The sequence below is a fragment of the Pseudomonas sp. NY15372 genome (assembly GCF_048068215.1).
Lineage (GTDB): Bacteria > Pseudomonadota > Gammaproteobacteria > Pseudomonadales > Pseudomonadaceae > Aquipseudomonas > Aquipseudomonas guariconensis_A.
Genome location: NZ_JBLUPY010000002.1, coordinates 228,669 through 285,479, shown reverse-complemented (window position 1 = coordinate 285,479; position 56,811 = coordinate 228,669). Strand labels below are relative to the sequence as shown.

Genomic DNA, 56,811 nt, shown 5'->3' with positions numbered 1-56,811 from the left:
TCGCTTCACGAAGCACCTCCAAGCACAGCCTATTGTGGCGAGAGCTTAAATAGTCATTGAATATCATTCTTACTTCATTTTTTTCGGTAAATCTTTCGACCCTCTTGCCAAACCCGGCAAACTTGACTCGGTGACCAATGAGCTCTGGCATGGGCCATTTTAGCTCTCGCAGCACCCTGACGGCTTCGCTCAGAATCACGGATGCAGCCATCCCAAGGTTGTCACCGATTGATACTTGATAGAGCCGATCAGGATAACTGTTTAGACGATTATATTTGACCTTTACCACTTGGCGCTCCAAGCCTATAAAGTTTATATTTATATCGACCCGCCCTCTATCGAAGAACGTTGACGTCTTGACCGAAGAGCTTCCGACGTTAATTGCCATTTTGCAGCGAGCATCCAACCTATCAGCGCCCATTTATTTTAATCCCAATCTTTCAAGAGGCTACTTAGCGAGGGCGTATCCTCCGCTGCAAAAAATTTCTTCCTAAAATAATATTCACACGTGGAAATTTTGTGCTCGGTATGTTGTCTGCTATTAAATTCATGATTCAACGCAACCAGTGACTTTTCAGCAGAGGGGTACACTGGGTTTTGCGCCAGCAGTCCCTCAATGGCAACAAACACCTTATCCATATAAACCAATGCATCCTCAATGTATTGCCTGCACGCGTCTTCCGTCGCGGCGCCACGTCGAGCGAGCTCAAAAAAAGCACTTTTAATCTCATCATAGCCTTCAACTCGGAATACATTTGAATAGACCCATTTCGGGTGTTTGTTAGTAATGCCTGTTAAATAAGTGAAGCTCATCGTGGTTTTCAGCAGCATGTCACGAGTGATTTCGCATCCCATCCACCAATTTCCCGATTGCCAGCATCCTTGAACGTCTTGAAATGCGTAGAAGACCGGTAGCTTTTCACGGTGAGCAATGTATATATGCTTATCGCGAGGTATCCGACCTTTAAGATCCTCGAACTTTTTTTCTTCCGCTAATGCGAAGCCCGTCAAAGAGCGGTGGATAACGTTGTTTTCTCGCTCAAGTAAAACGGGGGAATACAAAAACCGCTGGTCGGACTGAACGTCTTCGAACGCCACCTCAACCTTCGAGATAATATCTGCGACCTCGGAGAACGTAATATAGTCAGTATCGATATGAAGTCCGCTCTCACCATAAAAATCAGTGGTATTATGGACTTCCTCATTTTTCGTTAGAAAGTGATAATTGATGTCCGTCACGAGCGCATGCCCGCTGGACTTAACATCTTCGGCTTTAGGCCTTTCTTCACATAACACAATGCAGTCTATATCAGAGTGCGCGGTACCAATTCCCTCGATAAGGGTTCCAGAAACAATGAGAATGCTCCCCTCTTCGAGACGTACTCGTTCACGCAGGTAACGTTTAGGAATTACAACAGCCCCATTCAATATAGATATTTCATTCTCACCGACCTCTGAGCTTGCCAGTTTTATGAGCGTATCGTGCATATTAACCTCGATCTCTTCCTGCGATAGACATGCGATAGCGACGCACTAAGGCTGAAGCCCTAGAACAGAGAGTTGTACTAGATTATCGAAGGCGCGCAGTTCCAGGCCCCGTACGCAAACAGATGTTCGCTCATGCGGAACTGTCCCCAGCTATGAGTTGCGATGAATGAGAAAGCTCTAAACTTCGAGCCTCGCCCGAACGTCCATACGTTTTACCATCACAGCGTTCCTTTCCGTTGATAACAGGCTGACAAAACAAATGTTAGAAGACGCTGACTCTAGAGATTACGTTCAGAGCCTAGCTCTCTATGTATAGAGCTGCAATGGTGGTCAGCTGAACAAAGCCAACTTGGGAACTTTCCTACAACTTTTCGTCTAGAAGTGGCTTGACCGCGTAAATGGATATTTCGCGCTCTACTTGAGGGTCGCGCAGACGGCTTTATCTGTGAATACTGGCGCAAGGGCTTCGCCCTTGATTGCGGGGCAAGCCCACTTCCACAAGCCCCCGCAAAATCAAATAGTTATGCGTTGCGCTATGGAGCGAGCTCGCCCAGCTATCTAGCTCAGGCCTTGAACTGCCCCAGGCTCGCCCGCAGCTGCGCCGCCAGGTCGTCCAGTACCTTGCTGCTGGCGGTGGTCTGCATCACCACCTCAGCTGAGCGTTCGGCCTGAGCATGGATGTTCTCGACCCGCCCGCGCACTGCCTGCGCTCCATACGCCTGCTGCTCGGCAGCGCGGGTGGCCAGGCCGATGGCCGCGTGCACCTGCTCCACCGCCGCCTGCACCGACTGCTGGCGGCGTTCGTTGTCGCGCAGCACCAACAGGCCCTCGCTGGCCTGGCGCCCGGCCTGGCCAATAGTGTCTACCGCCTCCTTGGCGCCCTTTTGCAACGCTGCGATGTGCGCCTGAATGTCGCCCGTCGAACTCTGCGTCTTGCTGGCCAAAGCGCGCACCTCATCGGCGACTACCGCGAAACCACGTCCGGTCTCACCGGCCCGCGCCGCCTCGATGGCGGCATTGAGGGCCAACAGGTTGGTCTGCTCCGCAATGCCGTGGATCACGGTCAGCACCACCTCGATCTGCTCACTTTGCTTGGCCAGACGCTCGATCACCTGGGAGCCGGTTTCCACTTCACCGGCCAGATTCTCGATCAGCCGTGCCAACTGGGTCGAGGCGCGGCTGTTTTCATCGGCAGCGCGGCGAATGTCCACCACCTGCTGCAACGCAGCCTGCATGGCCTGGCTTTCGGCCTGGGCTTCATCGGCCATGCTGGAAAGGTCGCGCAGGCTGGCGGCCACCTCGTCGCGCTGCAGCGCAGCAGCGGCATCGGCGCCGGCATTGCGCTGGGCCATGGTGCCGATCTCCAGGCCCGTGCGCTGAGCCACCTCGCCCGCTTCGCGGACGATGGGCTGCAACTTGTCGACGAAGCGGTTGACCGCCGAGGCCATGTCGCCGATCTCGTCGCGGCTGTCGAGCGTTACCCGCTTGGTCAGGTCGCCCTCGCCTGCGGCGAGATCGTCCAACGCCCTGATCAACAGGCGCAGCTTGCTGACCACACGCCGCCCCAGCACCACTGCTACCACCAGCAGCACACCCAAACCTACCAGCACCAGGCCCAGGCCGATGCGCCAGCGCAGGTCGGCAGCAGCGTCGCGCACGGTCTGCGCGGTGTTGGCCTGCATGGCGGCAGCGCTGCCCTGGGCAGCTTCCAAGCGCGAACGCAGGGCCTTGCCGCTGTCGGCCGCCGCCGCCACCAAGCTCTCGCCAACCAGTTGCTCGCCGCTGGCGATCAGGGCGGCGAAACGCTCATCCAAGGCGCTGAGCTGCTGCTCCACCCCTGCCGTGGACACCCCCATCACCACTTTGCCGATCTCGGCACCGTTGGGGTTGATGGGGGCCTCGACGAAGTACACCGAGGGGTCTTTGCGCGCCGCATCGAGGACCTTGTCCAGCGCCCGCTCGCCCTGCCCTTTCTCGAGCAAAGCCTTGTTGATGGGGTTCTGCCGGTTCAGGTAGCGGGTCAGGTGCTGACCCTGAGCGTCGTCGTAGATGACGAACAGCACGTTGGGATTGCGTTGGGCGCGGCGGGAGAAATCGGAAAGCGTGGGAACATCGTTGTCCCAGATGGCACGCGGCGCCACCGAGGCCAGCAGCTCGGCCATGTCATTGGCCGAGTCCTTGAGGTTCTTTTCAAGGGTGGTGCGCAATTGTTGCTGTTCGCTTTCCAGGCGCGCCGACAGACCTGCGCTCAGGCGTTGGCGGGTGCTGGCAGACAGGCTGTCCAGGCCCGTGCGGACGTCCTGGCCGGCTTGCTCGAGCTCCGTGGCGAGCTTGCGGCTGTCGTCGCCCAGGCGTTCGCCCAGTTCCGCCTCCAGGGCAGTGACCGTGCTTCGGGTCAGTGCGACGGCGACCAGGACCTGCACCAAAAGAGCGATACCGAGGGCAACAAACACAGGCCGCAAGAGGCGGCTTCGTAACAGTGAAAGGATGGCAGACACGTTGTAACTCCCGTGTTCTTGGCGCCATTACTTTGATGGCACCTACGGGCGTTTCATGCAGCAAGGGTTGTGCCGGGAGAGGCGGAGGATAGTGCCAAGGTTCAGCAAGGAAGTGCTCTGTACTGGCCCAATCGCCGGCAAGCCCTGTAGGGCCACCGCTCCCACCTGGATGGGTTGACGTCGTACTGTGGGAGCAGGCTTGCCAGCGATTGGGCCCGGTGCCGGCGAACCTGCAAATAAAAACGCCGCAGCCCCTTTCGAGGCCGCGGCGTCGGATCAGCCGAAGGGCAGATCAGGCAAACGGATGACGCAGGACGATGGTCTCGTTGCGGTCCGGGCCAGTCGAGATGATGTCGATCGGTGCGCCGATCAGCTCCTCGATGCGCTTGATGTAGGCGCGAGCGTTGGCCGGCAGCGCTTCCAGGGTCTTGGCACCCAGGGTCGACTCGCTCCAGCCCGGCAGCTCTTCGTACACCGGCTGCAGGCCGATGTAGCTGTCGGCGTCGGTCGGTGCTTCGATGACAGCGCCGTTCTCGTCCTTGTAGCCCACGCAGATGTTGATGGTCTCCAGGCCGTCCAGCACGTCCAGCTTGGTCAGGCAGATGCCCGAGATGCTGTTGACGTCGATGGCGCGACGCAGGATCACGGCATCGAACCAGCCGCAACGGCGGGCGCGACCGGTGGTGGAGCCGAACTCATGGCCGCGCTTGGCCAGGGTGGCGCCGGTTTCGTCGAACAGTTCGGTCGGGAACGGGCCGGAACCGACACGGGTGGTGTAGGCCTTGGTGATACCCAGGATGTAGTCCAGGTACATCGGGCCGACGCCGGAACCAGTGGAGATACCGCCGGCGGTGGTGTTCGAGCTGGTGACGTACGGGTAGGTACCGTGGTCGATATCCAGCAGCGAGCCCTGGGCGCCTTCGAACATGATGTCCTTGCCGGCGCGGCGCAGGTTGTGCAGCTCGGCGGTGACGTCGAGCATCATCGGCTTGAGCTGTTCGGCGTAGGCCATGCACTCGTCCAGGGTCTGCTGGAAGTCGATGGCCGGCTCTTTGTAGTAGTTCACCAGCTGGAAGTTGTGGTAGTCCAGCAGCTCGCCGAGCTTGGCGGCGAAACGCTCGCGGTGGAACAGATCGCCCACGCGCAGGCCGCGACGAGCCACCTTGTCTTCGTAGGCTGGGCCGATACCGCGGCCGGTGGTGCCGATCTTGGCTTCGCCACGAGCCTTCTCACGCGCCTGGTCCAGGGCCACGTGGTAGGAGAGGATCAGCGGCGCTGCCGGGCTGATGCGCAGGCGCTCGCGTACCGGTACGCCCTTCTCTTCCAGCTTGGTGATTTCACGCATCAGGGCGTCCGGGGCAACGACCACGCCGTTGCCGATCAGGCACTGGACGCCTTCACGCAGGATGCCGGAAGGAATCAGGTGCAGAACGGTCTTCTCACCATTGATCACCAGGGTGTGACCCGCGTTGTGGCCACCCTGGTAGCGCACTACGGCGGCAGCATGTTCGGTCAGCAGATCGACGATCTTGCCTTTGCCCTCATCACCCCACTGGGTGCCCAGGACGACGACATTCTTACCCATAACACTTGTCCTCATTCACGCAAACTTGGTTGCCGGCCTTTTGCCGGCGGAGAAACTCAATGGGTCAGCGGCAGTACCTGCCAGCGCCCGTCTTGCTGAATCAATTGCCGATCACAATCCGCCTCGAGAGCAGCACTCAACGGCTGGCCAGGCAGGGCCTGGACCACACGCTGGCCCTCGTTGCGCAACTGGCAGACCATCTGCCAGAGGGCCGCGTCGCCACTGTCGGGCATCCAGATGCCGCCAGAAGGCAATACGACCTCCGCTCGCCCCAGTGTGACCAGGGTCTTCAAATCCGTGGAGAAACCGGTGGCCGGGCGCGCCCGGCCGAAGTCGGCGCCGATGTCGTCATAGCGCCCGCCCTGGGCGATCGACTGACCGACACCTGGCACGAACACGGCGAACACCACGCCGGTGTGATAGTGGTAGCCGCGCAGCTCGCCCAGGTCGAAATACAGCGGCAGATCCGGATAGCGCGCGGCCAGACGGTCGGCGATCGCCAGCAGGTCGTCCAGCGCCGCCAGCACACTGGCAGGGGCACGGCCCAGGCGCACGCGGGCCTCGGCGAGCACTTCGCGGCCACCGCACAGCTCGGTCAGGGCACGTAGCATGTTGCCCAGGTCCTTTGGCAGGTCAGCGGTCAGCGCCTGCACTTCATCGACGGATTTGCGCTGCAGGGCGTCGAACAACTGCTGCTCGACCGCGCCGGACAGGCCCGCGGCACGGGCCAGGCCGCGGTAGATACCGACATGGCCGAGGTCCATGTGCACATCGGCGACATCGGTCAGCTGCAGCGTGGCGAGCATCAGGCTGATGACCTCGACATCGCTGGTAGGGCTGGCATCGCCGTACAGCTCGGCACCGAGCTGGATCGGGCTGCGCGAGGTGGACAGGGCGCGGGGCTGGGCATGCAGCACGCTGCCGGCATAGCACAGGCGGCTCGGGCCTTCACGGCGCAAGGTGTGGGCGTCGATGCGCGCCACCTGCGGGGTGAAGTCGGCACGAAAGCCCATCAGGCGACCGGACTGCGGGTCGACCACCTTGAAGGTACGCTGGTCCAGGTCCTGGCCGGCACCGGTAAGCAGCGATTCCAGGTACTCGATATGCGGGGTGACGACCAGTTCGTAACCCCAACTCTGGAACAGGTCCAACACCTGGCGCCGCGCGATCTCGATACGCGCGGCCTCAGGCGGCAGTACTTCCTCGATGCCATCTGGCAGCAGCCAGCGGTCTACCGTTGCCATTACGCCATTTCCCCTCTGGTCCGGGCGGCCTGCCCACAGGCGAGCCGTAAGTGAAGCAGGCATTGGCGCACAGCAGCAGGCAGCACTGATCCCAGCGCCACCACCGTACCCAATACCCTCGAATTGCCTTGCGACCTGGCCAAGCCGTCAACTGGCGGCTTGCCAATCAACCTTGCAGACGCAAAAAAGCCGGGAATTTCCCGGCTGACTGATCATACACCGCTTTTCCTTCAGGATGCACCCCGCTTGGCATTTTAGCTGCCGGGCGGGGTGTCTTCAGGCCTGCTTGGTAAAGAAAAGGGGCCGCTTTGCAGCCCTTTCGCGGCACAAGGCCGCTCCTACAGGATTATGCAAGGAGCGGCCTTGTGTCACGAAAGGACCGTGCAGCGGCCCCTCCTATTCAAGCCAACCCGATCAAGGCTTGCTCTTGTCCAGGAAGCGGAAGAACTCGTTCTTCGGATCCAGGACCAGTACGTCGCTCTTGCTCGAGAAGCTCTGGCGATATGCCTGCAGGCTACGGTAGAACGCATAGAACTCTGCATCCTGGGTGTAGGCCTTGGCATAGATGGCAGCCGCCTGGGCATCGCCATCACCGCGGGTCTCCTCCGCTTCGCGATAGGCTTCGGCCAGCAGTACGCGACGCTGGCGGTCAGCATCGGCGCGGATACCCTCGGCCAGCTCGTTACCCTTGGCACGGTGCTCGCGCGCTTCACGCTCGCGTTCGGTGCTCATGCGGTCGAATACGCTGCGGTTCACTTCCTTCGGCAGGTCGATGGCCTTGACGCGCACGTCGATGACTTCGATACCCAGCTCCTTGCTGGCCATACGGTTCAGCGAAGCGGTGATGTCGGCCATCAACGCGTCACGTTCACCGGAGACCACCTCGTGCAGGGTGCGCTTGCCGAACTGGTCACGCAGGCCGCTTTCCAGACGACGGGACAGACGCTCGTCGGCGATCTGCTTGAGACCCGAGGTCGCGGTATAGAAGCGCTCGGCATCCTTGACCCGCCACTTGGCGTAGGCATCGACCATCACCGCTTTCTTCTCCAGGGTCAGGAAGCGCTGGGTCGGGGCGTCCAGGGTCATCAGGCGGGCGTCGAACTTGCGCACCTGGTTGACGTAGGGAACCTTCACATGCAGGCCTGGCTGGACATCCGCCTGGACCACACGGCCGAATTGCAGCAATACCGCACGCTCGGTCTGGGCCACGATGTAGAAGCTGTTCCAGGCCACGATGGCCAGTACGACAGCGGCGATCAGGGCGATCAGCGATTTATTGCTCATCAACGGCTCTCCCTAGAACGCAGCGACTGTTGCTGCTGTTGCATTTCCTGCGCCGCGCGGGCGGCCGCATCGTTGACCGAGGCCGGTACGCTGCTGACCGGAGCGGCCGTGTTGCGGCTGCCTTCAACCATCTTGTCCAGGGGCAGGTAGAGCAGGTTGTTCTGCCCGTCCTTGGCTGTCACCAGGACCTTGCTCGAGTTGCTGTAGACCTCTTGCATGGTCTCCAGGTACAGGCGCTGACGGGTCACGTCCGGTGCCTTGCGGTACTCGGCAACCAGCTTGCTGAAGCGGTCGGCCTCACCCTTGGCGCGGGCGATGACTTCATCACGGTAACCGTTGGCGTCCTCGATGATGCGCTGGGCCTGACCACGGGCTTCCGGCACCACGCCGTTGGCGTAGGACTCAGCCTGGTTGCGCGCACGCTGCTCGTCTTCCCGGGCACGGATCACGTCGTCGAAGGCTTCCTGCACTTCACGCGGGGCTGCCGCGCTCTGTACGTTGACCTGGGTGACGGTGATACCGGTGCGGTAGGTGTCGAGGAAGCGTTGCAGGCGCTCGCGGATATCCACGGCCATCTGCTCACGGCCTTCGGTCAGCACCTGGTCCATCGAGGTGGAGCCCACCACGTGGCGCAGGGCGCTTTCGGTCGCATGCTGGAGGCTGACCTCCGGCTGGTCGACGTTGAGCACGAAGTCCTGCAGGTTGGTGATCTTGTACTGCACGGTCAGCGGCACCTCGACGATGTTCTCGTCCTCGGTGAGCATCTGGCCCTGCTTGCTGTAGGCCCGCTCACGGGTCACGTTCTCGAGGTATTTGCGATCGATCGGCGGGAAGTAGATGTTCAGGCCCGGCCCAACCGTCTCGTAGTACTTGCCGAAGCGCAGCACCACGGCCTGCTCCTGCTCGTCAACCACGTAAACGGCGTTATAAAGCCAGATAGCCGCCAGCACGGCCAGGCCAATGCCCAGCAGGCCCAGGCCGCCACCCTTGCCGATATTGCGGTCGCCACCGCCACCGCGTTTCTTGCCGCTGCCGAACATGCCGTTCAGGCTGTCCTGCAGCTTGCGGAAGGCCTCGTCCAGATCCGGTGGACCTTTCTTGTCGCCACCACCGCCGCCGCCACGGCGGCCGCCCCAGGGATCCTGATTGTTCGAGTTGCCACCCGGCTCGTTCCAAGCCATAGCGCTCTCCATCTGATAAAGCAAAGACGCGCCCACGGCGCGCCGTCCAATGCTACAGAATGCCTGTCTCGGCCGCCCGACGACCTCGACGGGCATTTATTGCAAAGTGTGTTGCTCGATGAACAGTTCAGGCTCCATGCCTTCGCGACTGACCAGGCGATTGAGCTCTACCCGGGGCAGTCGCACGCTCAGCAGGCTGCGACCTTCTTCATCGTGCTCTTCGCCTTGCACCGCGCCCAGAGCGAAGAATTGCGCGCGCAGGCGGGCAAGTCGCTGTTCCAGGCACAGGGTTCCGACATACAGATCATCCCCCAGCAACTCCGCAATCGCCTGGCCAACCAGTTCCAGGCCACGCCCATCACGTGCCGATACCCAGACCCGTTGCGGCTTGCCGTCGGCATCTCGCTGGATCTGCGGCTCGACATCTTCGAGCAGGTCGAGTTTGTTATAGACCTCGAGGATCGGCAAGCCTTCGGCCCCGATCTCGCCCAACACCGCCAACACCTGCTCGATCTGCTCCATGCGCTCGGGCTCATGGGCGTCGATCACGTGCAGCAGCAGGTCGGAGTTGCTCGACTCCTCGAGCGTAGCCCGAAATGCCTCGACCAGCTTGTGTGGAAGGTGGCGGATGAAGCCCACGGTGTCGGCCAACACGATCGGCCCCAGGTCGTCCAGCTCCAGCCGGCGCAGAGTCGGGTCGAGGGTGGCGAACAGCTGGTCCGCGGCGTACACCTCGGAGGCGGTCAGTGCGTTGAACAAGGTGGACTTGCCGGCGTTGGTATACCCCACCAGCGACACCGATGGGATGTCCGCGCGCTTGCGCCCGCGACGGGCCTGCTCGCGCTGGCTGCGGACCTTCTCCAGGCGCGCCTTGATCTGCCGCAGACGTACCCGCAACAGGCGGCGGTCGGTTTCCAGCTGGGTTTCGCCAGGGCCGCGCAGGCCGATACCCCCCTTCTGGCGCTCCAGGTGGGTCCAGCCGCGCACCAGCCGCGTGCTCATGTGCTCGAGCTGGGCCAGTTCGACCTGCAGCTTGCCTTCATGGGTACGCGCCCGCTGGGCGAAAATGTCGAGGATCAGCCCGGTACGGTCGAGCACGCGACACTCGAAGACACGTTCGAGGTTACGTTCCTGACTGGGCGTGAGGGTGTGATTGAAAATCACCAGGTCTACCTGCTCGGCATGGACCAGGTCGCGCAGTTCCTCGACCTTGCCGCTGCCAATCAGGTATTTGGCTGTAGGCTGGTGCCGGGCCACCGTGGCCAGCGAAACGATGTCCGCTCCGGCCGACAGCGCCAGCTCCTGAAACTCCTGCGGGTCTTCGCGCGCCTCAGGGTTCTGACCTTCCAAGTGAACGAGCAGCGCCCGCTCACCACCACCGTGGCGCTCAAAGAACAATGCAGGCTCCTATCAGGCGTTGCCTGGCTCGCTGTCGCCGTGTTCGGAATCGGACGGGCTTGGCAGGCGAACCGGACGGGCAGGAACCACGGTCGAAATGGCGTGCTTGTAGACCATCTGGCTGACGGTGTTCTTCAGCAATACCACGAACTGGTCGAAGGATTCGATCGAGCCCTGCAGCTTGATCCCGTTTACCAGGTAGATGGAAACCGGGACCTTTTCTTTTCTCAAGGTGTTCAAGTAAGGGTCTTGTAGCGAATGCCCTTTTGACATATGCCGCACTCCTGTAAGGATCAATAGTAAAAAAATAATAAAAATCGGTAATTCATGCCGCCCTTTCGCAAGAATAGACGGCAATTGCAGGGACTCAGCTCAATATGGAGACGGCCCCCAGGTATTTCAAGGTGCGGGACAGATTGTCGCAGGCCAGGCTGTCGAGCCATTCCACGCCGGACCAGCCGCGCAACCAGGTGAACTGCCGCTTGGCCAACTGCCGTGTGGCAATGATACCGCGCTCACGCATCTCGTCGGCGGTGAGCTTGCCATCCAGGTGATCCCAGACCTGCCGATACCCCACTGCCCGTATAGACGGCAACCCGGCGTGCAAGTCACTTCTGGCACGCAACGCTCGGACCTCGTCGACGAATCCCTGTTCCAGCATTTGCGAGAATCGTAGCGCAATTCGTTGATGCAAAATGTGACGATCTGTAGGAGCAATCGCCAAACTGGCGACAGTATAGGGCAAATGCCCGCCCGCGCCTGCGTCTGCCGCGCGACTTTCCGCGAATTGACGTTGCCGATGGGCCGTCATGCTCTGGCCGCTCACCCGATAAACCTCCAGGGCGCGGATCAGCCGCTGGGGGTCGTTGGGGTGGATACGCGCCGCCGATTCGGGGTCGACCTCGGCCAACTGCCGGTGCAGTTCGGCCAAGCCCAGCTCGCGCGCCTGGGCCTCGAGCTCGGCGCGCACTGCGGCATCCGCCGCGGGCATGTCCGCCAGGCCATCGACCAGCGCTTTGTAGTAGAGCATGGTCCCGCCCACCAGCAGCGGGATCTTGCCGCGGGCAGTGATCTCGGCCATCGCCTCCAGGGCGTCGGTGCAGAACTGCGCCGCCGAGTAGCTCTCGGCTGGGTCGAGGATGTCGATCAGACGATGCGGATGGGCAGCCAGCACCTCTTTCGAGGGCTTGGCCGTGCCGATGTCCATGCCGCGATAGACCAGCGCCGAGTCGACACTGATCAGCTCGCAGGGCAGCACCTTGGTCAGCTCGATGGCCAGGTCCGTCTTGCCGGCCGCCGTTGGGCCCATGAGGAATATCGCAGGGGGCTTGCCGCTCATGTCATCGACCGCGCAGGAATAGTTTGTCCAGGTCGTCCAGCCCAAGCTGGGTCCAGGTCGGGCGGCCGTGGTTGCATTGACCGCTGCGCTCGGTGTTTTCCATGTCCCGAAGCAGCGCGTTCATCTCGGGAATGGCCAGGCGCCGGTTGGCACGCACGGCGCCATGGCAAGCCATGGTGCCGAGCAGTTCGTTCAGGTGCGCCTGGATGCGGTCGCTGGTGCCGTATTCCATGAGGTCGGCCAGCACATCCTGCACCAGGCGATTGGCCTCGGCCTGCTTGAGCAAGGCAGGGATCTGCCGGATCGCCAGGGTTTCCGGCCCTAGACGCTGCAGCTCGAAGCCCAGGCGCTGGAACCACTGGGCGTGCTCCTCGGCACAATCGGCTTCGCGCTGGCTCAGCGCGAGCGACTCGGGCACCAGCAGCGGCTGGCCGCTCAGGCCTTCGCTGGCCATGGCCACCTTGAGCCGTTCGTACATGATCCGCTCGTGGGCGGCGTGCATGTCGACCAGCACCAGGCCAACGGCGTTCTCGGCAAGGATATAGATGCCCTTGAGCTGGGCCAGGGCATAGCCAAGGGGCGGCACATCGCCCTGGCTTTGCGGCAACGCCACCGGGGCGGCGGCGCCGTTTTCCAGCGGGGCGAAGAACTCGCGGTAGACCGCCTGGGCCTCGGCGACAGGCACCGGCTGCGACGGCCGGGGTGTGTACTGGTATTGGTAGCCCGAGCCGCTACCGCCCGCGAATGCCTGACGCGGCTCGGCCTGGGGCTGCTCGAGCACCGGCGAGGCCAGGCGCATTTCGCCCTGGGGGCCGAACTCGCCAACTTGCAGGCCACTGGGGCGTACGATTTCGCTGGCCGCGGCCGGCGCGGCCAACTGGTCTTCTGGGCGCACGTCCGCCAGGGCACGGTGCAGCGTGCCATAGAGGAAGTCATGGACCATGCGCCCTTCACGGAAACGCACTTCGTGCTTGGTCGGGTGCACGTTGACGTCTACGCCGTTGGGTTCGAGCTCCAGGAACAGCACGAAGGTCGGGTGCCGGCCATTGAACAGCACGTCGCGATACGCCTGGCGTACCGCGTGGGCCACGAGCTTGTCGCGCACGGCACGGCCGTTGACGAAGAAATACTGCAGGTCCGCCTGGCTGCGCGAGAAAGTCGGCAGGCCAACCCAGCCCCACAGGCGCAAGCCATTGCGTTCGACATCGATCGGCAGCGCCTGTTCGAGGAAGCCCGGACCGCAGATGGCGCCCACCCGGCGCGCCCGGGTGATTTCGTCGGGCGCCTCGTGCAAGCTGAGGATGCTCTTGCCGTTGTGGCGCAGGTGAAAGCCCACATCGAAACGCGCCAGGGCCAGGCGACGGATGACTTCCTGCAGGTGATCGAACTCGGTCTTCTCAGACTTCAGGAACTTGCGCCGCGCCGGGGTGTTGAAGAACAGGTCGCGCACTTCCACCGAGGTACCGACGGGGTGTGCCGCCGGTTGCACCCGCGGGGTCATGTCCCGGCCTTCGGTCTCCACCTGCCAGGCCTCGCCGGCACTGGCCGTGCGCGAGGTCAGGGTCAGGCGCGCCACCGAGCTGATCGAAGCCAGGGCCTCGCCACGAAAGCCCAGGCTGAGCACCCCTTCGAGGTCTTCAAGCTCACGGATCTTGCTGGTGGCGTGGCGGGCCAGGGCCAACGGCAGGTCGTCGGCGGCGATACCACCACCGTCGTCACGCACGCGCAGCAGCTTCACCCCGCCCTGCTCGACCTCCACATCGATACGCCGGGCACCGGAGTCGAGGCTGTTCTCCAGCAGCTCCTTGGCCACCGAGGCGGGGCGCTCGACCACCTCGCCGGCGGCGATCTGGTTGGCCAGCCGCGGGCTGAGCAGCTGGATGCGCGAACCACCACTCATTGCTGGGACGCCAGGGTAGTGCCAGGAATGTCGAGGTGCTGGCCAACCTTCAGCTCATCGCTCTTGAGGCTGTTGGTGCTGCGCAGGCTGGCCACGCTGACCTGGTAGCGCACGGCGATCATGGCCAGGGTTTCGCCCGGGCGCACGGTATGCTCGCGCGGCCCCTGGGCGATCTTGCCGCTGTCACGCAGCCAGGCGATGTAGGTGCCCGGTGGCGGGCTCTGCTGGAAGTACTGGCGCACACCGGTATGGATCGAGCGGGCCAGGGCCTGCTGGTGGCTTCGGGTGGCCAGCTTGGCCGCTTCGTTGGCGTTGGAGATGAACCCGGTTTCAACGAGGATCGACGGGATGTCCGGCGACTTCAACACCATGAACCCAGCCTGCTCAACGCGCCGCTTGTGCAGCGGAGTGATGCGACCCATGTTGCCCAGCACCTTCTGCCCCACATCGAGGCTGGAACTCAAGGTGGCGGTCATCGACAGGTCCAGCAGCACACCGGCGAGCATGCGGTCCTTGTCGTCCAGGCTGACGTTGCCGGCGCCACCGATCAGGTCGGAGCGGTTTTCCGTGTCGGCCAGCCAGCGTGCAGTCTCGGAGGTCGCGCCACGGTCGGACAGGGCGAACACCGAAGCGCCGAAGGCGGCCCGCGACGGCGCGGCGTCGGCGTGGATCGAGATGAACAGGTCGGCACCCTTCTTGCGCGCGATCTCGGTGCGCTTGCGCAGCGGGATGAAATAGTCGCCGGTACGGGTCAGCTCGGCGCGGTAGCCTTTCTCGGTGTTGATCTGGCGCTGCAGCTCGCGGGCGATCTGCAGCACGATGTCTTTTTCGTGCTGGCCGCGCGAACCGGAGGCGCCGGGGTCTTCCCCGCCGTGGCCTGCGTCGATGGCGACGACGATGTCACGCTTGCCGCTCGGTGCCGGCGGCAGCTTGATCGCTGGTTGCGCCGGGGTCACCGGCACGGCCGGGGTGCTGGCAGGAGTGCGCGTCGTCGGCGCTGGAGGCGGTGCGCTGGCGGCGATGGCGTCGGCTTCCTGGTCGTACAGGTCGACCACCAACCGGTTGCCGTACTGGGCGTTGGGCGCCAGGGTGAAGCTCTTGGGTGTGACAGCCTTCTTCAGGTCGACCACCACACGCAGGTCGGTGGGGGTGCGCTGGGCCGAGCGCACGCTGCTGATCGGCGTATTGGAAGTGGCCACATTGAGGGCACCGCCCAGGGTGGCGCCATTGATATCGATGACCAGCCGATCTGGCGCGGTCAGGGTGAAGACACTGTGCTGCACGGGGCCAGACAGGTCGAAGACCAGCCGCGTGTTGTCCGGTGCGCGCCACAGACGCATGCTCTTGACTTGTGTGACGGCCAGAGCGTCAACGGTCACCGCTGTCAGCAGCAGCCCCACGACGGCGACCAGTGCGCGTATGCGCATACCTAACCCCATTTACTGTTTGAATTCTGTGGCCAGGGCGGCGCACCAGGCCTCACCGCGCTCCCCCTGCGGCGAAAGGGTCAGCGAACGTCCGCTCGCTTGCGGGCTTATGGTAATGGTCAGGTCGGGCTTTGGCAAAACGCCCGCGCCCTTCTCTGGCCATTCGAACAGGCACAACGGGTCCCCTTCGAAGTAATCGCGGATGCCCATGAACTCCAGTTCTTCTGGATCGACCAGGCGATACAGGTCGAAATGATAGGCCCGCACCTCGCCGATTTCGTAGGGTTCGACCACGGTGAAGGTCGGGCTCTTGACCGCCCCGGCGTGGCCCAGGCCACGGATCAGCCCACGCGAGAGCGTGGTCTTGCCGGCGCCCAGGTCGCCTTCGAGAAAGATCACGCCATGACCGCCGGTCACCTGGGCCAGACGTGCGCCGAACGCCACGGTGGCCGGTTCGTCGGCCAGAAACAAAGTTATGCCTGACACGCTGAATGCTCCTCCAACAACTCACGAATGACCGGAACCAGATCGCTGGCCGCCATGCCCCTGCCCTTGCCCCCCAGGCGCTCGCCGGCGCAGGCATGCAGCCAAACCCCCAGGCACGCGGCCGCCCAGGCATCCATCCCCTGGGCCAGCAGGGCCGCCAGCACGCCGGTCAGCACATCGCCCAGCCCCGCGCCGGCCATTGCCGGGTGGCCACGCCCGCATAAGGCGAGCTCACCGCTGGGGGCGGCAATTAGGGTTCCGGCGCCCTTGAGCACGCAGATGCTGGCATGCTTGCGCGCAAGCTTGCGGGCAGCGCCCGGCCGGTCGGCCTGCACCGCCTCGGTGGAAATACCCAGCAGGCGCGCCGCCTCGCCCGGGTGCGGAGTGAGGATGCTGCCACTGGGCAGGGCCAGGGGCCGGTGCGCCAGCAGGTTCAAGGCGTCGGCATCCCAGACCTGCGGCAGGTGCGCATTGGCCGCCGCCGACAACAGGCTACGCCCCCAGGCAGCCTGGCCCAGCCCGGGGCCGACCACCAGCACCGAGGCACGCTCGAGCACGCCCATCAGTTGGTTGGCCGACTCCACGCCTCGCCACATGGTTTCCGGCAGGCGAGTCAGGCCGGCGGCTACGTGCTCGGGACGCGTAGCCACACTTACCAGGCCGGCGCCGCAACGCAAGGCGGCCTCGGCGCTGAGCATCACCGCCCCGCCGGTGCCCAGGTCACCGCCGACCACCAGCACATGGCCGAAGTCGCCCTTGTGGGCGTCGGCGCGACGTGGCGGCAGGTGGGCAGTGTTCACACTGCTGAGCAGTTGTGGGGCATTACCAGGGTGTTTGGTCTGGGGCATGGGGTCAAAGGCTCCGATGTCTGGCAGAATTATACGCACCTCTGCCTGTATTGCCTTGTCCATCCATGTCCGCTTGCCTTCCTGACCTTCCCACGCTGGCCCGATCGATCAAGGATTGGGGCCGCGAACTCGGATTCGCCCACGTCGGCATCGCCGGCGTGGCGCTTGGCGAGCACGAGCAGCACCTGCAACGCTGGCTTGCGGCCGGCTACCAGGGCGAGATGGACTACATGGCCGCCCATGGCAGCAAGCGCGCCCACCCCGACGAGCTGATACCCGGCACCTTGCGGGTGATATCGCTGCGCATGGACTACCTGCCCGGCGACACCCTCATGGCCCAACGGCTGGCGCAGCCTGAAAAAGCCTATATCTCCCGCTACGCCTTGGGCCGCGACTACCACAAGCTGGTGCGCAAGCGCGTGCAGCACCTGGCCGAACGCATCCAGCAGGCGATCGGCCCCTTTGGCTTTCGTGCCTTCGTCGACAGCGCCCCGGTGCTGGAAAAAGCCATCGCCGAGCAGGCCGGCCTGGGCTGGATCGGCAAGAACACCCTGCTGCTCAACCGCAAGGCGGGCAGCTATTTCTTCCTCGCCGAGCTGTTCGTCGACCTGCCGCTGCCGGTCGACGAGGCCCAGGTGACCGAGCATTGCGGGCGCTGCCAGGCATGCCTGGATATCTGCCCGACCCAGGCCTTCGTTGGGCCTTATGTACTCGACGCCCGGCGCTGCATTTCCTACCTCACCATCGAGCTCAAGCAAGCGATCCCGGTGGAGTTGCGCCCGATGATCGGCAACCGGGTGTTCGGTTGCGACGATTGCCAGATCGTCTGCCCCTGGAACCGCTTCGCCCGGCCCACCCAGGAAAACGACTTCAAGCCGCGCCATGGCCTGGACAACGCCGAGCTGGCCGAGCTGTTTCTGTGGGATGAAGCCACCTTCCTGAACCGCACGGAAGGCTCGCCCCTACGCCGCGCCGGCTATGAGCGCTGGCTGCGCAACCTGGCGGTAGGGCTTGGGAATGCGCCGACCAGCATCCCCGTGGTGGAAGCCTTGCGCGCGCGGCGCGAGCACCCGTCGGAGCTGGTACGCGAACATGTGGAGTGGGCGTTGGCGCAGCATGAAAAACACCCGCGTAGCTGAGCCGCCCCAATCGCCGGCAAGCCGGCTCCCATAGAACACCGCACAACTATTTGATTTTGCAGGTCTTGTGGGACCGCCGCCCCCCCTGTGGGAGCCGGCTTGCCGGCGATAGAGCCCGAAGGCCGTAGTCATTGCTGGTCGTTGTAGTGGAACTTGGGCATTTCCCAATGGAAGCGGATCGCCAGCAGGCGCACCAGAAACCCGCCGAACAAGGTCAACAGCGTGGCCTGCTCGGCCGGTACCTTGAAGTACACGCACCCCAGGTAGAACCAGGCTGCGGCGAACGACACGCTGGCATACAGCTCGCGGCGGAACACCAGGGGAATATCGTTGCAGAAGATATCCCGCAGAATGCCGCCGAATACTCCGGTGATCACCCCACTGATCGACGCCACCAGCATACCCTGCCCCATCTCCAGGGCCGTCATGCAGCCGATCAGGGTGAAGGCCACCAGCCCCAGGGCGTCGAGCACCAGGAACAACGAACGTAGATGGCGCATCAGCGGCGCGATGAAGATGGTCAGCAGCGCCGCGAAGCTGGTCAGCACCAGGTACTCGGGGTGCTTCACCCAGGTCAGCGGGTAATGCCCCAGCAGCACGTCACGCACCGACCCGCCGCCCAGGGCGGTGACGCAGGCGATCAGCACAACGCCGAACCAGTCCATGCCGCGACGCCCCGCAGAGAGCGCACCGGTCATGGCTTCAGCAGTGATGGCGACAAGGTAGAGCATCAACAACATGGTGCGTGTCCGTGCGGAAAAAGGCGCGCAGTCTACCCACTCCCAAGGCTTCTAGCCATGTACCTCGAGCGCCAACCTGGGCCTACGCCTTGATGAAGTGCTCGCGGTAGTGGCGCAGCTCAGCGATCGACTCACGGATATCGTCCAGGGCCAGGTGGGTACCACCCTTCTTGAAGCTGTCGCGCACGTGCGGCGCCCAACGCGCGGCCAGTTCCTTGAGGGTGGAAACGTCCAGGTTGCGGTAGTGGAAGAAGCCTTCGAGGCGGGGCATGTGCCGATAGAGGAAACGGCGGTCCTGGCAGATGCTGTTGCCGCAGATCGGCGACTTGCCCTTGGGTACCCACTGCTCGAGGAAGGCCAGGGTCTGCGCCTCGGCTTCGGCCATGTCGATGCGGCTCTCGCGCACGCGCTGGGTCAGGCCCGAGGCGCCGTGGGTGCGGGTGTTCCACTCGTCCATGCGCGCCAGCACTTCGTCGCTGTGGTGGATGGCGATCACCGGGCCCTCGGCCAGGGTGTTCAGCTCACTGTCGGTGACGATGGTCGCCATCTCGATGATGACGTCGTTGTCCGGATCCAGGCCGGTCATTTCCAGATCGATCCAGATCAGGTTCTGTGGGTTCTGCATGAAGGGACTCCTCGAATAGGCCGTCATATTAGCCTAGTGTCCTGTCTCGGAAATACGTTCTCTTTTGGCGAGTGGCTTGGGTGTTCGGCCAAGGCGCCGCGACGAGTCATAGCAGGGCTATGGCGAGGAGTGGCAACGCCGGCCGAGCGCCCAAGACGCCGCCCAAAGTGAACAGCTTATTTCCGAGACAGGACACTAGGCGCGGGCCTTCGTGCCGCAAACGCCAGCGGAAGTGTCCGCGCCGGGCCGTGCTAAACTGCCAGCCGTTTTCTTCCTGCCCCGCCGATACGGAACATTCATGGCCAAACGCCAGCTCAACCGCCGCCAGAACTGGCGCATCGAAAAAATCCAGGGCGAGCGCGCCGCTCGCGCCGCCAAACGCGAACAACATGCCCTGCAGGAACTGGAGGGTGGCGACCTTGGCCCTGAACAGCTGGGGTTGGTGATCGCCCATTTCGGCGTGCAGGTGGAGGTCGAGGCCCAGGATGGCGAAGCGGCGGGCCAGGTGTTCCGGTGCCATTTGCGGGCCAACCTGCCGGCGCTGGTCACCGGTGACCGCGTGGTGTGGCGTGCTGGCAACCAAGGCAACGGCGTGATCGTCGCGCAGATGCCACGCACCGCCGAGCTGTGCCGCCCGAACAACCATGGCCAGCTCAAGCCAGTGGCGGCCAATGTCGATTTGATCGTCATCGTCTTCGCCCCGGCGCCCGAGCCCCAGGCCAACCTGATCGACCGCTACCTGGTGGCCGCCGAGCACGCGGGCATCCGCCCGTTGCTGCTGTTGAACAAGGCCGACCTGATCAACGAGCACAACGGCCCGACCATCGAGGCCCTGCTGGCGGTGTACCGCGACCTCGGCTACCCACTGCTGGAGGTTTCGGCCCACCAAGGCGATGGCATGCAACGCCTTCAGCAGATGCTCGATACGCATATCAGCGTGTTCGTCGGCCAGTCGGGCGTGGGCAAGTCGTCGCTGGTCAACAGCCTGCTGCCCGAGGTACAGACCCGTGTAGGCGACCTGTCCGAGTGGTCCGGCCAGGGCACGCACACCACCACCACCGCGCGCCTCTATCACTTCCCCAATGGCGGCGACCTGATCGACTCGCCGGGCATCCGGGAATTCGGCCTGGGCCATGTCAGCCGTGATGACGTCGAAGCCGGGTTCATCGAGTTTCGCGACCTGATCGGCCACTGCCGCTTCCGCGATTGCAAGCATGCCCGGGAGCCTGGGTGTGCCTTGCTCCAGGCCTTGGAAGATGGGCGCGTCACGCCGCAGCGGATGAACAGCTACCGCTCGATCATCGCCAGCTTGCCGCAGGACAGCTATTGATCCAGTGAATGGGGCCGCTTTGCGGCCCATCGCGGCGCAAGGCCGCTCAAGGTGTTGCGCGGCCATCCGGGGCCTTGTGGGAGATAACCCAGCCCTTTGGGCTGCGCTGTCGCACAGAGAACAAGCGGCCAGTGCTGTCTCTGTGGGAGCGGGCTTGTCCCGCGATGGGCCGCCACGGACATCACTCCTGGGCGTCGTCCATCTTCAGCACGCCATCCTCGAAGATGTTCAGCTTCTGGCGCAGCTCCCGCGGCTGCATCGGCGCCTGGGCACTGTCGCCCTCGGCAGGCGCTGCCGGTGCCGCGGCGCCCGGCGGGGCCGGCTCGGCGGGTGTCGGCGCCGGGGGCGCGCTCTGCTCGCCCTCGATGTCACGCTGTGCCTTCTTGGTCAGGACGATGATATCGATGCGGCGGTTGACCGGGTTGAACGGGTCCTTGCGGTCGAACAGCGACGACGAGGCATAACCGACCACCCGCGCCACCTGGTCGTCCGGGTACCCGCCGGCCACCAACGCCCGGCGCGCTGCGTTAGCGCGGCTGGCGGACAGCTCCCAGTTGCCGAACTCGCCGGTACCGGCGTAAGGCTTGGCATCGGTATGGCCACTGATGCTGATCTTGTTCGGTACTGCCTTGATGGTGTCGGCCATGGCCAACAGGATGTCTTCGAAATAAGGCTGCAGGCGCGCGCTGCCCAGGTCGAACATCGGCCGGTTCTCGGCATCCATGATCTGGATACGCAGGCCGTCCTGGGTGATCTCGAACAGGATCTGGTCCTTGAACTTCTGCAGCTGGGGGTTTTCCTCGACCTTGTTCTGCAGTTCCTGCAGCAACAGCTCCAGGCGCTCCCGCTCGACCTGGTCGGCCAAAGTCTCGACTTGGTCCTTGTCCAGCTGGATGCTGGTGTTCGGCGTCGGCTCGGACTTTTCCTCGGGGTTGATGGTCTTCTCCGGCGCCAGCTGCGGCGAGCCGCCCAGGTCGATGACGTAGGGTGTGCCGCTCTCTGAGAAGCCGATCGGGTCCTTGAAGTAGCCGGCGATGGCGATCTTCTGCTCGGGCGTTGCCGTGGACAGCAGCCAGAGCACCAGGAAGAACGCCATCATCGCCGTGGCGAAGTCGGCGAAGGCGATCTTCCAGGCACCGCCATGGTGGCCGTCGCCAAAGCGTTTGACGCGTTTGACGATGATGGGCTGGTTGTTTTCCATGGCTTAGCGACCGCGGACCGCTTGTTCCAGCTCGGCGAAGCTGGGGCGGTGCTTGGGGTACAACACCTTGCGTCCAAATTCCACCGCCAGCGATGGCGGCATACCGGAAGCTGAGGCCACCAACGAAGCCTTGATGGCTTCGTACACATTGAGCTCTTCCTTGGCATCATGACGCAGGGCATTGGCCAGCGGGCCGAAGAAACCATAGGCAGCGAGAATACCGAAGAAGGTCCCCACCAGTGCCGCACCTACGTGCAGGCCGATGGATTTCTGGTCACCGTCGCCCAGCGAAGCCATCGTGACCACGATCCCCAGTACCGCCGCAACGATACCGAACCCTGGCATACCGTCGGCAATGCCGGTCACCGCATGGGAAGGGTGCTCGAGCTCTTCCTTCATGTTCAGCAGCTCCATGTCGAACAGCCCTTCGAGCTCATGGGGCGCCATGTTGCCGGTGGACATGATGCGCAGGTAGTCGCAGATGAACGCCGTCATGCGCTCGTCGCCCAGCACGGCCGGGTACTTGGCGAAGATCGGGCTGGCTGCAGGCTCTTCGATGTCGCCCTCGATGGCCATCATGCCTTCGCGACGGCTCTTGTTGAGGATCTCGTAGACCAGGCCCAGCACCTCCAGGTAGAAGGTGTGGGTGAAACGGGTGCCGAACATCTTCAGCGACTTCTTGATCACATGCATGGTCATGTGACCGGGGTTGGCCTGAAGGAACGCACCGAAGGCCGCACCGCCGATGATCAGCACTTCGAACGGCTGGATCAATGCCGCGATCTTGCCGTGGGAAAGTACGTATCCGCCGAGCACGCTCGCGAATACGACGATGATGCCGATAATTTTAGCCATAGGTTCAGGGCACTTGCTGTCGTGGTCGGGATGAAGGACGGGAGCTTTGAAACTCTTCTTCTACTTATCGGCAGAACTGCGCCAGACTATAGCCACAAATAACGAAAAGCCAGTTTGGACTGATGTCAAAATGCCAATGGACGCTAAGGTGCAAAGCCAGATTCCGCGTACGCTCGATGCCTGGGTTAAGCTGCTCGACGGCATCCGCCTACCGGTGCCCAAGGAGAGCCATGACCGGGTGTTGTCGGCCATCAACGACAGCCGCCGCTCGTTGCGAGACATCGCCGAACTGATGCAAGACAGCCCCGCCTTGGTGCTGTCGGTGATGCGCGAAGCCAACCACCCGGCCAACGCCAGCCAGGCCGAGCCCGCCGAAAGCCTGGAAATCGCCCTCAACCGTCTGGGCCTGGCGCGCAGCGCCAGCCTGCTGGCACGCCTGCCCGCGGTGCCGGGCCAGGACATCCCCCCGGTACTGCGCCAGTTCCTGCTGATCAGCCAGCACGCCACGCAACAGGCCAGCGGCCTGTTCGCCAGCCGCCTGGCGCGGCTGTGGCAGGAGATCCACTGGGGCAGCCTGCTGTTCCTGTCGCCGCTGTGGCCCATGGCCCAGGCCTTTCCCAAGCTGCTCGATACCTGGGAGCTGCGGGTCATCCACAAAGGTGAGGACGCCGCCGAAGTCGAGCACGCACTGTTCGGCGTGCGCATCATGCAGCTGTGCCAGGCCGTTGCCGAACACTGGCGCCTGCCGGAATGGGTGACCCAGGGCTATCGCCTGCTGCTCGACGAACGCGAGCAACTGGCCCAGGTGCTGGCTATCGCCCGTGAGCAGGACAGCCTCACCCAGCAGCAACGCCTGGACGACGAACCCGGATTGCGCCGCTGGTTCAACCAGCCGGCCAATACCGTGCTGCTGGCCAACGGCCTGGCGCTGGCCGCCCAGGTGGGCTGGGACAACCCGCACCTGCTGCGCTGGCAACTGCTGACCGCCCTGTACCTGCAGACATCACTCGACGATGTGCAACAACAGGTCCACCAGCAAGCCGCCGCCAGCGCCCGCCACCATGCCCGTCATGCCCTGTTCCACCCTGCCGAGGCGCTGATCTGGCCCTGGCAGCAACGCCGGCCGCACCCGGACATGCTCGAGCCGCCACCGCCCACCAGCCAGGACTTGGCGCATTGGCGCACGCTCTGTGGCGAACTGCTGGCCCAGCCCAGCCCGTTCGGCACAAGCCTGCACCTGTGCACTCTGGCCCGCGACGCCCTGCTGGCCTGCGGCATGCAACGGGTGATCCTGCTGACCCTGGACAAAGGCACCGAATCCCTGCGCGTGCAACAGACCGCCGGCCTGCCGAAGGAAGCCGCAGCCCTGGTGCTGCCACTGGCGGGCAGCAAGTTGCTGCAGCGCCTGATGACCCAGACGGCACAACTGCGCCTGACTCCAGACAACCATGCCCGGTTCTCGGCCTTGCTGCCAGCCCAGCTGTGGGCGGCTATCGGCAGCGAGCATGTGCTGTTGCGTTCGCTGGCGGTCAATGGCCAAGTGGTGATGCTGGTGATCGCCGACCAGGGCGGCAAACCCCTTGCCGACGTCAGCGTGCAAGCCTTCGGCAAGACCGCGCAATGCACCGAGCGCGCCCTGGCCGCCTTTGCCAACCGCAACGCCTGAGCCTTGCGCTACAATCGCTCCCTCAATTCCACCCTGGAGACCGTGGATGACTGACTTTTCCGGCTTGCCCCTGGTGATCGAACCGGCCGACCTGCTGCCGCGCCTGGGTTCGCCACAGCTGATCCTGGTCGACCTGACCAGCGCCAACCGCTATGGCAGCGGGCACGTCCCCGGAGCGCGTTTCGTCGACCCCAAGCGCACCCAGCTGGGCCAGCCCCCCGCGCCAGGCCTGCTGCCGGCCCGCGCCGATCTGGAAAAGCTCTTCGGCGAGCTCGGCCACCGCGACGATGCGGTCTACGTGGTGTACGACGATGAGGGCGGCGGCTGGGCCGGGCGCTTCATCTGGCTGCTCGATGTCATCGGGCACAAGGGCTACCACTACCTCAACGGTGGCATCCAGGCCTGGCCGGCAGACAAGCTCTCCACCGATGTACCCGCCAACGTCGGCGGCCCGGTCAGCCTGCAAGTGCACCCGGAGCCCACCGCCACCCGCGAGTATGTGCAAAGCCGCCTGGGCGCTGCCGACCTGGCCATCTGGGACGCCCGCAGCCCAGGCGAGTACCGCGGCGAGAAGGTGCTGGCGGCCAAGGGTGGGCATATCCCTGGCGCGGTCAACTTCGAGTGGACCGCCGGCATGGATCTGAACGACCACCTACGCATCCGCCAGGACATGCCAGAGATCCTCCAACAATTGGGCATCACCCCGGACAAGGAAGTGATCACCCACTGCCAGACCCACCACCGTTCCGGCTTCACCTACCTGGTGGCCAAGGCCCTGGGCTACCCGCGGGTCAAGGCCTACGCCGGCTCCTGGGGCGAATGGGGCAACCACCCGGACACGCCTGTAGAAGTTTGAATTCCCAAGGAAACCCAATGAAATCCCGCTTGTTCATCATCAGCCAGTACCTGCTGCCGCACCACCTGCTGTCGCGGCTGGCCGGCTGCGTCGCCGAATGCCGCGCGCGCTGGTTCAAGAATGCCTTCACCGCCTGGTTCGCCAAGCGCTACCAGGTGAACATGTCCGAGGCGCTGGTCGAGGACCTGACCGCCTACGAGCACTTCAACGCCTTCTTCACTCGCGCCCTCAAGCCAGGCGCACGCCCGCTGGACGAAACCCCGGGGGCCATCCTCTGCCCGGCCGACGGTGCAGTCAGCCAGCTCGGCCCGATCGAGCATGGCCGCATCTTCCAGGCCAAGGGCCACAGCTTCAGCGCCCTGGAGCTGCTGGGCGGCGACCCGCTGATGGCTGCGCCGTTCATGGGCGGGGAGTTCGCTACCATCTACCTGTCGCCCAAGGACTACCACCGCGTGCACATGCCGCTGGCCGGTACCCTGCGCGAAATGGTCTATGTGCCGGGGCGGTTGTTCTCGGTCAACCAGACCACCGCCGAGAACGTGCCCGAGCTGTTCGCTCGTAACGAGCGGGTGGTGTGCCTGTTCGATACCGAACGCGGGCCGATGGCTGTGGTGCTGGTCGGGGCGATGATCGTCGCGTCGATCGAAACGGTGTGGGCCGGCCTGGTCACACCACCCAAGCGTGAAGTGAAGACCTTCCGCTACGACGAAGGCAGCCGTGCACCGATCCACCTGGAAAAAGGCGCGGAACTGGGCCGCTTCAAGCTGGGATCGACTGCCATCGTCCTGTTCGGGCCCGAGCAGGTGAAGTGGGCCGAGAGCCTGGGCGCAGGTTCGGCGGTGCGCATGGGTGAGTTGCTGGCGCAACCTGCCCAGGGCTAAGTGCTTGGCGCGAGGGTTTCGGCGCCCGTGAAATCGAGCGCCGCGCGCTCGATTTCAAATCGCCGAAGCCCTCCCGCCGAACCTTCAGCTACGGGCGTCGCGATCGCGCATGCCCAGCAGATACAGCACACCGTCCAGCCCCAGGGTCGAAATCGCCTGCTTGGCCGACTGGCGCACCAGCGGCTTGGCACGGAACGCCACGCCCAGGCCGGCCAGGGACAGCATCGGCAGGTCGTTGGCGCCATCGCCCACGGCGATGGTCTGCTCCAGCTGCAAGCCCTCTTCGCCAGCCAACTGCTGCAGCAGCTCGGCCTTGCGTTGGGCATCGACGATCGGCTCGACCGCAACGCCGGTCACCTTGCCGTCGACCACTTCCAGCTCGTTGGCGAATACATAGTCGATGCCCAGGCGCGCCTGCACCTGCTTGGCGAAATAAGAGAAACCACCGGAGAGGATGGCCGTCTTGTAGCCCAGGCGCTTGAGTTCGGCGAACAGGTGCTCGGCCCCCTCGGTCAGGCGCAGGGAAGTGCCGATCTCATCCAGCACACCAACGTCCAACCCCTTGAGCAGGGCCATGCGCTCCTTGAAGCTGGCACGGAAATCCAGCTCGCCACGCATGGCGCGCTCGGTGATCGCTGCCACCTGCTCGCCCACCCCGGCAGCCTTTGCCAGCTCATCGATCACCTCGGCCTCGATCAGCGTCGAATCCATGTCGAATACCGCCAGGCGGCGATTGCGGCGGAACAGGTCGTCTTTCTGGAAGGCGATGTCGATGTCCAGCGCCTCGGCCAAGGCGAAGAAGTCGGCGCGCAGGGCCTGGGCGTCGCTCGGTTCGCCACGCACGGAAATCTCGAGGCTGGCCTTGCTCTTCTCGACCGGAGCATCCAGCGCCACGCGCGAGGACAGGCGCTCGATGCGCTCGATGGTCAGGCCGTACTGGCTGATCACCGCGCTCACCCGCTGCAGCTGCTCGGGCGTCACCTTGCGGCTGAGCAGGGTGACGATATGGCGCGCCTCGCCCTGGCTGTCGGCCCAATGTTGGTAGTCGGCCTCGGAAATCGGCGTGTAGCGGGCCTGCAGGTTCAGCTCGTGGGCCTTGGCCTGTACGCTCTGCAGCAGGTTGGTGGCCACTTCGTTGTCCGGAATGTCGACCAGGATGCCGAAGGACAAGGTACCGTGCATCACTGCCAGGCCGATGTCGAGAATGCTCACACCGCCCTGGACCAGGACGCCGGTAAGGGCCGCGGTAAGACCTGGACGGTCTTCACCAGTGATGTTGATCAGGACGATTTCGCGCAAGACCGGGCTCCGACTTCGATGAAAAATGCGCATTCTACCGATTTTCCGTGATGATCGGGCACCATCGATACTTTGCCGACAAAACACGGCTCGCTATACTGCGCAACACCTTTTTCGCCATAAAGAGCCGCGCTCTGTGAACCGGCCCACGCCCGTCAAACCTGATAATTTCTTCGTGATGATCTTCCGAGCCCTCAGCCAGCGTCGCGTTCCCCTGGCCCTGCGCATCGCCAGCACCAATATATTCCTGGTGGCCCTGGCGCTGGTGATCTATGCCTGCGTCATGGGCCTGCAGTTCCGGCAGGCCATGCACGAACAGGCAGACGCCCTCGGCCAGAGCCTGACCATCCAGACCGCCACTTCGGCGACCGAGCTGCTGGTGTCCAACGACATCCTCAGCCTCAATGTGCTGTTGGGCAACCTGGTGAAGAACCCGCTGGTGGCCCATGCGGCGATCTACAGCGTGGACAACCGCATCCTCGCCGAAGCCGGCCAGCGGCCGAAGAACAGCCTGCTGGGCGAAGCCGAAGGGCTCTACCAGACCAAGATCACTTTCCAGGACGTGACCGCCGGGCAGTTGCGCATCAGCCTGGACATGACCCAGTTCCGCCAGCCGATGACCATCAGCCTGCAGAGCATGGGCATCCTGGGTGCAATCCTGCTGGCCTTGGCGTTGGCCCTGAGCCTGCGCCTGGGGCGCCACATTTCCACGCCGCTGCTGCAGCTGCGTGTGTGGCTGCGCGACCCGCACCACTACACCCCTGGCACCGACCGCCAGGACGAGATCGGCGATCTGGCCCGCCAGTTGCACAACCGCCTCGCCCCGCCACCGCCGGAGCCTGAGGAAGTGGAAGAGGACGATTTCGATGTGGACGAGGTGGATGAACACGCCGCCGCGCCCAAGCCGCTGGCGAAAGCCAAGGCCACGACCACCGATGACGAAGACGACGATGCCTTCGCCGACCTGATCGACACCGAGCAGAGCCCGGCCAAAGCGGCGGCGGTCGAGTCGGACGAACCGCAGTACAGCGCAGTGCTGGCTGTGCAACTGGGCTCCCAGGAGCAACTGCGCCGCCTGCCACGCACCCGCCTGACCGAACTGCTGGAACGCTACCGCGACTGCCTGGAGCAGGCGGCTTCGCTGTACGAAGGCGAAACCCACACGCTCAAGGATGGCAGCACGCTGTTGCTGTTCCATAGCCGCAACTGTGGCGAAGACTACCTGACCAACGCCATCTGCTGCGGCGAGCTGCTGCGCGCCCTGGGCCATGCCCTGCAGATCGAGGTGGCCGACAGCGGCATCACCCTGCAGCTGCAACTGGGCCTGACCCTGGGTGATGACCTGCAAGGCCTAGAGCAGGTCGACCTGCTGATGGCGGAAAAGGCCCAGGACGCCCTGGCGCTCTCCCAACACAGCCGCAACCTGCTGCTGGTGGAACGCAAGATCAGCGACGACACCCTGATCCGCCAGCGTGCCCGCATCCGCCCGATCGCCAGCCCCGAAGGCGCCTGCTGCGTCGAGCGCCTGATGGAGCCCTATCCCTCCATGCTCGAACGCCAGCTGGCACGGATGCACGAACGCCGGGCCTGACAGGAACATCCTCCAGCGCGGCCCTCCTGTAGGAGCGGCCTTGCGCCGCGATGGGCCGCAAAGCGGCCCCAAACCCTGTGAATCCAATGTACCTATGCCAACGAGACGCCTGGTTTACGGCCGCTTCGCGCCCGATCGCGGCACAAGGCCGCTCCTACAGGGGTCATGTATAAGCCAAAAAAAGCCCGCATCGCTGCGGGCTTTTTTGTGTCCGGTCAGAACCGGTAGACCTCCATGTCGGTCCGAATGGGCGAAGCCATGGGGATCTTCGGCTTCTCTGGCCCTTTCTTGACCTGGGTCGGTGCGGACTTCTTTGGTGGCGCTTCCTCGGCGATGGCCGGCTGGTTGGCCAACGGCTTGACTGCGGTGCTGAGCTGTTCGGCCAGTTTCTGCAGCAATTGCCCCTGGGCCTGCACCTGTGACGACTCGGAGCCCTCGTGCGGTTGCTCCAGGTGCACGATGCGGTTGTCCCGCACCTTGCCGCGGCGATCGAGCAGGCGCCATTGGGCGTCCAGGATCGCCGGCTGGTTGCGGCCGGAGTCCAGGCGGGTGATCGACAGCAACACCTGCACGTCCGGCGAGAAGCCGGCGGTGGCCGGTGCCAGGACGACGCGCTGGCTGTCCAGGCGCCAGGCGAGCTGGCGCACCAGCAGTTGGTCGATGTCCGCCGAAAGGCTGCCCGCCCAACGACCGTCGGTCGCCGATGTCAGGCTGCCGTCAGGCTGACGCTGCAGGAAGGTTTCACGCTGAAGGTAATCGGCTACCGATACCGGGCCGAGTACGACGGCCATGCCGGCACTCTGCGAGGGCTGGCCTGGGTCACCACTGTCCAGCTGATACAAGGCCACCGGCTGATGCATGCTGCATCCGCTCAGTCCCAGCAGACCCGTCATCAACAGCGCAAATGGAAGGCGCAGAAATTTCATTCATCCCATCCAAGCGGTCGCCCCGAGGCAAACCGCAGTGATACTCATGTAGATTCTTGCAGGCACGCAGCCACGCTGGCGCCGCAAGGGCACTATCATCCGCGAAATAACCGTCCGACTCCAGCATTTCTGCCTGGAATGACGCTGAAATTGCCGCTCCAGACAGACAGCCGGTTCACTCGGGGCGTTCCACCGCCATGCCATCGACCCGCTGGAAGCCGCGTGGCAGCTTGCTGCCGCGCCGGCCCCGCTCACCTTTATAGTGCTCAAGGTCATCGGGCTTGAGAGACAGAGTACGCTTGCCAGCCTGCAATACAAGCGTCTCGCCCTCACCCACGACGGCAAGATCGGTGACGTATTCTTCCCGGTTGGCGACCCGGTCCCCGGGTACGCCGATGATCTTGTTGCCCTTGCCCTTGCCCAGCTGCGGCAGGTCGCTGACCTTGAAGATCAACAAGCGACCCTCGGTGGTCACGGCTGCCAACCAGTCTTGCTCACGGTCGGCGACCGGCCGTGGCGTCATTACCTTGGCGCCGTTGGGCAAGCTGAGCAGGCCCTTGCCGGCCTTGTTCTTGGCCTGCAGGTCCTCGCCCTTGACCACGAAGCCATAGCCGGCATCCGACGCCACCACATAGAGCGCGTCATCTTCGGGCAGCAGCACGCAGTCGAAGGTCGCCCCTGGCGGCGGCGCCAGTCGGCCGGTCAATGGTTCGCCCTGCCCCCGCGCCGATGGCAGGCTGTGGGCGGCCAGCGAGTAGCTGCGCCCGGTGGAGTCGATGAACACGGCAAACTGGTTGGAGCGACCGGCGGCAGCGCCCTTGAAACCATCTCCGGCCTTGTAGGAAAGCCCGGTGGCATCGATATCGTGACCCTTGGCACAGCGTACCCAGCCCTTTTCCGACAAGACGACGGTGACCGGCTCGGTCGGCATCAGCTCGTTTTCCGACAAGGCCTTGGCCTCGGCACGCTCGACGATCGGCGAACGGCGGTCGTCGCCGTAGGTCTCGGCATCCTTGATCAGCTCGCTGCGTACCAGCTTGCGCAGCTTGGCGTCGCTGCCCAACAGGGCCAGCAGCTTGGCCTGTTCCTTGAGCAGTTCGTCCTGCTCGCCGCGGATTTTCATTTCCTCCAGGCGCGCCAGCTGGCGCAGGCGGGTCTCGAGGATGTAGTCGGCCTGGATCTCGGTCAGCTCGAAGCGGGCGATCAGCGCCTGCTTGGGGTGGTCTTCGGTGCGGATGATGTGGATCACTTCATCCAGGTTGAGGAAGGCGGTGAGCAAGCCTTCCAACAGGTGCAGGCGCTTCTCGACCTTGTCCAGACGGTGCTGCAGGCGGCGGCGCACGGTGCCGATGCGGAACTGCAGCCACTCTTGCAGCAGCGCACGCAGGTTCTTGAGCTGTGGGCGCCCATCGAGGCCGATGATATTGACGTTGACCCGGTAGCTGCTTTCAAGGTCGGTGGTGGCGAACAGGTGCTGCATCAGCTCGTCGGCGTCCACACGGTTCGAGCGCGGAATGATGACGATGCGGCACGGGTTCTCGTGGTCGGACTCATCGCGCAGGTCGGCGACCATCGGCAGCTTCTTGGCCTGCATTTGCGCAGCGATCTGCTCCAACACCTTGGCCCCGGAGACCTGGTGCGGCAGCGCGGTGACAACGATGTCGCCATCCTCGACCCGGTACACGGCACGCATGCGAATCGAGCCGCGACCGCTCTCGTAGAGCTTGAGGATTTCGGCTCGCGGCGTGACGATCTCGGCCTCGGTCGGGTAGTCCGGCCCCTGGATGTGCTCGCACAGTTGCTCGATGGTGGCCTTGGGCTCATCCAGCAGGCGCACGCAAGCACTGGCGACTTCCCGCAGGTTGTGCGGCGGCACGTCGGTGGCCATGCCCACAGCGATACCGGTGGTGCCATTGAGCAGGATATTCGGCAGGCGCGCCGGCAGTACGGCCGGCTCCTGCAAAGTGCCGTCGAAGTTCGGCACCCAGTCGACGGTGCCCTGGCCCAGCTCGCTGAGCAGCACCTCGGAATAGCGCGACAGGCGCGCCTCGGTGTAACGCATGGCGGCGAACGACTTGGGATCGTCCGGCGCCCCCCAGTTGCCCTGGCCGTCGACCAGGGTATAGCGGTAGCTGAACGGCTGGGCCATCAGCACCATGGCCTCGTAGCAGGCCGAGTCGCCGTGGGGGTGGAACTTGCCGAGCACGTCGCCGACGGTACGCGCCGACTTCTTGTGCTTGGCGTCGGCATCGAGCCCCAACTCGCTCATGGCATAGACGATGCGTCGCTGCACCGGCTTCAGGCCGTCGCCGATATGCGGCAAGGCACGGTCCATGATCACGTACATGGAATAGTTGAGGTAGGCCTGTTCGGTGAAGTCAGCCAGGGAACGGCGTTCGACGCCTTCGAGACTGAGTTCCAGTGAGTCGCTCATGCGGGCCTCGTCATTTCAAGTTCTGGCGCAGCAGCAAGGTACCGCCACGCTGGGTAAATTCAAGTTGTTTCAGGGCGCTCATGCCCAGCAGCACCTGCTCGCCATCGAGGCCGGGAACCACCAGTGCGCGCACGTCGCGCAGGTGGATATCGCCCAGCTGCAGGTCGCTCAGACGCGTGCGGTAGCCTTGGGTGCGGCCGTTGGCGGTGCTGAGAATCACCGGCGCGCCGGGCTGCAGGTCGAGGTCGCGGGCCAACGACTCGGGGATTGCCACATCGGTGGCCCCGGTGTCCAGCATGAAACGGACGCTGCGGCCGTCGATCGCGCCGTCGGCGACGAAATGACCCTGGCCATTGCTCAGCAGGCGCACCTCGATGAAGCCTTCGCCGTGCTCGGACTGCACCTGGGTATTGGGGTTCTGCTGACGCTCTTCCCATTGGCCGAAGAAGCGCGTGGCGAGGAACATCGCCCCCGCCCAGGCCACCACCAGCAGGACACGCCCCGCACGCTTGCCTGGCGGTTGGCTCACGGCTTGGCGCTCCAGCCGCCCTCAGGGGCTGCGAACCGCCATACGATCGGGCGCCTCTCGCCGTCGGCACGGTCACCGCTGTTGTTGTCCAGGCCGATCCAGGCGCCGGAGGCATCGATGACCAGAGCCTCGGCCAGGCCGTACGGCTGGTCGTAGCGACGCTCGTCGACCAGCGCATCGGCGGCGAACGACCAGCAGCGCTCGACCTTGCCGCTGTCGGTGTCGCGACGGCAGATGCGGTAGGCATTGCGCTCGAGGGTGAACAGCTTGCCTTCGTACCAGGCCAGGTCGGAGAAATCGCGCGACATGGCCTGGGGCTCGGGCATCTGCGGCGGCTGCATTTCGACCCCGGCTTCGCTGAGCAGCACGCAGCGGCGCCCGCACTTCCACACCGACTGCTGGCGCTCGATGGCGACCAGGCCGCGCCGTTCACGCTCGGCAGCCAGCCACAGGCGGTCGCCCGCCGGGTTGATCGCCAGGCCCTCGAACAAGGCGTTGAAATGCAACAGCATGCCACTGGCGCGGGCCTGTCGGACCATGGACGGGTCGATGTGTAGCCATTCAGGCTCGCCCTCGACAGGCACTTGCAGCACCGCCGCATGGGCTTCGCTGACCAGGTAGAAATTGCCGGCCTGATCGCACGTTATGCCTTCGAAGTCCAGCTCACCGCCGCGAATGTAGGACACCGCCCAGTTACGCGAGCGCAACCCCCACGGCAGGCCGCTCTGCGGCACCGGCGGCGGGGTGAAGGTCAGCGGCTGGGCACGCCATACTTCGCCCTGCTGGTCGAGGCGGTAGATGCGGTCATCGTCGCGGTCGGACACCGTCCACAACGCGCCACGGCACCAGGCCAGGCCCGAGAGGTTGCCGCCGCGCATGCCTTCGACCGGGAACTCTGCACCGAGCTTGAGCTCCGGCCAACTGCCCGCCTGGCTCGGCAGGGCCAACAAGGCCAGGCAAACGGTAGCCAGCAGGCGGATCAAACCAGAACCTCGGCGAGGTTACCCTTGGTTTCCAGCCAACTCTTGCGGTCGCCGGCGCGCTTCTTGGCCAGCAGCATGTCCATGATCTCGGTGGTGCCTTGCACATCGTCCAGGGTCAGCTGCACCAGACGCCGGGTGTTCGGGTCCATGGTGGTTTCGCGCAGCTGCGGCGGGTTCATCTCGCCCAGGCCCTTGAATCGGGTGACTTGCGGCTTGCCACGCTTCTTCTCGGCGACCAGGCGGTCGAGGATGCCATCGCGCTCGGCTTCGTCCAGGGCGTAGTAGATCTCCTTGCCCAGGTCGATGCGGTACAGCGGCGGCATGGCCACGTAAACGTGGCCGGCCTCCACCAGCGGGCGGAAGTGCTGGACGAACAATGCGCACAGCAGGGTGGCGATGTGCAGCCCGTCGGAGTCGGCGTCGGCCAGGATGCAGATCTTGCCGTAACGCAGTTGCGAGAGGTCGGCAGCACCCGGGTCGACACCGATGGCCACGGCGATGTTGTGCACTTCCTGGCTGGCCAACACCTCACCGCCATCGACCTCCCAGGTGTTGAGGATCTTCCCGCGCAGCGGCAGGATGGCCTGGTACTCCTTGTCCCGTGCCTGCTTGGCCGAGCCGCCGGCCGAGTCACCCTCGACCAGGAACAGCTCGGCGCGCATCGGGTCCTGCCCCGCGCAATCGGCCAGCTTGCCCGGCAGCGCCGGGCCTTGGGTGATGCGCTTGCGCTCGACCTTCTTGCTCGCCTTCAGGCGCCGGCCTGCGTTGCTGATGGCCAGCTCCGCCAGTTGCATGCCCAGCTCCGGGTGAGCGTTGAGCCACAGGCTGAAGGCATCCTTGACCACACCGGAGACGAACGCCGCCGCCTCGCGGGACGACAGACGCTCCTTGGTCTGGCCAGAGAATTGCGGTTCCTGCATTTTCATCGACAGCACGAAGGTGATGCGTTCCCACACATCCTCCGGCGCCAGCTTGACGCCTCGCGGCAGCAGGTTGCGGAACTCGCAGAACTCGCGCATCGCATCCAGCAGGCCCTGGCGCAGGCCATTGACGTGGGTACCGCCCTGGGCGGTAGGGATCAGGTTGACGTAGCTCTCCTGGACACTGTCGCCGCCTTCCGGCAGCCACAGCAGGGCCCAGTCCACGGCTTCCTTGTTGCCGGCCAGGCTGCCGCAGAACGGCTCGTCGGGCAGGCGCAGGAACTCGCTGACCGAGTCGACCAGGTAGGAGCGCAGGCCGTCTTCGTAATGCCACTCGACCTTCTCGCCGCTGGCCTTGTCCTCGAAGCTGACCAGCAGGCCTGGGCAGAGCACGGCCTTGGCCTTGAGCACATGCTTGAGTCGGCTGATGGAGAACTTGGCCGAGTCGAAGTACTTGGGGTCGGGGCTGAAGTACACGCTGGTACCGGTGTTGCGCTTACCAACCGTACCGACCACCTCCAGCTCGCTGGCCTTGAAGCCATCGGCGAAGGTCATCTGGTATTCGTTGCCATCGCGCTTGACCCGCACACGGACCTGGGTCGACAGGGCGTTGACCACCGAGATACCGACGCCATGCAGGCCGCCGGAGAACTGGTAGTTCTTGTTGGAGAACTTGCCGCCGGCATGCAGCTTGGTGAGGATCAGCTCGACCCCGGACACGCCCTCTTCGGGGTGGATGTCCACCGGCATGCCGCGACCGTCGTCGCACACTTCCAGGGAATGGTCGGCATGAAGGATCACCTGCACCGAGCGGGCATGGCCAGCCAGGGCTTCGTCGACACTGTTGTCGATGACTTCCTGGGCCAGGTGGTTCGGCCGGCTGGTATCGGTGTACATGCCCGGCCGCTTGCGGACCGGGTCAAGGCCCGAGAGGACTTCGATGGCGTCTGCGTTATAGGCGCTAGCGCTGGGATTGGCCATGGGGTCTCGTCGTCAGTCTGGTGAATGCAAAAAGATCAAAATACAGAAAAATCGAGCGTCGCATACTGCCCGCGGGCGATGCCGGCGAAGGCCAGCAGGGACGGCAGGCGTTCGGCGAAGCCTTGGAAGCTGTGGTCGCCGCCGGCCTGGATACGCAAGGCACAGGCTTGGTAATAGCGTTCGGCGTGACGATAGTCCAGGGTTTCATCGGCGGTCTGCAACCATACCTGGTAGCGGCTGGCGTCCTGAGGCGGCGGTACTTCGAGTTCGGCCAGGGCCTGAACATGGTCCAGGGTCAGTTCCCAGGTCTCGTCGGTGTACAGGTTGCGCTGGGAGCCCAGGTAGCCGTCGAACAGCCGGTGCGGCCCGACTGCCGGGTTGATCAGCAGGGCCTTCAGGCCATGGCGCTCGGCCAGGTAGGTGGCATAGTAGCCACCGAGCGAGCTTCCCACCAGCAAAGGGGCATCGAGCTCGGCGATGGCCGCTTCCAGCTGAGCGATGGCCTGGCGCGGGTGATGATGCAAGGCCGGCACGCGCAGGCGTTCGGCCAGGCCCAGAGCCTGCATCACTGCCTCGAGCTGACGCGCTTTCTTCGACAGCGGCGAGCTGTTGAAGCCATGGATATAAAGGATGGAACCCGACATGCTGCTCCCGGAATCTGCGGCTTCGCGCCCGCTGAGGCGGGCGCAGGGACGCGCAGTGTAGCGCGTTCACCGGGTTTTGGCGCCGCACAAGGGTTTTAGCAACATATTCGTCACGGCCGAAGGGCTGCTTCGCGCCCCATCGCGGGACAAGCCCGCTCCCACACGAATCACCGCCCAGCCTGTGGGAGCGGGCTTGTCCCGCGATGGGCCCTTGCAGGACCCTCAGTACCCCGGGCTGTCGAAGTCCAGCTTCACCTCGAAATCCCGCGCCCGCTCGACACCCGTCTCCACCCGCCCGTCGCCATGCAGGCGCAGCCAGCGATAACCCGGCTGCTCTTCGCTGACCTGGAAATCCTCGCTGCGGGCCGCGAACTGGATGCAGGTCGATGGCGTGGCCAGCAGGCGAACACCATCACGCCGCTGATCCCACGGCTGGTGGATATGCCCCCAGAGCACAGCCTTGACCTGTGGATAACCGCGCAGGCACGCCCACAGTTCATCGGCATTGCGCAGCCCGATCGGCGCGATCCAGGCACAACCGATATCCACCGGCTGATGGTGCAGGCACACCAGGCAATGCCGCTCACCGGCACCGGCCAGCGCCTGGTCCAGAATGGCCAGCTGGTCGTCGGCCAGCCAACCATGGGTGGCGTCGGGCACGTTCGAGTTGAGCATGACGATGCGCCAGGCACCCAGGTCAGTCACCGCCTGCACCAGGTCGCTACCCTGCGCGACCTCGGCCATCACCCGGGCCTCGTCATGATTGCCCGGCAACCATCGGCTCGGTGCGCCAAGCGAGGCGCTCAACTGGCGGAAGGCTTCGTAGGAGGCGACGCTGCCATCCTGGGAAAGGTCGCCCGTGCACAGCAGCAGGTCGATGCGCCGCTGCTCGCGTCGTACCTGCTCGACCACATGACGCAGGCTGTCGCGGGTATTCATGCCCAACAAGGTGCCGCCAGGGGTAGCGAACAGATGGGCATCGGTCAGTTGCACCACATGAAGCGGCGCCGGGTCTTGGGCGTGATTGGGCTGCGGCACGGGCCGTCTCCTCGAGCGGATTCAGCGCGATTATCGGCTGCCTGCGCGCGCCGGGCAAAGGGCCTTGCCCGATCGGCGTCACATTTTCAGCGAACGGCTTCCAGTTCGTGGCCGCAAGCCAGGCAGTGGCTCAGCCATTCACCCAGGAACAGGTTGAGCTGGGCCTTCTCGTCCGGCTGGTGCATCGCCGCGTTGGGGTACGGGTAGATGCTGCGCAGGCGCCGGGTGTGCTCGGCGCTGACCACCTCGGCCATGCGCGCGTCGTGATACACCTGCACCTCCAGGTGCGGCACCGGCAGCCACGGCAGGCTGTGCTCCTGGCGCACCCGAAGGGTAGTGGTGTAGGGACAGGCCAGCAGCACATCGAGCACCAGCACGCCGAGCATCTGGTCGCCCTGGGTCATGCCGATGCGGCGCGAGCTTTGGGTGGTGCGCATGTCAGGCAACAGGCGCATCAGCCGGGCATAGTTGGCCTCGCAGGCGGCCTGCAGCCCGGCCAGGTCGACCCGGTAGCGCTCGCGCAACAGGTTCACTTCCACATACCTCGCACTTCGTCGCGGTTCAGCGCCAGCCATTGCAGGCCGATGATGGTCGCGGCGTTGCAGATGCGCCCGTCGCGCACGGCCTGCAAGGCATCCTCGAAGGCCCAGACGCGTACGCGGATGTCCTCGCCCTCCTCCTCCAGGCCGTGAAGCCCGCCGGCGCCCTCGCTGCTGCAACGCCCCAGGAACAGGTGAACATATTCATCGCTGCCGCCCGGCGAGGGGAAATAGCGGGTCATCGGCCACAGTGCGCTGAACGCAAGGCCCGCTTCTTCTTCAGCTTCGCGGTGGGCGACTTCCTCGGGCTGCTCGTCCTTGTCGATCAACCCGGCGACCATCTCGATGAGCCAGGGGTTTTCCACCTTGCCCATGGCACCGACGCGGAACTGCTCGATCAGCACCACCTCGTCGCGCAGCGGGTCGTACGGCAGTACGCAGACCGCGTCGTGGCGCACGAACAGTTCGCGGCTGATCTCACGGCCCAGGCCGCCGACGAACAGTTCGTGACGCAGGCGCACTTTGTCGAGCCGGTAGAAGCCCTGGAAGCAGTTGGCCCGTTCGACGATCTCGACCGCCTTGGGTTGCGAATTCAACGTGTCTGACATGGAAATCCTCGTTACCTCGTTTACCGCATCGCGCCATCCTACTCTGCGTGCCGCCGTGTTTCACCCCTTTCCGGCGACCGTTGAGGCAACCGGGACAGAGCCTCTCTACTCTGTTAGCTTAGTGGCGAACCGACGGCTTCGCCGACGGTCAAAGGCCGACTCCCTTTGTTCTGCAAGGATCATCATGACGCTTGTCAAACTGACTTCCGTGGCCGTGCTGGCAATGGCCCTGGGCGCCTGCCAGAGCTTGTTCGAGCCCAACTACCGGGCCCCGCTCGAGGTCAAGCGCGACGCCTGGGAACACGTCAAGCCCGGTTGCAGCGAGAGCGACTGCCCACTGGTGAACATCGACACCATCCACTTCCCGGCCCTGCCCAAGCTCGACGCCATCGTCGAAAAACGCCTGTTGCAGCTGACCGAAGACAACCAGCACAGCGGCGCGCCCACCTCACTGCAGGCCTACGAGCAGCAGTACCTGGCCAGCGCCGAGAAGCGCAACAGCAGCTACCTGCAGGCCAAGGTACGCGAGCAGCATGACGGGCTGGTGATCATCGAGCTGTCCAGCTACCTGGACAGCGGCGGCGCCCACGGCATGCCCGGGCGCGGTTTCATCAACTATTCACGCAAGCTGGACAAGGTCCTGACCCTGCAGGACATGCTCCTGCCCGGCCAGGAAGACACCTTCTGGAAGACCGTGGAAGAGTCCCACCGTGCCTGGATGATCAGCACCGGCATGGACAAGGACCCGGAGTTCATCAAGACCTGGCCGTTCCGCAAGTCCCCCCATGTGGCCCTGACCTACGGCGCGGTCGTGGTCAAGTACGAGGTCTATGCCATCGCGCCCTATTCCATGGGCCACATCGAGCTGAAGATCCCCTACCCACGCCTGAACGGCGTGCTCAGGCCTGAGCTGTTTCCCGGCCGCGGCTGAGGCTCAGCAGGCCGTGCAGCCCCCCTGCCAGCAGCAGTGCCGGCAGGGTCGCCCCCAACTCCGGCGCGACATTCGCCATCAGGTGATACGCCGCCACGCCCACTGCCCAGGCCAGCAGTGCCTGCCAGTGTAGCCCGGCCACCAGCGTCGGCATCTGCCGCCGACGAACGACGAAGTGGTCCATCAGCACCACGCCGAACAGCGGCGCGAACACCGAGCCGATCAGCAGCAGGAAGTTCTGATACTGGGCCAGCGGCGCCAACAGGGCGACCAGGGTGCACAGCACGCCGATGGCCAGGGCCAGGTGCTCGACCTTCAAGCGCACCAGCAGGCCGGTAGACACCGCCGCCGAGTGGATGTCGGCGAAGGCGTTTTCCGACTCGTCCAGCAGGATGAGCAACAGCGGGATACCTAGCCCGGCACCGGCCAGAGCCAGCAGCAGGGCATTGACTTCACCACTGGGCGCGAAGGCCAGGGTGTAGGCCACACCCAGGCTCATCAGCCAGGCATTGCCGATGAAGAAGCCCAGTGCCGTGCCGCCGAATACACGGCCGGCGCGCTGGCCGAACCGCGAATAATCGGCGATCAACGGCAGCCACGACAGCGGCATGGCGATGACGATGTCGAAGCCCACCGCCAGCGACATCGAGCCATCGCCGGCGCGCTGCCACAACCCGGCCAGATCGGCCTTGGCGAACAGATTCCAGGTCAGCCACAGGCAGGCGCCGAGCAGCAGCCAGATCCCCCACTTGCGCAGCACCTTGCGCACGAAGGCCAGCGGCCCGCTGACGGCGAGCAGGGTGGCCAGGGCGCCGAAGCACAAGGTCCAGAGCACCGGGCTGGTCCAGGCGCTGCCTTCGCCGAAGGCGCGGGCGCCCAGCAGGCTGGCGGCGTCACGCATGACGATGATCTCAAACGAGCCCCAACCGACCAGTTGCAGCAGGTTGAGCAGCGCCGGCAGGCGCGCGCCCTGGCGGCCCAGGCTGAGCCGCAGCGTGGCCATGGCCGACAGGCCCGTGTCGCTGCCGATCACCCCGGCGGCGGCCAACAGCAGCACGCCGACCGCCGTGCCCAGGGCGATCGCCAGGATCGCTCCCGCCAAGCCCAGGCCCGGCGCCAGCAGCGCGCCGACCTGCAGGACCATCAGGCCGATGCCGAGGGAGAACCAGAGGGAAAACAGGTCGCGAGCGCCGAACTGGCGCTGGCTGTGGGGGACCGGGTGGTCCGGGGAGAAGTGGCTGGGTGTGCTCATGATGGCGCTCGCCGGGGTGTTATTGGTGTTCTTGGCGAGGACTGCGTCCTCGTTTCGCGGCACAAGGCCGCTCCTACAAGAGACCGCGCAGGACCTGAACCTTGCGCTGCCCCTGTAGGAGCGGCCTTGTGCCGCGAAAGGGCCGCGAAGCGGCCCCTCAACCGTCTTAGACTTTCTTGTACAGCTGGCTACCTTCCTGGCGGAAGCGTTCGGCCTGCTCGCGCATGCCTTCCTCCACCGAGACATCGGTCGCCTCGATACGCTGGTTGGCAGCGTATTCGCGCACTTCCTGGGTGATCTTCATCGAGCAGAACTTCGGCCCGCACATCGAGCAGAAGTGCGCCACCTTGGCCGACTCCTTGGGCAAGGTCTCGTCGTGGAAGGCACGGGCAGTGTCTGGGTCCAGGCCAAGGTTGAACTGGTCTTCCCAGCGGAACTCGAAGCGCGCCTTGGACAACGCGTTGTCGCGGATCTGCGCGCCCGGGTGGCCTTTGGCAAGGTCGGCGGCATGCGCGGCGATCTTGTAGGTGATGATGCCGGTCTTGACGTCGTCCTTGTTCGGCAGGCCCAGGTGCTCCTTGGGCGTCACGTAGCAAAGCATGGCGCAGCCGAACCAGCCGATCATCGCCGCACCGATGCCGGAGGTGATGTGGTCGTAGCCCGGCGCGATGTCGGTGGTCAGTGGGCCGAGGGTGTAGAACGGCGCCTCGTCGCAGCACTCGAGCTGCTTGTCCATGTTCTCCTTGATCAGCTGCATCGGCACGTGGCCGGGGCCCTCGATCATGCACTGCACGTCATGCTTCCAGGCGATCTTGGTCAGCTCGCCCAAGGTCTCCAGCTCACCGAACTGGGCCGCGTCGTTGGCGTCGGCGATCGAGCCCGGGCGCAGGCCGTCGCCCAGCGAGAAGCTGACGTCGTAGGCCTTCATGATTTCGCAGATCTCGTCGAAATGCGTGTACAGGAAGTTTTCCTTGTGATGCGCAAGGCACCACTTGGCCATGATCGAGCCGCCGCGGCTGACGATGCCGGTCACGCGCTTGGCGGTCAGCGGTACGTAGCGCAGCAGCACACCTGCGTGGATGGTGAAGTAGTCCACGCCCTGCTCGGCCTGTTCGATCAGGGTGTCGCGGAACAACTCCCAAGTCAGGTCCTCAGCGATGCCGCCGACCTTCTCCAGGGCCTGGTAGATCGGCACGGTACCGATCGGCACCGGCGAGTTGCGGATGATCCACTCGCGGGTCTCGTGAATGTGCTTGCCGGTGGACAGGTCCATGACCGTGTCCGAACCCCAGCGAATGCCCCAGGTCAGCTTGGCCACTTCTTCCTCGATGGAGGAGCCCAGGGCGCTGTTGCCGATGTTGCCGTTGATCTTCACCAGGAAGTTGCGGCCGATGATCATCGGCTCCAGTTCCGGGTGGTTGATGTTGGCCGGAATGATCGCACGACCACGGGCGATCTCTTCACGGACGAACTCGGGCGTGATTTCCTTCGGGATGCTGGCACCGAAGCTGTGGCCGGCGTGCTGCTGGTCGAGCAGGCCGGCGGCGCGGGCTTCCTGCAGCTTCATGTTTTCGCGGATGGCGACGTATTCCATCTCGGCGGTGATGATGCCCTGGCGCGCGTAGTGCATCTGGGTAACGTTGGCACCGGGCTTGGCGCGGCGCGGGTTGCGCACGTGGGCGAAGCGCAGCTTGGCCAGGTCGGCATCGTTCAGGCGCTGCTGGCCGAAGTTCGAGCTCAGGCCGTCCAGGCGCACGGTATCGCCACGGGCCTCGATCCACGCCGAACGGACGTCGCCCAGGCCCTTGCGCACGTCGATGACGACGTTCGGGTCGGTGTATGGCCCGGAAGTGTCATAGACCAGCACCGGGGCGTTCTGCTCGCCGCCAAAATCGGTAGGGGTGTCGTGCAGGCTGATTTCACGCATGGGCACGCGGATGTCGGGGCGCGAACCTTCGACATAGACCTTGCGCGAACGGGGGAACGGTTGCACGGACTGCTGGTCGACTTGCGCCGACTCGCTGAGGTGGATCGATTTTTCTTGTTTGCTCATCACAGGCTCTCCAGACAGCGTGGAATGTCGGGGAGAACCTGAAGGAGGCGCGGAATGCACCTGGAACGGTGCTGGTGCCGGATACACGGAGGTGCCTTGAGCGTGAGCTACGACAATCCCGGACCTGGCACAAGATCTCGCCGGGAAAGCGAGCAATCTTGTTCCCTACGCAGGCGCTAACCTGATCAGGTTCAACGGGATCCGGAACTATCCGATCTCAGCCTTCGATTCAAGGCACCCCGACAAGAACATGCGCAGTCTAGACTCAAGTGGCCGGCAAAGCCAAGCGGGTAGATGCCGGGATGATGAAAGGCGTCGCGGAGATTGTGGCCGGGTGCGCGTGGTACTAGACTGGCCCCTCATTCAATACTCACCAGTTCAGTAATTAATTTCGTACAAGGATTGCCCTATGCTGCGCAAACTCTCACTGGCGATTGCCGTGTCTTGTGCGTCCAACGGAGTGGTCTGGGCAGCGGATGTGCCCACGACGGTGAAGACCGATCTGATCAGCGTCTACCAGGAAGCGGTCGACAACAACGCCGACCTGGCCGCCGCCCGCGCCGACTACGGCGCACGCCGCGAAGTAGTCCCCCAGGCCCGCGCCGGGCTGCTGCCGAACCTGTCGGCCGGCGCCGAGATGATGAACACCCGCACCAAGTTCGACGAGCCTTCGGTCACCTCCAACCGCAGCGGCAATTCATGGAACGCGACCCTGGCGCAGCCGATCTTCCGCGCCGACCGCTGGTTCCAGTTGCAGGCTGCCGAGGCGGTCAATGAACAAGCGGCCCTCGAGCTGTCCGCGACCGAGCAGAACCTGATCCTGCAAACCGCGGAGAACTATTTCTCAGTACTGCGTGCCCAGGACAACCTGGCCTCGACCAAGGCCGAGGAAGCGGCGTTCAAGCGCCAGCTGGACCAGTCCAACGAACGCTTCGACGTTGGTCTCTCGGACAAGACCGACGTACTGCAGTCCCAGGCCAGCTACGATACCGCCCGGGCCAACCGGATCATTGCCGAGCGCCAGGTCCAGGACGCTTTCGAGGCCCTGGTGACCTTGACCAACCGCGAATACGGTTCGCTCCAGGGGGTGGTCCACACCCTACCGGTGCAGGTGCCGACGCCCAACGACGCCAAGGCTTGGGTCGAGACCGCAGCGCGGCAGAACCTCAACCTGCTGGCCACCAACCATGCCGTCACCGCCGCCGAGGAAACCCTGCGCCAACGCAAGGCCGGCCACGCGCCGACCCTGGATGCGGTGGCCCGCTACCAGAAGGGCGACAACGACAGCCTGGGCTTCTCCAACCCGCAGCCCGGCGTGCGCTACAGTGGCGACGTCGAGCAGACCAGCATCGGCCTGCAGCTGAACATTCCGATCTACAGCGGCGGCCTGACCAGCTCCCAGGTACGCGAGGCCTACCAGCGCCTGAGCCAGAGCGAGCAGCAACGCGAGAGCCTGCGCCGCCAAGTGGTGGAAAACACCCGCAACCTGCACCGGGCGGTGAACACCGACGTGGAGCAGGTGCAGGCACGCAAGCAGTCGATCATTTCCAACCAGAGCGCCCTGGAGGCCACCGAGATCGGCTACCAGGTCGGTACCCGCAACATCGTCGACGTGCTCGACGCCCAGCGCCAGCTGTACACCTCGGTGCGCGACTACAACAACAGCCGCTACGACTACATCCTCGACAACCTGCGCCTGAAACAGGCCGCCGGCACCCTCAGCCCGCAGGATCTGCAGGACCTGGGGCGCTACCTGAAGGCCGACTACAACCCCGACAAAGACTTCCTGCCGCCGGACCTGGCTGCGGCAGCGGCCAAGAACTTCGAACGCAGGCCTTGAGATTGGCGGCGCTTTGCGCCCCTATCGCGGGACCGGATGGGATGGCGTCACAGCGGACCTGTGGGAGCGGGCTTGTCCCGCGATTGGGCTGCACAGCAGCCCCCAGCATCCACTTACGTCAACAGCCTCCCCAGCCCATCCAGCAACCGCTGCAAAGCCCCCTGGTTGGCCAGCATCACCGCCCTGCCCGCCTCGCCCATGCGCCGGGCATCCTGGGGCAACTCGACCAGCCGACGTACCGCCCCGGCCAAGCCGCTGGCATCGTCCACTTCCTGCAACGCCCCCGCCTCGCGCAGCATCGCGCTGATTTCCAGGAAGTTGAACACGTGCGGGCCCGTGAGTACCGGCAACGCCAGTGCCGCCGGCTCCAGCGGGTTATGCCCACCGGTGGGCACCAGGCTGCCGCCGACAAAGGCAATGTCGGCCAGGGCATAGAGGAACAACAGCTCACCCATGGTATCGCCGAGCAAGACCTGGGTCTGGGCTTCTACCGGCACGCCGGAAGAACGTCGCACGGTGGTGAACTGCGCTTGGCACAGGCCATGCACCGCATCGAACCGCTCGGGATGGCGCGGCACCAACACCAACAGCGCATCGCCATGGGCCTGTAGCAGTTGCCGGTGGGCCTCGAGGATCAATGCATCCTCACCCTCGTGGGTACTGGCCGCGATCCATACCGGGCGCTCGCCGGCCCCCCAGCGCTCACGCAGATCACGGGCACGCGGCTGAAGCTGCGCGTCGATCTTCAGGTCGAACTTGATCGAGCCGGTCACCTGCACGCACTCAGGCCGTGCGCCCAGGCTGCGGAAACGCTGCGCCTCGGTCTCGGTCTGCACTGCGATCAGGCTCATCTCGGCCAGCATCGGCCGGGTCAGACCGGCGAAACGCGCATAGCCACGGGCCGAACGCTCGGACAGCCGCGCATTGGCCAGGGCCACCGGAATGCCGCGCTTGGCGCACTGGTGGATGTGATTGGGCCACAGCTCGGTCTCCATGATGATGCCCAACCGCGGCCGGACATGATCGAGGAAGCGCCCCGCCGCCCAAGGCAGGTCATAAGGCAGGTAGCAATGCTGGATTCGCGGCTCGTCGGCGAACATCGCGCGGATCCGCTCCGAACCGGTGGGCGTCATGCAGGTCAGGGTGACCGGCAGGTCCGGGTAAGCCTTGAGCAAGGCGCGGATCATCGGCGCGGCAGCGATGCTTTCGCCCACCGACACCGCGTGCACCCAGATGCCGTCCCGGCGCATCGGCGCAAGCTTGCAAGCGAAGCGCTCGGCGATGCGCTGGCCGTAGGCCGGCGCCTTGCGCGCACGCAGGTACAGGCGCAGCGCAACCAGCGGCAGGCCCAGGTGGAAAAGCAGGGTATAGAGGGTTCTGTTCATGGCGACGCAGTGTACTAGGAACTGCACGAAAAGACCTGTCGGGCACCGCCTCTCAGCCGATGGCCCGCAGGTGCACGGCAAAGCGTTCGGCCAGCCACTGCGCCGCCGGCCCCAGGGGCTGGTCGCGGCGCCAGGCCAGTTCGACGACCAGCGCAGGCGGGCGCCACTCGCTGTCGAGTTCGACCATCTGCGCCTGGTAGGTCGGGTACTGCACCACATGCCGTGGCAGCCAGGCCCAGCCCAGCCCGCGCATCAGCAGCTCAGCCATGGCATAAAAGCTGTCGGCGCGCCACACCTGCGGGCTGATCGCCTCGCCCCCGGGGTAGCCGCTTTGCTGCGGTGTGATCAATAACTGCCGGTGACGAGCCAACTGCTGGCGAGTCACCTTCCGCTCGCCCGCCAGCGGATGGTCCACGGCACATACGGTGACCATCTCCACGCTGCCCAGGGCGCGGCGCTCCAACGACGCGGGAATGCGCTCGTGATGAAAGAACAACCCCAGGTCGGCGCGACGCTCCACCAGCTTGCGCGCCACGTCGCCCTGGGCGCCGCTGGCCACCTGTACTTCCAGGAAGGGGAAACGGCTGGCCAGCTCGTCGAGGCTGTCGATCACCGGCTGGTAGGGCATGGCCTCATCCTGGGCCACGCGCAACAAGGCTTCCTGGCCACGCATCAGGGCCAGGGCCCGGCCATCCAGGCGCTCGCACTGGCGCAGCAATTCCCGCGCATCCTCGAGCAGGGCCGCCCCGCTTTCGGTCAGCCGCGGCTGGCGGCCGCTGCTGCGCTCGAACAAGGTCACGCCCAGGTCCGCCTCCAGCAGCGCGATGGCATTGCTGACCGCCGACTGTGCCTTGTGCTGCTCCCGGGCGACAGCGGAAAACGAGCGCAGCTCGGTGACCCGCAAGAAGGTGCGCAATTGGTCGAGATCCCACTGTTGGGCCATGCAACCTATCTCCATAGCAGATAGGTAATGACTTTACCCCATCCGACGAAAGTCTAGAATGCCCACCCAGCAACGGAGGACCCCGATCATGAATGCCTACACCTACCTGGCCATCGCCATCTGCGCCGAAGTCATCGCCACCGCTTCCATGAAGGCGGTCAAGGGCTTGAGCACGCCATTGCCGCTGCTGCTGATGGTCTGTGGCTATGCCGTGGCGTTCTGGATGCTGACCCTGGTGGTGCGCAGCATTCCGGTGGGCATCGCCTACGCTATCTGGTCGGGCCTGGGTATCGTGCTGATCAGCGTCGCCGCTCTGGTGATCTATGGGCAGAAACTGGATGTGCCGGCCATGCTGGGAATGGCCATGATCGTCGGTGGCGTGGTGGTGATCCAGCTGTTCTCCAAGACGGCCGGCCACTGACTGGCATCGGCTTTATCGTCGCTGCAGCCCTATCGCCGGACAAGCCCGCGCCTACACGGGATCAGCGCAGCCCGGAAGGGCTGGGTGATCTCCCACAGGAACGGAGCCGTTGCTTGTGGGAGCCGGCTTGCCGGCGATGAGGCCCGCACGCGTCCACAGCCTGTATACTGGGCAACTGTCCCAGTTCTAGAGGTGCTCGCATGCCATCTGCCATTTCCACTGACGTGCTGATCGTCGGCGCCGGGGTCGCTGGCCTCTGGCTCAACGCAAGGTTGCGGCGCCTGGGGTATTCGACGGTGCTGGTGGAACGCGCAAGCCTCGGTGGCGAGCAGACCATCAAGTCCCAGGGCATCATCCATGGTGGTACCAAGTATGCCCTGCATGGGGCCTTGACCGGTGCCTCCGAGGCCATCGCCGACATGCCGCGCCGCTGGCGCGAGGCGTTGGCCGGCAATGGCGAACTCGACCTGGGCAAGACGCGCCTGCTGTCCGAGGCCCACTACCTGTGGTCCCCCGGTACCCTGGCGGGCAACCTCACCAGCTTCTTCGCCAGCAAGGCCGTGCGTGGCCGGGTCGACCAGGTCAAGGGCGAGCAACTGCCCCCTGCCCTGCAGGATCGCGCCTTCAAGGGCAAGGTCTATCGCCTGGCCGAGCTGGTCGTCGACGTGCCGAGCCTGCTCGCCAACCTGGCCGAACTGGCCGGTGACAGCCTGCTGGCCGGCGAACGCATCGAGCCACTGCGCGAGGGCGACGAACTGCTCGGCCTGCGCGTGGATGGCCGTGAGATACGCGCCCAGCGTATCGTGCTCAGTGCCGGTGCCGGCACCGAAGCCCTGCTCCAGGCGCTGGGGCTGGAGCAGCCGGCCATGCAGCGCCGACCGCTGCACATGGTCATGGCCAAGGGGCCGAACCTCAAGCCGCTGTATGCCCACTGCCTGGGCGGCGGGCCCAAGCCGCGTGTCACCGTCACCACCCACCCGGCCCACGATGGCCAATGGGTCTGGTACCTCGGTGGCGACCTGGCCGAGGCGGAAGGCGTGGCACGCGAACCTGCCGAGCAGATCGCCGCGGCGCAGAAGGAGATCGCCAGCCTGTTGCCTTGGGTCGACCAGGGCCAGGTGCGCTGGGCCACCTTGCGGGTCGATCGCGCCGAACCCGCGCAATCCGGGTTGGTCCGCCCGGACAACGCCTTCCTCGCAGAGCAGCAGCGCCTGCTGGTGGGCTGGCCGACCAAGCTGGCCCTGGCGCCCGACTTCGCCGACCGCGTGCTGGCGAGCCTGGAGCGCGACGGTATCCGCCCCGCCGCGCAACCTGACCTTGCCGACCTGCCTCGCCCCGCCCTCGGCGTACCTGCCTGGGAGCGACTGCTGCCATGAGCCTGCCGACCCTGCACGATTTCCTGCGGCCGCTGGGCAGCACCGGCCTGAAGGTCTCCCCGCTGGGCCTGGGCACGGTCAAGCTCGGCCGCGACCAGGGCGTCAAATACCCCAATGGCTTCACCATCCCAGGCGATGACGAAGCGCGCCTGCTGCTGGCGCAGGCCCGCGAGCTGGGCATCAACCTGATCGACACCGCGCCGGCCTACGGTCGCAGCGAGGAACGCCTGGGCCCCTTGCTGCGCGGCCAGCGCGACCACTGGGTGATCGTCAGCAAGGTGGGCGAGGAATTCGACAATGGCCAGTCGCACTTCGACTTCAGTGCCGCCCATACTCGCCTATCGGTGGAGCGCAGCTTGCGCCGTCTGGAAACCGACCACCTCGAACTGGTGCTGGTGCATTCCGACGGCAATGACGTGCAGATCCTGGAGCAACAAGGCGTCTACCAGACCCTTGCCGAACTCAAGCAGGAGGGCAAGATCCTCGGCTACGGGCTGTCCGGCAAGACCGTGGAGGGTGGGCTGAAGGCCCTGGAACAAGGCGATTGCGCCATGGTCACCTACAACCTCAACGAGCAGGCGGAGCGCCCGGTACTGGACTACGCTGCCGAACACGGCAAGGCCATCCTGGTGAAGAAGGCCCTGGCCAGCGGGCATATCTGCCTGGCACCAGGGGTCGATCCGGTGCAGGCCAGCTTCGAGCTGCTGTTCGCCCACCCTGGGGTGAGCAGTGCTATCGTCGGCACCATCAACCCGTTGCACCTGGCCCATAACGTGGCCACCGTCGCCCGAATCCTGGGCCAGCCTTGAGTCGCCCTGGCGGGCGCCCAACGCAAGGAGGAGCCTCGTGCCGCGAACGCTGATCCGCAAGAACCCGAGCAACTTCAAGACCCTGCCGCTGCACGTCGAAGCCACACCCGACGGCCTGACCTACCAGAGCATCGGGATGCCATTGAACTTCGGTCAGGTACAGCAGCGGCGCAAGGCCATCGAGCTGGCAGACCACGAGCGTTTCGTGGTCGAGCTGGCCAACCTGGGAGTTTCGGTGCGTCTGACGCTGCACTGGCAAAACCGCGACTATTGGGTGCTGGTGCGTCAGCGCCGGCAGGACCGCGGCGACGTGGTGCTCAAGCTGATCTCAGGCTACGTGCCCGCCCAGGAGATCAACCTGCCGCTGCATACCGCCATTCAGGAAGTGGCCGAGGAATGCCTGCTGGAAACCCCGGAGGGCTGGCTCGGCGGGCGCTTCAACGACACTTGGCTGCCCGCGCCTTATGCCGACGCGCTGCATTACCGCGAAGCCCTGCCGTTCGTGCTAACGCCCGAGTCCGGCGCGGCGCGCCCGGTGCATTGCGGCAACCTGATGCTGCTGGAACGGCCCCGTGCCTATGTGCACTTGCCCACCGCATCGTTGCAGCTGATCTACGACCTGCGCCTGCAGGTGCCCCGGGAAGCCAAGTCGCTCAGCCTGTTCCATGTGGACGAGCGGCTCGAAGGCGACCAGCTGGTAGCACGGCTCAATCGCAAGCGGCCGGACCTGTACCTGATGCCACTGGTCGATGGCCAGCCAACCGCCGAGCTCTATACCTTGAAGAAGGACGAACTGGTGCGGGCCAGCACCCGTGGCCTATACCTGGCCGAGAGCTTTGCTCGACAAGACGGCTGGGTGGTCGGGGATGAGCGAATTCGCTGGAAGGACTGGATCAGGCAGCAGGGCCTGGAGGAACACCGAATGGAGCCGGCCTCTCACCTGCAGCGCTTCGGCGACAAGGCGCGGGCGCTGCTGCAACGAGCGTTGCACAAGTAGGGTCGGGCTGCTGCGCAGACCATCGCCGGCAAGCCGGCTCCCACAGGTACCGCGGCGCCTCTGAAAGCAGCGCAGGGCAGGTGGGAGCCGGCTTGCCGGCGATAGGCTCGGCCTCAGTTCTTGCGGATCTTCTCGACGATCGCCGTGGTCGAGCTGTTCTCCACCAGCCCCAGCACCTTCACGGTGCCGCCATAGGCCTTGACGATATCGGCGCCAACCACCTGGTCGATACCGTAGTCCCCACCTTTGACAAGCACATCTGGCTTGACCTGGCTGAGCAGGTTCTCTGGCGTGCCTTCGGGGAAGCTGATGACCCAGTCCACCGCGCCCAGGCCTGCCAGCACGGCCATGCGCCGATCGACGCTGTTGATCGGCCGGCCAGGGCCCTTGAGGCGGCTGACCGAGGCATCGTCGTTGACCGCCACGATCAGGCGGTCGCCCTGGGCCCGCGCCTGCTCCAGGTAGGTCACGTGGCCTGCGTGGAGGATGTCGAAGCAACCATTGGTGAAAACGATCTTCTCGTTGTGCGCGCGGGCATCATCGATCGCCAGCAGCAGTTGATCGAGGGTCAGCACACCGCGTTCGGAGCCTTCTTCGCGCTGGATCGCACGGCGCAGTTCAGGGGCACTGATGGCCGCCGTACCCAGCTTGCCGACCACGATGCCGGCCGCGAGGTTGGCCAGGGCCACCGCGTGGGGCAGATCCTCGCCGGCTGCGATGGCCGCAGCCAGGGTGGATATGACGGTATCGCCGGCACCGGTGACGTCGAACACTTCACGGGCCCGCGCCGGCAGGTGCAGCGCTGGGTGGCCGGTGCGCAGCAGGGTCATGCCATGCTCGCCACGGGTCACCAGCAGTGCGCCCAGGTCGAGCTCCTGGAGCAATTGCAGGCCCTTGGCGACCAGTTCGCCCTCATCGGCGCAGCGACCGACGATGGTCTCGAACTCGCTGAGGTTCGGGGTGATCAGGCTGGCGCCGCGGTAGATGGAGAAATCCTTGCCCTTGGGGTCGGCCAGAACCGGGATGCCCTTGGCTCGCGCGGCCTCGATCAGGCTCTGGTGATTCTTGAGCGCACCCTTGCCGTAGTCCGACAGCACCAGCACCTTGGTGCCTTCGAGCAGGTCATCGACCTCCTCGCCCAGCGACAGCGGGTCGGTGGCGAACGGCTCTTCGAAATCGATGCGCAGCAACTGTTGGTGACGGCTCATGACCCGCAGCTTGACGATGGTCGGCTGGTGGGCGATGCGCTGGAACACCGAGCGCACACCCGCTGCGTGCAGGCTGTTGGCGAGGCTGTCGGCGGCCTCGTCCTGGCCGGTCACGCCAACCAGCGAGGCCGGCGCGCCCAGGGCCGCGATGTTCAATGCGACGTTGGCCGCGCCACCGGGGCGATCCTCGATCTGCTCGACCTTGACCACCGGCACCGGGGCTTCGGGAGAAATCCGCGAGGTACCGCCATGCCAGTAGCGGTCGAGCATGACATCGCCGACCACCAGAACCGGGGCTTGATCGAAACGCGGCATGGACAACTTCATGGGCAACCCATATGAAAATAATGAACAGGGGCAGGATATTAGCACAGGGTCGGTGACGGCTTTACGGCCAGCGTCGATCTGTACGTTACCAATGATGATCGGGGCCGGTACGGCCCCGAGCCAGGGGAGATCAGGTGATGTCAGCCTTTTCCGGCGCGTCCAGGCCCATGGCATGCAGGCGGGCATAATGGCCATTTGCCTGAAGCAACTCGGCATGGGTACCGCGCTCGACCAGGCGCCCCTGGTCCATGACCAGGATCAGGTCGGCCTTCTCGATGGTCGACAGGCGGTGGGCGATCACCAGGGTGGTACGCCCCTGCATCACATGGTCGAGGGCAGCCTGGATATGACGCTCGGACTCGGTGTCCAGGGCCGAGGTCGCCTCGTCGAGGATCAGCAGCGGTGCGTTCTTCAGCAGAGCGCGGGCGATCGCCAGGCGCTGGCGCTGGCCACCGGAAAGCAGTACGCCGTTCTCGCCGACCTCGGTGTCGAAGCCCTTGGGCAACTGATCGATGAACTCCTTGGCATAGGCATCGGCGGCGGCGGCCTCGATGTCCTCGCGCGGCGCGCCGGCCAGGTCGCCGTAGGCGATGTTGTTGGCCACCGTGTCGTTGAACAGGGTGACATGCTGGGTCACCTGGGACACATGGCGGCGCAGGTTGCGCAGGCGATACTGCTCGATGTCCACACCATCGAGCAGGATCTGCCCGTTGGTGTGGTGGTAGAAGCGCGGGATCAGCGCGGCCAGGGTGGACTTGCCGCTGCCGGAGCGCCCCACCAGGGCGATCATCTGCCCAGGCTCGGCGGTGAAGCTGATATCACTGAGCACCTGGCGCTCGGTACCTGGGTAGGTGAAGCTGAGGTTGCGCACCTCCAAGCGGCCTTCCACGCGGTCTTTTTCCACGGTACCGGTGTCGACCTCGGGCTTCTCGTCCAGTTGCTCGAAGATGCTCTCGGCACCCGCCAGGCCCTTCTGGATGGTCGAGCTGACCTCCGAAAGCTGGCGGATCGGCTTGGGCAGCAGGCCCGCAGCCGTGATATAGGCCACCAGGTCACCCGCCGAGGCATCGCCGCGCAGGAACAGCACCAGGAACATCAGCGATGCCATGGCGCTGTAGATCACCAACTGCAGCAACGGCGTGTACAGCGCGCCGGTCTTGGTCATGCGCAGCTGCTTCTCGGTGTTGCCCTGGCTGGCGTTGTGGAAGCGTCGCTCCTCGTAGGCCTCGCCACCGAAGCTGCGCACCACGCGGTAGCCCTGGATGGTCTCGGAGGCCACGTGGGTGACATCACCCATCGCGACCTGGATCTTCTTGCTCTGCTTGCGGAATTTCTTGCTGGCGGTGCTCACCATCACCGCGATCACCGGCAGGATGGCGACCATCACCAGGGTCAGCTTCCAGTTCATCCACAACAGGTAGGCGAACAGGAAGACCACGGTCAGGCCTTCTCGGATCACCACCTTGATCGCATCGGTCGCCGCACCGGTGACCATGGTCACGTTGAAGGTGATGCGCGAGATCAGGTGGCCGGAGTTATGGTTGTCGAAATAGCGGTTGGGCAGCACCAGCAGCTTGTTGAACAGCTGCACCCGCAGGTCATGCACCAACCCCAGGGAGACCTTGGCCAGGTAGTAGTTGCCCAGGAACGACCCCAGGCCCTGCCAGGCCGCGATCAGGATGATCAGCAGCGGCACGGCCTGCAGCAGTTGCAGGTCGCGCAGGTAGGGGACATTGGGGAACAGCACCGCTTGCGGGTTGCTCAGCCCATCGACGAAGTATTTCAGGATCCCGGCCAGCATCGGCTGGGTCGAGGCAAAGATCACGAAACCCACGATACTCAGCAGGAAAATGCCGATGTAGGGTTTGACGTAGCTCAGCAGCCGGAAATAGATCTTCAGGCTGGAGGTATGCTCCGCCGGTAGCGGTGTTTCGGCCATCATCGAGCTCGCTGTTCAGGTTGAACCGGGAATTTTACCACAGGCGTCGTTTTCGGCACGCACCCAGGGCAACAGCATGGCCAGGCCCACCGGCAGCCAGCTGATGAACCATTCGGCACGCGGGGTATCGGTGAGGCTGGCGGCATCGAACTGCATGGCGAGCGTGGAGAAAAAGAATCATGCCCTGTTAGTACAATTTGTTGCTCGGTGCCAAGGCGATACCGGCAAGGAACCATACGAAGCCGAACCCAAGCCACGCCTGGGCCCAGTTTTTCTTGTACAACATCACTCCCCCAAAAGAATCCAAACCCGTCATCATGGTACTGAGGCTTTATTTTCGGCATTATTGCCGGTCATTTTTGCTTGCCAGACGACAAGGCCCTACCCATGCAATGCTCCCGGCTCTCCCAGGTCGACTTCGATCAGCTGACACTCGGCGCCAAGGTTCTAGAGGCAGATAGCCACGGCGCCAAAGTCTACCTGCTTGGGGATGGAAATATCCTCAAGGTTTTTCGTCGCAAGCGTCTGATTTCATCTGCGCTGCTGCGCCCCTACTCGCGGCGCTTCATCGATAACGCCGCGCGCCTGGCACAAATGGGAATTCCCACGCTGGAAGTGATCAGCCATCACAAGCTCGACCTGCCAGGGCGTACCGCCGTGCTCTATCGGCCGTTGCCGGGCCAGACGCTGCTGCAACTGTCCCGCGAGCCGGGGTTCAGCTGGGATGGCCTGCTGCCGCAACTGGTCGAATTGATCCGCCAACTGCACCGTTCAGGCATCTATTTTCGCTCGCTGCACCTGGGCAACGTGGTGATGACGCCTGACCAGCGCCTGGGCCTGATCGACGTCGCGGACATGCGTTTCCTGCGCGCGCCGCTGCCGGCGCGGATGGTGCGCCGCAATGTGCAGCACATGGCGCGCTATATCGAGCGCGAGAAGCTCGCCGAGCAGTTCCCGCTGGCGGCCTTGGAGGCCGCCCTGCTTCAGGGCTAGCGCCCCAACAGGCTGGCGACCCCGGCCAAGAACGCTTGCCAGCCCTGCTCCGGCGCCAGGGAGCGCCGCTGGACCGCCGCTGTGGCTTGGGGATCAAAGCTGGCGCAGCGTGCAATGGCCTGGCTCCAGGCCTCGACGTCAGCGACCGGCAAGTAGCAATCGACTTCGCCCAGTTGTTCGCGAAATACTGCAAGATCGCTGCAGATAACTGGAATATCCGCCAACACCGCCTCTTGCAACACCAGCCCCAGCCCCTCGGAGCGCGAAGGCAGCAGCAAGCCATCGAAGGCTCGGTACAGCTGGGAAATGTCCGGCCTGTAACCGCACAGCCGCACACTGGCGTCGAGCCCCAGTGCCTGGATCCGCGCCGCGAGGCGATCGCGCAGCTCGCCATCGCCGAAGATCATCAAATGCAGGTTGGGCTGGTGCTCGCGCGCCCTGGCGAAGGCCTCGATCAGCATTTCGAAGCCTTTGCTTTCCACCAACCGGCCCACGGCGCACAGCACGCGGCCTTCATCCTGGGCAGGGAGGCCAAGCGTCTGCCTGGCGGCATTGCGCGCAAGCAACTGGCCGCAGAACACGGCCGGGTCCATGGCAATGCGCAAGGTACGCACTGGCAGGCCGAGCTCCTGCTCGAGCGAGCGGGCCAGAGTGCCGGACACCGCGGCGATGGACAGACGCTCACGAGGCATACTGCGCAACAGGCTTATGTCACTGCCGCGTAGCCGGGTGGAGCCATGGAACAGGACCGCCGCGCGAACACCGGGCAACTGACGCAGCAGCGGCAGCATCAAGCGCGCGACACCCAGGCCATCGAGCAGCAACACGTCAGGCTGCGCCTGGCGCAAGGCCGCGCGCAGGCGCAGGCGCAACCAGGGCACCATGAGGCGCTCCGGCATGCGCCCCTTGAGCGCCCGTTGCGGCAGGTTCCAGGTGCGTGTTTCACCCAATCCACCGCACCCCTGCTCACCGAGCAACAGCCAATTGCTCACGCGCACATCGGCCGGGGCATGCCCCAGCACCTGCCGGTGAACCGTGTGTATGGACGTATATTGCGGACCGCCCGACCACATCACATTGACGATGTTCATCGGGTTACGCCCCTCTGGAAAATGAATGGGCCATCAGGCACGCCGCTTCAACCGACAAGAAAACCGATCCCGGTGCCGACCACCAAACCCACCAACAGCGTGAGTATCAGTTTCTGGCGGTCCCGCTTGCGCCGCTTGGCCTTGCGCTGGACTTCCTCGGGCAGGGTCACGTGGTTGCCGAAGCCAGTGTGCAGCACCGCGTCGCCTTCCAGGGTGACCGCCCCCAGGTTCAACTCGGCGTAGCGTCGCGACAGCGCCTTCTCACCAGAATAGGCGGCAAACGGCGCGCAGCGCTGGTAATCGCTTAGGCGGCGCAGCCCTGGGTTGAGCGAAAATGCTTGCCATTCGGCCTTGTCGGACAGCAGCGGGTAGCACGGCACGCCGGCGATCACCTGGCGGTCGCCCAGGTGGATATACGGGCTATGGATCGCCAGGTCATGGGCATGGCTGCGCAGCCAGACCTGCAACAGGTCCGGGCTAACCTCGAGGATCGCGCGAGAGTCCTCGACGAACCCCTGCCGGTAGAAGCGCCAGTCGTCTTCGCAATGGAAGATGTACGGCGTCTTCACCTGGCCGTAGGCCAGGTCGATGGAGGGCAGCTGGCCCAGCTTGGGCCGATTGACGAAGACCGTGCAGTGGGGCTTCCAGTGCATCGGTACAGCATCGTGGACTGCATCGTTCCCGGAGTCTTCGGTGATGAAGACTTCGCGGATCGGCGCGGTGTTGTATCGGTCGAAACTCTCGAGCGTTTCCTTGAGCAGGTCGAAACGCCCGCAACTGGTC

General features: G+C 64.5%; 49 protein-coding genes, 2 pseudogenes and 1 riboswitch (2 of these 52 running past the window's edge). Of the genes and pseudogenes, 13 read left to right on the top strand and 38 right to left on the bottom strand.

Features of this window, described 5'->3' with window-relative positions:
- From ACNFG0_RS02885 to ACNFG0_RS02815, 15 genes and pseudogenes are all read right to left on the bottom strand, one after another.
- Positions 1–388, bottom strand: partial view of a hypothetical protein gene (locus ACNFG0_RS02885; protein ID WP_416763971.1) — the start only. Its footprint begins 1,103 nt before the window's first position; the window shows 388 of its 1,491 coding nt (coding positions 1–388); the start codon lies at positions 386–388; its stop codon lies off the left edge, out of view.
- 38 nt (positions 389–426) lie between these two features.
- Positions 427–1,488, bottom strand: coding sequence for a hypothetical protein (locus ACNFG0_RS02880; protein WP_416763970.1), 1,062 nt, complete (start codon positions 1,486–1,488; stop codon positions 427–429).
- A gap of 563 nt (positions 1,489–2,051) precedes the next feature.
- Positions 2,052–2,756, bottom strand: coding sequence for a methyl-accepting chemotaxis protein (locus ACNFG0_RS02875; protein WP_416764002.1), 705 nt, complete (start codon positions 2,754–2,756; stop codon positions 2,052–2,054).
- A 201-nt stretch (positions 2,757–2,957) separates the two neighbouring features.
- Positions 2,958–3,170: pseudogene (locus tag ACNFG0_RS02870) on the bottom strand (methyl-accepting chemotaxis protein); the annotation flags it as partial.
- A 1,108-nt stretch (positions 3,171–4,278) separates the two neighbouring features.
- On the bottom strand, positions 4,279–5,571 hold the full coding sequence (locus ACNFG0_RS02865; RefSeq protein WP_196145050.1) for an adenylosuccinate synthase: 1,293 nt from the start codon (positions 5,569–5,571) through the stop codon (positions 4,279–4,281).
- 56 nt (positions 5,572–5,627) lie between these two features.
- A complete protein-coding gene (locus tag ACNFG0_RS02860) occupies positions 5,628–6,815 on the bottom strand; it encodes an ATP phosphoribosyltransferase regulatory subunit (protein WP_196145051.1) in 1,188 nt (395 codons plus the stop codon).
- A 414-nt stretch (positions 6,816–7,229) separates the two neighbouring features.
- On the bottom strand, positions 7,230–8,099 hold the full coding sequence (gene hflC / locus ACNFG0_RS02855) for a protease modulator HflC (protein ID WP_196145052.1): 870 nt from the start codon (positions 8,097–8,099) through the stop codon (positions 7,230–7,232).
- Entirely contained in the window at positions 8,099–9,280 is a 1,182-nt protein-coding gene (gene hflK / locus ACNFG0_RS02850; RefSeq protein WP_196145053.1) for an FtsH protease activity modulator HflK, read from the bottom strand. The genes hflC and hflK overlap by 1 nt, the downstream gene beginning before the upstream one ends.
- A 96-nt stretch (positions 9,281–9,376) precedes the next feature.
- Complete coding sequence (gene hflX, locus ACNFG0_RS02845) at positions 9,377–10,678, bottom strand: ribosome rescue GTPase HflX (protein WP_196154798.1); 1,302 nt, start codon at positions 10,676–10,678, stop codon at positions 9,377–9,379.
- Positions 10,679–10,690: 12 nt separating this feature from the next.
- Positions 10,691–10,951, bottom strand: a complete 261-nt coding sequence (gene hfq / locus ACNFG0_RS02840; RefSeq protein ID WP_003258160.1) for an RNA chaperone Hfq — start codon at positions 10,949–10,951, stop codon at positions 10,691–10,693.
- Between the two features lie 94 nt (positions 10,952–11,045).
- Positions 11,046–12,017, bottom strand: coding sequence for a tRNA (adenosine(37)-N6)-dimethylallyltransferase MiaA (gene miaA / locus ACNFG0_RS02835; protein ID WP_416763969.1), 972 nt, complete (start codon positions 12,015–12,017; stop codon positions 11,046–11,048).
- 1 nt (position 12,018) lies between these two features.
- Complete coding sequence (mutL, locus tag ACNFG0_RS02830) at positions 12,019–13,917, bottom strand: DNA mismatch repair endonuclease MutL (RefSeq protein ID WP_416763968.1); 1,899 nt, start codon at positions 13,915–13,917, stop codon at positions 12,019–12,021.
- Positions 13,914–15,356: an N-acetylmuramoyl-L-alanine amidase gene (locus ACNFG0_RS02825; RefSeq protein WP_196145057.1), complete on the bottom strand. Its 1,443-nt coding sequence runs from the start codon at positions 15,354–15,356 to the stop codon at positions 13,914–13,916. Before ACNFG0_RS02825 ends, mutL begins: the two co-directional genes overlap by 4 nt.
- Positions 15,357–15,830, bottom strand: coding sequence for a tRNA (adenosine(37)-N6)-threonylcarbamoyltransferase complex ATPase subunit type 1 TsaE (gene tsaE / locus ACNFG0_RS02820; protein WP_196145058.1), 474 nt, complete (start codon positions 15,828–15,830; stop codon positions 15,357–15,359).
- Positions 15,818–16,678, bottom strand: a complete 861-nt coding sequence (locus ACNFG0_RS02815) for an NAD(P)H-hydrate dehydratase (protein WP_230381216.1) — start codon at positions 16,676–16,678, stop codon at positions 15,818–15,820. The genes tsaE and ACNFG0_RS02815 overlap by 13 nt, the downstream gene beginning before the upstream one ends.
- A gap of 65 nt (positions 16,679–16,743) precedes the next feature.
- Here ACNFG0_RS02815 and queG point away from each other — a divergent pair, with 65 nt between their 5' ends.
- Positions 16,744–17,817: a tRNA epoxyqueuosine(34) reductase QueG gene (gene queG, locus ACNFG0_RS02810; RefSeq protein ID WP_196145060.1), complete on the top strand. Its 1,074-nt coding sequence runs from the start codon at positions 16,744–16,746 to the stop codon at positions 17,815–17,817.
- Positions 17,818–17,945: 128 nt separating this feature from the next.
- Here queG and ACNFG0_RS02805 read toward each other — a convergent pair whose 3' ends face one another.
- Both ACNFG0_RS02805 and orn read right to left on the bottom strand, forming a co-directional pair.
- On the bottom strand, positions 17,946–18,557 hold the full coding sequence (locus ACNFG0_RS02805; protein ID WP_196145061.1) for a trimeric intracellular cation channel family protein: 612 nt from the start codon (positions 18,555–18,557) through the stop codon (positions 17,946–17,948).
- 82 nt (positions 18,558–18,639) lie between these two features.
- Positions 18,640–19,182: an oligoribonuclease gene (gene orn / locus ACNFG0_RS02800; protein ID WP_196145062.1), complete on the bottom strand. Its 543-nt coding sequence runs from the start codon at positions 19,180–19,182 to the stop codon at positions 18,640–18,642.
- Positions 19,183–19,480: 298 nt separating this feature from the next.
- On the opposite strand from orn, the gene rsgA reads away from it, so the two are divergent.
- Complete coding sequence (gene rsgA / locus ACNFG0_RS02795) at positions 19,481–20,512, top strand: small ribosomal subunit biogenesis GTPase RsgA (protein WP_196145063.1); 1,032 nt, start codon at positions 19,481–19,483, stop codon at positions 20,510–20,512.
- Positions 20,513–20,693: 181 nt separating this feature from the next.
- Here rsgA and motB read toward each other — a convergent pair whose 3' ends face one another.
- Both motB and motA read right to left on the bottom strand, forming a co-directional pair.
- A complete protein-coding gene (gene motB, locus ACNFG0_RS02790) occupies positions 20,694–21,713 on the bottom strand; it encodes a flagellar motor protein MotB (RefSeq protein ID WP_196145064.1) in 1,020 nt (339 codons plus the stop codon).
- A 3-nt stretch (positions 21,714–21,716) separates the two neighbouring features.
- The gene (motA, locus tag ACNFG0_RS02785; protein ID WP_196145065.1) at positions 21,717–22,568 is read right to left on the bottom strand and encodes a flagellar motor stator protein MotA; all 852 of its coding nucleotides are present in this window, start codon (positions 22,566–22,568) and stop codon (positions 21,717–21,719) included.
- 130 nt (positions 22,569–22,698) lie between these two features.
- On the opposite strand from motA, the gene ACNFG0_RS02780 reads away from it, so the two are divergent.
- Genes ACNFG0_RS02780 through asd form a run of 3 tightly spaced genes read left to right on the top strand, consistent with a single transcriptional unit; the run spans position 22,699 to position 25,971 of the window.
- Complete coding sequence (locus tag ACNFG0_RS02780) at positions 22,699–24,234, top strand: HDOD domain-containing protein (RefSeq protein ID WP_416763967.1); 1,536 nt, start codon at positions 22,699–22,701, stop codon at positions 24,232–24,234.
- A gap of 46 nt (positions 24,235–24,280) precedes the next feature.
- On the top strand, positions 24,281–25,090 hold the full coding sequence (locus ACNFG0_RS02775) for a rhodanese-like domain-containing protein (RefSeq protein WP_196145067.1): 810 nt from the start codon (positions 24,281–24,283) through the stop codon (positions 25,088–25,090).
- 17 nt (positions 25,091–25,107) lie between these two features.
- Entirely contained in the window at positions 25,108–25,971 is an 864-nt protein-coding gene (gene asd / locus ACNFG0_RS02770) for an archaetidylserine decarboxylase (protein ID WP_196145068.1), read from the top strand.
- Between the two features lie 84 nt (positions 25,972–26,055).
- Here the strand turns inward: asd and serB are convergent, their stop codons facing one another.
- Positions 26,056–27,270 carry a phosphoserine phosphatase SerB gene (gene serB, locus ACNFG0_RS02765; RefSeq protein ID WP_416763966.1) on the bottom strand — a complete coding sequence of 405 codons (1,215 nt, stop codon included), beginning with the start codon at positions 27,268–27,270 and terminating at the stop codon, positions 26,056–26,058.
- A gap of 136 nt (positions 27,271–27,406) precedes the next feature.
- On the opposite strand from serB, the gene ACNFG0_RS02760 reads away from it, so the two are divergent.
- Complete coding sequence (locus ACNFG0_RS02760; protein ID WP_416763965.1) at positions 27,407–28,861, top strand: histidine kinase; 1,455 nt, start codon at positions 27,407–27,409, stop codon at positions 28,859–28,861.
- 215 nt (positions 28,862–29,076) lie between these two features.
- Here the strand turns inward: ACNFG0_RS02760 and ACNFG0_RS02755 are convergent, their stop codons facing one another.
- The 9 genes from ACNFG0_RS02755 to ACNFG0_RS02715 all read right to left on the bottom strand — a co-directional run bounded on the left by ACNFG0_RS02755 (position 29,077) and on the right by ACNFG0_RS02715 (position 38,463).
- A complete protein-coding gene (locus tag ACNFG0_RS02755) occupies positions 29,077–29,787 on the bottom strand; it encodes a PqiC family protein (protein ID WP_196155252.1) in 711 nt (236 codons plus the stop codon).
- 175 nt (positions 29,788–29,962) lie between these two features.
- Entirely contained in the window at positions 29,963–32,221 is a 2,259-nt protein-coding gene (gene parC, locus ACNFG0_RS02750) for a DNA topoisomerase IV subunit A (RefSeq protein WP_416763964.1), read from the bottom strand.
- 10 nt (positions 32,222–32,231) lie between these two features.
- Positions 32,232–32,750, bottom strand: coding sequence for a retropepsin-like aspartic protease family protein (locus ACNFG0_RS02745; RefSeq protein ID WP_196155250.1), 519 nt, complete (start codon positions 32,748–32,750; stop codon positions 32,232–32,234).
- Entirely contained in the window at positions 32,747–33,733 is a 987-nt protein-coding gene (locus ACNFG0_RS02740) for an esterase-like activity of phytase family protein (RefSeq protein ID WP_416763963.1), read from the bottom strand. Before ACNFG0_RS02740 ends, ACNFG0_RS02745 begins: the two co-directional genes overlap by 4 nt.
- On the bottom strand, positions 33,730–35,634 hold the full coding sequence (gene parE / locus ACNFG0_RS02735; protein WP_196145075.1) for a DNA topoisomerase IV subunit B: 1,905 nt from the start codon (positions 35,632–35,634) through the stop codon (positions 33,730–33,732). The genes ACNFG0_RS02740 and parE overlap by 4 nt, the downstream gene beginning before the upstream one ends.
- Before the next feature lie 35 nt (positions 35,635–35,669).
- Positions 35,670–36,278, bottom strand: a complete 609-nt coding sequence (locus ACNFG0_RS02730; RefSeq protein WP_196145076.1) for a YqiA/YcfP family alpha/beta fold hydrolase — start codon at positions 36,276–36,278, stop codon at positions 35,670–35,672.
- Positions 36,279–36,500: 222 nt separating this feature from the next.
- On the bottom strand, positions 36,501–37,316 hold the full coding sequence (gene cpdA, locus ACNFG0_RS02725) for a 3',5'-cyclic-AMP phosphodiesterase (RefSeq protein WP_416763962.1): 816 nt from the start codon (positions 37,314–37,316) through the stop codon (positions 36,501–36,503).
- 86 nt (positions 37,317–37,402) lie between these two features.
- Entirely contained in the window at positions 37,403–37,855 is a 453-nt protein-coding gene (locus ACNFG0_RS02720) for a DUF1249 domain-containing protein (protein ID WP_084854129.1), read from the bottom strand.
- The gene (locus ACNFG0_RS02715; protein ID WP_196145078.1) at positions 37,846–38,463 is read right to left on the bottom strand and encodes an NUDIX domain-containing protein; all 618 of its coding nucleotides are present in this window, start codon (positions 38,461–38,463) and stop codon (positions 37,846–37,848) included. The genes ACNFG0_RS02720 and ACNFG0_RS02715 overlap by 10 nt, the downstream gene beginning before the upstream one ends.
- A gap of 184 nt (positions 38,464–38,647) precedes the next feature.
- Between ACNFG0_RS02715 and ACNFG0_RS02710 the strand changes: the two genes are divergently transcribed.
- Positions 38,648–39,394 (top strand): RsiV family protein, encoded by a 747-nt coding sequence (locus ACNFG0_RS02710; protein ID WP_196145079.1) that lies wholly within the window; start codon positions 38,648–38,650, stop codon positions 39,392–39,394.
- On the opposite strand, the gene cytX is transcribed toward ACNFG0_RS02710, so the two are convergent.
- On the bottom strand, positions 39,363–40,646 hold the full coding sequence (cytX, locus tag ACNFG0_RS02705; RefSeq protein ID WP_416763961.1) for a putative hydroxymethylpyrimidine transporter CytX: 1,284 nt from the start codon (positions 40,644–40,646) through the stop codon (positions 39,363–39,365). The genes ACNFG0_RS02710 and cytX overlap by 32 nt on opposite strands.
- A 166-nt stretch (positions 40,647–40,812) precedes the next feature.
- Positions 40,813–42,699, bottom strand: coding sequence for a phosphomethylpyrimidine synthase ThiC (gene thiC / locus ACNFG0_RS02700; RefSeq protein ID WP_196145081.1), 1,887 nt, complete (start codon positions 42,697–42,699; stop codon positions 40,813–40,815).
- 145 nt (positions 42,700–42,844) lie between these two features.
- Positions 42,845–42,951: riboswitch (TPP riboswitch) on the bottom strand.
- A gap of 157 nt (positions 42,952–43,108) precedes the next feature.
- On the opposite strand from thiC, the gene ACNFG0_RS02695 reads away from it, so the two are divergent.
- Positions 43,109–44,539, top strand: a complete 1,431-nt coding sequence (locus tag ACNFG0_RS02695; protein WP_196145082.1) for a TolC family outer membrane protein — start codon at positions 43,109–43,111, stop codon at positions 44,537–44,539.
- 113 nt (positions 44,540–44,652) lie between these two features.
- Here ACNFG0_RS02695 and waaA read toward each other — a convergent pair whose 3' ends face one another.
- A complete protein-coding gene (gene waaA, locus ACNFG0_RS02690) occupies positions 44,653–45,924 on the bottom strand; it encodes a lipid IV(A) 3-deoxy-D-manno-octulosonic acid transferase (RefSeq protein ID WP_416764001.1) in 1,272 nt (423 codons plus the stop codon).
- Between the two features lie 52 nt (positions 45,925–45,976).
- Positions 45,977–46,867, bottom strand: a complete 891-nt coding sequence (locus ACNFG0_RS02685) for a LysR family transcriptional regulator (protein ID WP_196145083.1) — start codon at positions 46,865–46,867, stop codon at positions 45,977–45,979.
- 88 nt (positions 46,868–46,955) lie between these two features.
- Between ACNFG0_RS02685 and ACNFG0_RS02680 the strand changes: the two genes are divergently transcribed.
- From ACNFG0_RS02680 to ACNFG0_RS02665, 4 genes are all read left to right on the top strand, one after another.
- The gene (locus ACNFG0_RS02680; protein ID WP_084854115.1) at positions 46,956–47,288 is read left to right on the top strand and encodes a DMT family transporter; all 333 of its coding nucleotides are present in this window, start codon (positions 46,956–46,958) and stop codon (positions 47,286–47,288) included.
- Between the two features lie 200 nt (positions 47,289–47,488).
- Positions 47,489–48,664, top strand: a complete 1,176-nt coding sequence (locus ACNFG0_RS02675; RefSeq protein WP_416763960.1) for an NAD(P)/FAD-dependent oxidoreductase — start codon at positions 47,489–47,491, stop codon at positions 48,662–48,664.
- Positions 48,661–49,473 (top strand): aldo/keto reductase, encoded by an 813-nt coding sequence (locus tag ACNFG0_RS02670; RefSeq protein ID WP_416763959.1) that lies wholly within the window; start codon positions 48,661–48,663, stop codon positions 49,471–49,473. Before ACNFG0_RS02675 ends, ACNFG0_RS02670 begins: the two co-directional genes overlap by 4 nt.
- 37 nt (positions 49,474–49,510) lie before the next feature.
- Positions 49,511–50,470 carry a metal ABC transporter ATPase gene (locus tag ACNFG0_RS02665; RefSeq protein ID WP_416763958.1) on the top strand — a complete coding sequence of 320 codons (960 nt, stop codon included), beginning with the start codon at positions 49,511–49,513 and terminating at the stop codon, positions 50,468–50,470.
- A gap of 113 nt (positions 50,471–50,583) precedes the next feature.
- Here the strand turns inward: ACNFG0_RS02665 and hldE are convergent, their stop codons facing one another.
- The 3 genes and pseudogenes from hldE to ACNFG0_RS02650 form a co-directional block, all read right to left on the bottom strand.
- Entirely contained in the window at positions 50,584–52,005 is a 1,422-nt protein-coding gene (hldE, locus tag ACNFG0_RS02660; RefSeq protein WP_196145088.1) for a bifunctional D-glycero-beta-D-manno-heptose-7-phosphate kinase/D-glycero-beta-D-manno-heptose 1-phosphate adenylyltransferase HldE, read from the bottom strand.
- 130 nt (positions 52,006–52,135) lie between these two features.
- Positions 52,136–53,944: a lipid A export permease/ATP-binding protein MsbA gene (gene msbA, locus ACNFG0_RS02655; protein WP_416763957.1), complete on the bottom strand. Its 1,809-nt coding sequence runs from the start codon at positions 53,942–53,944 to the stop codon at positions 52,136–52,138.
- A 15-nt stretch (positions 53,945–53,959) separates the two neighbouring features.
- Positions 53,960–54,115: pseudogene (locus tag ACNFG0_RS02650) on the bottom strand (polymerase); the annotation flags it as partial.
- A gap of 216 nt (positions 54,116–54,331) precedes the next feature.
- On the opposite strand from ACNFG0_RS02650, the gene ACNFG0_RS02645 reads away from it, so the two are divergent.
- Positions 54,332–54,937: a toluene tolerance protein gene (locus ACNFG0_RS02645; RefSeq protein ID WP_196155238.1), complete on the top strand. Its 606-nt coding sequence runs from the start codon at positions 54,332–54,334 to the stop codon at positions 54,935–54,937.
- Here the strand turns inward: ACNFG0_RS02645 and ACNFG0_RS02640 are convergent.
- Both ACNFG0_RS02640 and ACNFG0_RS02635 read right to left on the bottom strand, forming a co-directional pair.
- Positions 54,934–56,028 (bottom strand): glycosyltransferase, encoded by a 1,095-nt coding sequence (locus ACNFG0_RS02640; RefSeq protein WP_416763956.1) that lies wholly within the window; start codon positions 56,026–56,028, stop codon positions 54,934–54,936. The two genes, ACNFG0_RS02645 and ACNFG0_RS02640, sit on opposite strands and share 4 nt — an antisense overlap.
- A gap of 47 nt (positions 56,029–56,075) precedes the next feature.
- A protein-coding gene (locus ACNFG0_RS02635; protein ID WP_196145092.1) for a glycosyltransferase family 2 protein crosses the window boundary here: on the bottom strand, positions 56,076–56,811 show its 3' portion. 38 nt of this gene lie beyond the right edge of the window; 736 of the gene's 774 nt are visible here — the last part of the coding sequence; its start codon lies off the right edge, out of view; the stop codon is at positions 56,076–56,078.

What these genes read in the sequence shown, in the direction of transcription:
- ACNFG0_RS02815 (WP_230381216.1), bottom strand. Translation starts at nt 16,678, where the DNA reads ATGCCCCAGACCAAACACCCTGGTAATGCCCCACAACTGCTCAGCAGT.
- hflC (WP_196145052.1), bottom strand. Translation starts at nt 8,099, where the DNA reads ATGAGCAATAAATCGCTGATCGCCCTGATCGCCGCTGTCGTACTGGCC.
- ACNFG0_RS02875 (WP_416764002.1), bottom strand. Translation starts at nt 2,756, where the DNA reads ATGGCCGATGAAGCCCAGGCCGAAAGCCAGGCCATGCAGGCTGCGTTG.
- miaA (WP_416763969.1), bottom strand. Translation starts at nt 12,017, where the DNA reads ATGAGCGGCAAGCCCCCTGCGATATTCCTCATGGGCCCAACGGCGGCC.
- ACNFG0_RS02865 (WP_196145050.1), bottom strand. Translation starts at nt 5,571, where the DNA reads ATGGGTAAGAATGTCGTCGTCCTGGGCACCCAGTGGGGTGATGAGGGC.
- ACNFG0_RS02780 (WP_416763967.1), top strand. Translation starts at nt 22,699, where the DNA reads ATGCCAATGGACGCTAAGGTGCAAAGCCAGATTCCGCGTACGCTCGAT.
- ACNFG0_RS02825 (WP_196145057.1), bottom strand. Translation starts at nt 15,356, where the DNA reads ATGGGGTTAGGTATGCGCATACGCGCACTGGTCGCCGTCGTGGGGCTG.
- parE (WP_196145075.1), bottom strand. Translation starts at nt 35,634, where the DNA reads ATGGCCAATCCCAGCGCTAGCGCCTATAACGCAGACGCCATCGAAGTC.
- ACNFG0_RS02755 (WP_196155252.1), bottom strand. Translation starts at nt 29,787, where the DNA reads ATGAAATTTCTGCGCCTTCCATTTGCGCTGTTGATGACGGGTCTGCTG.
- motA (WP_196145065.1), bottom strand. Translation starts at nt 22,568, where the DNA reads ATGGCTAAAATTATCGGCATCATCGTCGTATTCGCGAGCGTGCTCGGC.
- parC (WP_416763964.1), bottom strand. Translation starts at nt 32,221, where the DNA reads ATGAGCGACTCACTGGAACTCAGTCTCGAAGGCGTCGAACGCCGTTCC.
- ACNFG0_RS02880 (WP_416763970.1), bottom strand. Translation starts at nt 1,488, where the DNA reads ATGCACGATACGCTCATAAAACTGGCAAGCTCAGAGGTCGGTGAGAAT.
- mutL (WP_416763968.1), bottom strand. Translation starts at nt 13,917, where the DNA reads ATGAGTGGTGGTTCGCGCATCCAGCTGCTCAGCCCGCGGCTGGCCAAC.
- asd (WP_196145068.1), top strand. Translation starts at nt 25,108, where the DNA reads ATGAAATCCCGCTTGTTCATCATCAGCCAGTACCTGCTGCCGCACCAC.
- hldE (WP_196145088.1), bottom strand. Translation starts at nt 52,005, where the DNA reads ATGAAGTTGTCCATGCCGCGTTTCGATCAAGCCCCGGTTCTGGTGGTC.
- waaA (WP_416764001.1), bottom strand. Translation starts at nt 45,924, where the DNA reads ATGAACAGAACCCTCTATACCCTGCTTTTCCACCTGGGCCTGCCGCTG.
- ACNFG0_RS02680 (WP_084854115.1), top strand. Translation starts at nt 46,956, where the DNA reads ATGAATGCCTACACCTACCTGGCCATCGCCATCTGCGCCGAAGTCATC.
- ACNFG0_RS02805 (WP_196145061.1), bottom strand. Translation starts at nt 18,557, where the DNA reads ATGTTGTTGATGCTCTACCTTGTCGCCATCACTGCTGAAGCCATGACC.
- ACNFG0_RS02715 (WP_196145078.1), bottom strand. Translation starts at nt 38,463, where the DNA reads ATGTCAGACACGTTGAATTCGCAACCCAAGGCGGTCGAGATCGTCGAA.
- msbA (WP_416763957.1), bottom strand. Translation starts at nt 53,944, where the DNA reads ATGGCCGAAACACCGCTACCGGCGGAGCATACCTCCAGCCTGAAGATC.
- ACNFG0_RS02645 (WP_196155238.1), top strand. Translation starts at nt 54,332, where the DNA reads ATGCAATGCTCCCGGCTCTCCCAGGTCGACTTCGATCAGCTGACACTC.
- ACNFG0_RS02860 (WP_196145051.1), bottom strand. Translation starts at nt 6,815, where the DNA reads ATGGCAACGGTAGACCGCTGGCTGCTGCCAGATGGCATCGAGGAAGTA.
- ACNFG0_RS02685 (WP_196145083.1), bottom strand. Translation starts at nt 46,867, where the DNA reads ATGGCCCAACAGTGGGATCTCGACCAATTGCGCACCTTCTTGCGGGTC.
- ACNFG0_RS02710 (WP_196145079.1), top strand. Translation starts at nt 38,648, where the DNA reads ATGACGCTTGTCAAACTGACTTCCGTGGCCGTGCTGGCAATGGCCCTG.
- hflK (WP_196145053.1), bottom strand. Translation starts at nt 9,280, where the DNA reads ATGGCTTGGAACGAGCCGGGTGGCAACTCGAACAATCAGGATCCCTGG.
- hfq (WP_003258160.1), bottom strand. Translation starts at nt 10,951, where the DNA reads ATGTCAAAAGGGCATTCGCTACAAGACCCTTACTTGAACACCTTGAGA.
- ACNFG0_RS02775 (WP_196145067.1), top strand. Translation starts at nt 24,281, where the DNA reads ATGACTGACTTTTCCGGCTTGCCCCTGGTGATCGAACCGGCCGACCTG.
- ACNFG0_RS02670 (WP_416763959.1), top strand. Translation starts at nt 48,661, where the DNA reads ATGAGCCTGCCGACCCTGCACGATTTCCTGCGGCCGCTGGGCAGCACC.
- cytX (WP_416763961.1), bottom strand. Translation starts at nt 40,646, where the DNA reads ATGAGCACACCCAGCCACTTCTCCCCGGACCACCCGGTCCCCCACAGC.
- ACNFG0_RS02640 (WP_416763956.1), bottom strand. Translation starts at nt 56,028, where the DNA reads ATGAACATCGTCAATGTGATGTGGTCGGGCGGTCCGCAATATACGTCC.
- queG (WP_196145060.1), top strand. Translation starts at nt 16,744, where the DNA reads ATGTCCGCTTGCCTTCCTGACCTTCCCACGCTGGCCCGATCGATCAAG.
- orn (WP_196145062.1), bottom strand. Translation starts at nt 19,182, where the DNA reads ATGCAGAACCCACAGAACCTGATCTGGATCGATCTGGAAATGACCGGC.
- ACNFG0_RS02675 (WP_416763960.1), top strand. Translation starts at nt 47,489, where the DNA reads ATGCCATCTGCCATTTCCACTGACGTGCTGATCGTCGGCGCCGGGGTC.
- motB (WP_196145064.1), bottom strand. Translation starts at nt 21,713, where the DNA reads ATGGAAAACAACCAGCCCATCATCGTCAAACGCGTCAAACGCTTTGGC.
- ACNFG0_RS02695 (WP_196145082.1), top strand. Translation starts at nt 43,109, where the DNA reads ATGCTGCGCAAACTCTCACTGGCGATTGCCGTGTCTTGTGCGTCCAAC.
- thiC (WP_196145081.1), bottom strand. Translation starts at nt 42,699, where the DNA reads ATGAGCAAACAAGAAAAATCGATCCACCTCAGCGAGTCGGCGCAAGTC.
- rsgA (WP_196145063.1), top strand. Translation starts at nt 19,481, where the DNA reads ATGGCCAAACGCCAGCTCAACCGCCGCCAGAACTGGCGCATCGAAAAA.
- ACNFG0_RS02730 (WP_196145076.1), bottom strand. Translation starts at nt 36,278, where the DNA reads ATGTCGGGTTCCATCCTTTATATCCATGGCTTCAACAGCTCGCCGCTG.